The 57,671-nt window shown below is 45.3% G+C and carries 48 protein-coding genes and 1 pseudogene; 30 read left to right on the top strand and 19 right to left on the bottom strand.

The annotated features are described in order from the left end of the window. Nucleotides 1-199: 199 nt before the first annotated feature. The 3 genes from BLV62_RS20915 to BLV62_RS20905 are packed head-to-tail and all read left to right on the top strand — an operon-like array spanning nucleotide 200 to nucleotide 6,051. On the top strand, nucleotides 200-3,370 hold the full coding sequence (locus tag BLV62_RS20915) for a SusC/RagA family TonB-linked outer membrane protein (protein ID WP_089763958.1): 3,171 nt from the start codon (nucleotides 200-202) through the stop codon (nucleotides 3,368-3,370). 21 nt (nucleotides 3,371-3,391) lie between these two features. After that, nucleotides 3,392-5,116 carry a SusD/RagB family nutrient-binding outer membrane lipoprotein gene (locus tag BLV62_RS20910; RefSeq protein WP_089763956.1) on the top strand — a complete coding sequence of 575 codons (1,725 nt, stop codon included), beginning with the start codon at nucleotides 3,392-3,394 and terminating at the stop codon, nucleotides 5,114-5,116. Nucleotides 5,117-5,148: 32 nt separating this feature from the next. After that, entirely contained in the window at nucleotides 5,149-6,051 is a 903-nt protein-coding gene (locus BLV62_RS20905; RefSeq protein WP_089763954.1) for a hypothetical protein, read from the top strand. Nucleotides 6,052-6,143: 92 nt separating this feature from the next. Here BLV62_RS20905 and BLV62_RS20900 read toward each other — a convergent pair whose 3' ends face one another. Together BLV62_RS20900 and gatB are read right to left on the bottom strand one after the other, a co-directional pair. Further along, on the bottom strand, nucleotides 6,144-7,304 hold the full coding sequence (locus BLV62_RS20900; RefSeq protein ID WP_168927939.1) for a TlpA disulfide reductase family protein: 1,161 nt from the start codon (nucleotides 7,302-7,304) through the stop codon (nucleotides 6,144-6,146). Between the two features lie 38 nt (nucleotides 7,305-7,342). Next, complete coding sequence (gatB, locus tag BLV62_RS20895) at nucleotides 7,343-8,791, bottom strand: Asp-tRNA(Asn)/Glu-tRNA(Gln) amidotransferase subunit GatB (protein WP_089763950.1); 1,449 nt, start codon at nucleotides 8,789-8,791, stop codon at nucleotides 7,343-7,345. A gap of 106 nt (nucleotides 8,792-8,897) precedes the next feature. On the opposite strand from gatB, the gene BLV62_RS20890 reads away from it, so the two are divergent. Further along, the gene (locus tag BLV62_RS20890) at nucleotides 8,898-10,280 is read left to right on the top strand and encodes an aldehyde dehydrogenase (protein ID WP_225889661.1); all 1,383 of its coding nucleotides are present in this window, start codon (nucleotides 8,898-8,900) and stop codon (nucleotides 10,278-10,280) included. Nucleotides 10,281-10,304: 24 nt separating this feature from the next. Here the strand turns inward: BLV62_RS20890 and BLV62_RS20885 are convergent, their stop codons facing one another. Together BLV62_RS20885 and alaS are read right to left on the bottom strand one after the other, a co-directional pair. Further along, nucleotides 10,305-11,300: a PDZ domain-containing protein gene (locus BLV62_RS20885; RefSeq protein ID WP_089763948.1), complete on the bottom strand. Its 996-nt coding sequence runs from the start codon at nucleotides 11,298-11,300 to the stop codon at nucleotides 10,305-10,307. 176 nt (nucleotides 11,301-11,476) lie between these two features. Next, nucleotides 11,477-14,092, bottom strand: coding sequence for an alanine--tRNA ligase (gene alaS, locus BLV62_RS20880; RefSeq protein WP_089763945.1), 2,616 nt, complete (start codon nucleotides 14,090-14,092; stop codon nucleotides 11,477-11,479). A gap of 354 nt (nucleotides 14,093-14,446) precedes the next feature. Between alaS and BLV62_RS20875 the strand changes: the two genes are divergently transcribed. From BLV62_RS20875 to BLV62_RS20865, 3 genes are all read left to right on the top strand, one after another. Next, nucleotides 14,447-15,418 carry a M23 family metallopeptidase gene (locus BLV62_RS20875; RefSeq protein WP_089763944.1) on the top strand — a complete coding sequence of 324 codons (972 nt, stop codon included), beginning with the start codon at nucleotides 14,447-14,449 and terminating at the stop codon, nucleotides 15,416-15,418. Between the two features lie 113 nt (nucleotides 15,419-15,531). Next, nucleotides 15,532-16,050 carry a MerR family transcriptional regulator gene (locus tag BLV62_RS28840; protein WP_225889662.1) on the top strand — a complete coding sequence of 173 codons (519 nt, stop codon included), beginning with the start codon at nucleotides 15,532-15,534 and terminating at the stop codon, nucleotides 16,048-16,050. A 10-nt stretch (nucleotides 16,051-16,060) separates the two neighbouring features. Beyond that, complete coding sequence (locus tag BLV62_RS20865) at nucleotides 16,061-16,567, top strand: thioredoxin domain-containing protein (RefSeq protein ID WP_089763942.1); 507 nt, start codon at nucleotides 16,061-16,063, stop codon at nucleotides 16,565-16,567. A 63-nt stretch (nucleotides 16,568-16,630) separates the two neighbouring features. Here the strand turns inward: BLV62_RS20865 and BLV62_RS20860 are convergent, their stop codons facing one another. Next, complete coding sequence (locus tag BLV62_RS20860; RefSeq protein WP_089763940.1) at nucleotides 16,631-17,743, bottom strand: mechanosensitive ion channel family protein; 1,113 nt, start codon at nucleotides 17,741-17,743, stop codon at nucleotides 16,631-16,633. An 8-nt stretch (nucleotides 17,744-17,751) separates the two neighbouring features. Continuing rightward, a complete protein-coding gene (locus tag BLV62_RS20855) occupies nucleotides 17,752-18,894 on the bottom strand; it encodes an amidohydrolase family protein (RefSeq protein ID WP_089763938.1) in 1,143 nt (380 codons plus the stop codon). Between the two features lie 101 nt (nucleotides 18,895-18,995). Here BLV62_RS20855 and prfA point away from each other — a divergent pair, with 101 nt between their 5' ends. The 3 genes from prfA to BLV62_RS20840 all read left to right on the top strand — a co-directional run bounded on the left by prfA (nucleotide 18,996) and on the right by BLV62_RS20840 (nucleotide 21,670). After that, the gene (gene prfA, locus BLV62_RS20850; protein ID WP_089764049.1) at nucleotides 18,996-20,060 is read left to right on the top strand and encodes a peptide chain release factor 1; all 1,065 of its coding nucleotides are present in this window, start codon (nucleotides 18,996-18,998) and stop codon (nucleotides 20,058-20,060) included. A gap of 141 nt (nucleotides 20,061-20,201) precedes the next feature. Beyond that, complete coding sequence (locus tag BLV62_RS20845; RefSeq protein WP_139170328.1) at nucleotides 20,202-20,792, top strand: hypothetical protein; 591 nt, start codon at nucleotides 20,202-20,204, stop codon at nucleotides 20,790-20,792. A 197-nt stretch (nucleotides 20,793-20,989) separates the two neighbouring features. Further along, entirely contained in the window at nucleotides 20,990-21,670 is a 681-nt protein-coding gene (locus BLV62_RS20840) for an OmpA family protein (protein ID WP_089764047.1), read from the top strand. Between the two features lie 73 nt (nucleotides 21,671-21,743). Here the strand turns inward: BLV62_RS20840 and BLV62_RS20835 are convergent, their stop codons facing one another. From BLV62_RS20835 to BLV62_RS20820, 4 genes are all read right to left on the bottom strand, one after another. Continuing rightward, nucleotides 21,744-22,142 (bottom strand): VanZ family protein, encoded by a 399-nt coding sequence (locus tag BLV62_RS20835; RefSeq protein WP_089763935.1) that lies wholly within the window; start codon nucleotides 22,140-22,142, stop codon nucleotides 21,744-21,746. Nucleotides 22,143-22,226: 84 nt separating this feature from the next. Beyond that, nucleotides 22,227-22,607: a glycine cleavage system protein GcvH gene (gene gcvH / locus BLV62_RS20830; protein WP_089763933.1), complete on the bottom strand. Its 381-nt coding sequence runs from the start codon at nucleotides 22,605-22,607 to the stop codon at nucleotides 22,227-22,229. Between the two features lie 56 nt (nucleotides 22,608-22,663). After that, entirely contained in the window at nucleotides 22,664-23,323 is a 660-nt protein-coding gene (locus BLV62_RS20825) for a peptidylprolyl isomerase (protein ID WP_089763931.1), read from the bottom strand. 9 nt (nucleotides 23,324-23,332) lie between these two features. Next, entirely contained in the window at nucleotides 23,333-23,671 is a 339-nt protein-coding gene (locus tag BLV62_RS20820; protein WP_089763929.1) for a hypothetical protein, read from the bottom strand. Nucleotides 23,672-23,904: 233 nt separating this feature from the next. On the opposite strand from BLV62_RS20820, the gene BLV62_RS20815 reads away from it, so the two are divergent. The 5 genes from BLV62_RS20815 to rsgA all read left to right on the top strand — a co-directional run bounded on the left by BLV62_RS20815 (nucleotide 23,905) and on the right by rsgA (nucleotide 29,003). Next, a complete protein-coding gene (locus BLV62_RS20815; protein WP_089763927.1) occupies nucleotides 23,905-24,906 on the top strand; it encodes an AAA family ATPase in 1,002 nt (333 codons plus the stop codon). Between the two features lie 44 nt (nucleotides 24,907-24,950). Then, nucleotides 24,951-25,817, top strand: coding sequence for a DUF58 domain-containing protein (locus BLV62_RS20810; protein ID WP_211117904.1), 867 nt, complete (start codon nucleotides 24,951-24,953; stop codon nucleotides 25,815-25,817). Nucleotides 25,818-25,835: 18 nt separating this feature from the next. Continuing rightward, the gene (locus BLV62_RS20805) at nucleotides 25,836-26,816 is read left to right on the top strand and encodes a flagellar basal body-associated FliL family protein (protein WP_089763922.1); all 981 of its coding nucleotides are present in this window, start codon (nucleotides 25,836-25,838) and stop codon (nucleotides 26,814-26,816) included. A 10-nt stretch (nucleotides 26,817-26,826) separates the two neighbouring features. Continuing rightward, entirely contained in the window at nucleotides 26,827-27,837 is a 1,011-nt protein-coding gene (locus BLV62_RS20800) for a vWA domain-containing protein (RefSeq protein ID WP_089763920.1), read from the top strand. 230 nt (nucleotides 27,838-28,067) lie between these two features. Then, nucleotides 28,068-29,003, top strand: coding sequence for a ribosome small subunit-dependent GTPase A (rsgA, locus tag BLV62_RS20795; protein WP_089763918.1), 936 nt, complete (start codon nucleotides 28,068-28,070; stop codon nucleotides 29,001-29,003). Here rsgA and BLV62_RS28385 read toward each other — a convergent pair. Together BLV62_RS28385 and BLV62_RS20790 are read right to left on the bottom strand one after the other, a co-directional pair. After that, nucleotides 29,000-29,137: a hypothetical protein gene (locus BLV62_RS28385; protein WP_168927940.1), complete on the bottom strand. Its 138-nt coding sequence runs from the start codon at nucleotides 29,135-29,137 to the stop codon at nucleotides 29,000-29,002. The genes rsgA and BLV62_RS28385 overlap by 4 nt on opposite strands. A gap of 205 nt (nucleotides 29,138-29,342) precedes the next feature. Continuing rightward, nucleotides 29,343-29,885, bottom strand: coding sequence for a gamma carbonic anhydrase family protein (locus BLV62_RS20790; protein WP_089763915.1), 543 nt, complete (start codon nucleotides 29,883-29,885; stop codon nucleotides 29,343-29,345). A gap of 85 nt (nucleotides 29,886-29,970) precedes the next feature. Between BLV62_RS20790 and BLV62_RS20785 the strand changes: the two genes are divergently transcribed. Then, on the top strand, nucleotides 29,971-31,173 hold the full coding sequence (locus tag BLV62_RS20785) for an aspartate aminotransferase family protein (protein WP_089763912.1): 1,203 nt from the start codon (nucleotides 29,971-29,973) through the stop codon (nucleotides 31,171-31,173). 4 nt (nucleotides 31,174-31,177) lie between these two features. On the opposite strand, the gene BLV62_RS20780 is transcribed toward BLV62_RS20785, so the two are convergent. Continuing rightward, the gene (locus BLV62_RS20780; RefSeq protein ID WP_258522444.1) at nucleotides 31,178-33,565 is read right to left on the bottom strand and encodes a DUF5686 and carboxypeptidase regulatory-like domain-containing protein; all 2,388 of its coding nucleotides are present in this window, start codon (nucleotides 33,563-33,565) and stop codon (nucleotides 31,178-31,180) included. Here BLV62_RS20780 and BLV62_RS28835 point away from each other — a divergent pair. From BLV62_RS28835 to BLV62_RS20755, 6 genes are all read left to right on the top strand, one after another. Next, complete coding sequence (locus BLV62_RS28835; RefSeq protein WP_258522445.1) at nucleotides 33,536-33,658, top strand: hypothetical protein; 123 nt, start codon at nucleotides 33,536-33,538, stop codon at nucleotides 33,656-33,658. The genes BLV62_RS20780 and BLV62_RS28835 overlap by 30 nt on opposite strands. 160 nt (nucleotides 33,659-33,818) lie before the next feature. After that, entirely contained in the window at nucleotides 33,819-34,457 is a 639-nt protein-coding gene (locus BLV62_RS20775; RefSeq protein ID WP_089763908.1) for a hypothetical protein, read from the top strand. Between the two features lie 8 nt (nucleotides 34,458-34,465). Next, the gene (locus BLV62_RS20770; protein WP_089763906.1) at nucleotides 34,466-34,762 is read left to right on the top strand and encodes a winged helix-turn-helix domain-containing protein; all 297 of its coding nucleotides are present in this window, start codon (nucleotides 34,466-34,468) and stop codon (nucleotides 34,760-34,762) included. 51 nt (nucleotides 34,763-34,813) lie between these two features. Then, complete coding sequence (creD, locus tag BLV62_RS20765; RefSeq protein WP_089763904.1) at nucleotides 34,814-36,148, top strand: cell envelope integrity protein CreD; 1,335 nt, start codon at nucleotides 34,814-34,816, stop codon at nucleotides 36,146-36,148. A gap of 8 nt (nucleotides 36,149-36,156) precedes the next feature. Further along, nucleotides 36,157-36,522, top strand: a complete 366-nt coding sequence (locus BLV62_RS20760; RefSeq protein ID WP_089763902.1) for a diacylglycerol kinase family protein — start codon at nucleotides 36,157-36,159, stop codon at nucleotides 36,520-36,522. 18 nt (nucleotides 36,523-36,540) lie between these two features. After that, the gene (locus BLV62_RS20755) at nucleotides 36,541-37,233 is read left to right on the top strand and encodes a DUF1361 domain-containing protein (protein ID WP_089763900.1); all 693 of its coding nucleotides are present in this window, start codon (nucleotides 36,541-36,543) and stop codon (nucleotides 37,231-37,233) included. Nucleotides 37,234-37,393: 160 nt separating this feature from the next. On the opposite strand, the gene BLV62_RS20750 is transcribed toward BLV62_RS20755, so the two are convergent. Further along, a complete protein-coding gene (locus BLV62_RS20750) occupies nucleotides 37,394-40,840 on the bottom strand; it encodes a TolB-like translocation protein (RefSeq protein WP_225889663.1) in 3,447 nt (1,148 codons plus the stop codon). 59 nt (nucleotides 40,841-40,899) lie between these two features. Here BLV62_RS20750 and BLV62_RS20745 point away from each other — a divergent pair, with 59 nt between their 5' ends. Then, nucleotides 40,900-41,541 carry an MBL fold metallo-hydrolase gene (locus BLV62_RS20745; protein WP_089763899.1) on the top strand — a complete coding sequence of 214 codons (642 nt, stop codon included), beginning with the start codon at nucleotides 40,900-40,902 and terminating at the stop codon, nucleotides 41,539-41,541. 61 nt (nucleotides 41,542-41,602) lie between these two features. Here the strand turns inward: BLV62_RS20745 and BLV62_RS20740 are convergent, their stop codons facing one another. Next, nucleotides 41,603-43,150, bottom strand: coding sequence for a lipopolysaccharide biosynthesis protein (locus tag BLV62_RS20740; protein WP_089763897.1), 1,548 nt, complete (start codon nucleotides 43,148-43,150; stop codon nucleotides 41,603-41,605). A 44-nt stretch (nucleotides 43,151-43,194) separates the two neighbouring features. Then, a pseudogene (gene arfB / locus BLV62_RS20735) lies at nucleotides 43,195-43,593 on the bottom strand (alternative ribosome rescue aminoacyl-tRNA hydrolase ArfB); the annotation flags it as partial. Nucleotides 43,594-43,691: 98 nt separating this feature from the next. Between arfB and dtd the strand changes: the two are divergent. From dtd to BLV62_RS20710, 5 genes are all read left to right on the top strand, one after another. Beyond that, complete coding sequence (gene dtd / locus BLV62_RS20730; RefSeq protein ID WP_089763893.1) at nucleotides 43,692-44,144, top strand: D-aminoacyl-tRNA deacylase; 453 nt, start codon at nucleotides 43,692-43,694, stop codon at nucleotides 44,142-44,144. A gap of 27 nt (nucleotides 44,145-44,171) precedes the next feature. Beyond that, nucleotides 44,172-44,498 (top strand): nucleotide pyrophosphohydrolase, encoded by a 327-nt coding sequence (locus tag BLV62_RS20725; RefSeq protein ID WP_089763891.1) that lies wholly within the window; start codon nucleotides 44,172-44,174, stop codon nucleotides 44,496-44,498. A 37-nt stretch (nucleotides 44,499-44,535) separates the two neighbouring features. Further along, complete coding sequence (locus BLV62_RS20720) at nucleotides 44,536-45,477, top strand: YihY/virulence factor BrkB family protein (protein WP_089763889.1); 942 nt, start codon at nucleotides 44,536-44,538, stop codon at nucleotides 45,475-45,477. A gap of 69 nt (nucleotides 45,478-45,546) precedes the next feature. Next, entirely contained in the window at nucleotides 45,547-46,974 is a 1,428-nt protein-coding gene (locus tag BLV62_RS20715) for a glycine--tRNA ligase (RefSeq protein WP_089763887.1), read from the top strand. 62 nt (nucleotides 46,975-47,036) lie between these two features. Continuing rightward, complete coding sequence (locus BLV62_RS20710) at nucleotides 47,037-47,603, top strand: outer membrane beta-barrel protein (RefSeq protein ID WP_089763885.1); 567 nt, start codon at nucleotides 47,037-47,039, stop codon at nucleotides 47,601-47,603. Here the strand turns inward: BLV62_RS20710 and BLV62_RS20705 are convergent, their stop codons facing one another. After that, nucleotides 47,604-48,323, bottom strand: a complete 720-nt coding sequence (locus tag BLV62_RS20705; RefSeq protein ID WP_089763883.1) for a ferredoxin--NADP reductase — start codon at nucleotides 48,321-48,323, stop codon at nucleotides 47,604-47,606. 135 nt (nucleotides 48,324-48,458) lie between these two features. On the opposite strand from BLV62_RS20705, the gene mfd reads away from it, so the two are divergent. Both mfd and BLV62_RS20695 read left to right on the top strand, forming a co-directional pair. Beyond that, nucleotides 48,459-51,833: a transcription-repair coupling factor gene (mfd, locus tag BLV62_RS20700; protein ID WP_089763881.1), complete on the top strand. Its 3,375-nt coding sequence runs from the start codon at nucleotides 48,459-48,461 to the stop codon at nucleotides 51,831-51,833. Nucleotides 51,834-51,983: 150 nt separating this feature from the next. Continuing rightward, complete coding sequence (locus BLV62_RS20695; RefSeq protein ID WP_089763878.1) at nucleotides 51,984-52,685, top strand: SIMPL domain-containing protein; 702 nt, start codon at nucleotides 51,984-51,986, stop codon at nucleotides 52,683-52,685. A gap of 149 nt (nucleotides 52,686-52,834) precedes the next feature. On the opposite strand, the gene BLV62_RS20690 is transcribed toward BLV62_RS20695, so the two are convergent. Further along, the gene (locus BLV62_RS20690) at nucleotides 52,835-56,065 is read right to left on the bottom strand and encodes a TonB-dependent receptor (protein WP_089763876.1); all 3,231 of its coding nucleotides are present in this window, start codon (nucleotides 56,063-56,065) and stop codon (nucleotides 52,835-52,837) included. A 307-nt stretch (nucleotides 56,066-56,372) separates the two neighbouring features. Further along, nucleotides 56,373-56,843 carry a hypothetical protein gene (locus tag BLV62_RS20685; RefSeq protein WP_089763874.1) on the bottom strand — a complete coding sequence of 157 codons (471 nt, stop codon included), beginning with the start codon at nucleotides 56,841-56,843 and terminating at the stop codon, nucleotides 56,373-56,375. Nucleotides 56,844-57,671: the final 828 nt, after the last annotated feature.

The raw sequence follows: 57,671 nt of genomic DNA, 5'->3' as shown, positions 1-57,671 counted from the left end.
TTCTCAACAATTCCAAATCTTTAGGTGTTATTTAGCTATTATTTAACAAATATGTAGAATTTCAGATATCGTAAATATTATTAATTGAATGTCAATCATTTATCCATTATTTTAATTTTTTATTCTTTTTATTTATCGTAATTTAATTCTTGTTAACTGCTTTAGTCAAATCAACTAGTCAAATCAAAATCAGTCGCTTATGAAAAAAGAGCTACTACTATGGCTGTTTTTATGCTGCGGCGTTCTCAACGCATTTGCGCAGTCCCGAACGATTAGCGGAAAGGTTACAGACGCAAAAGACGGGTCAGCTCTGCCTGGTGTAACTGTCGTAGTTAAAGGCACAAACAAAGGAGCAATGACCTCCGGAGAGGGCACTTACAAGCTTAATAACATTGCCGATGGTGAAACGCTGGTGTTTTCTTTTATCGGGTATGTCACTAAGGAAGTTCCTATTGGCCCGGGCAACACGATCGATGTTACCCTGGAAGCTGATAAAAAACAATTAGGTGAGGTGGTGGTAACTGCCGTGGGTTTGAAACGTAACGAAAACGCACTCGGTTACTCCGTAGCCACAGTAAAACCAGACCAGATCCTTCAAAAATCAGAGCCGGATATGTTAAAAGGGCTGCAGGGTAAAGTTGCGGGTGTTGATATCCGTACTTCCCAGGGTACTCCCGGCGCCGCAACCCGCATACAGATCCGCGGTAACACTTCGTTCTTCGGAAGTAACGAACCGTTGATCGTGGTAGATGGAATTCCTTACAATAATGATCAGATATCTACTTCCAACCAGACCTCCGGTGGGGGCGCCTACGGAAGTGGTTTATCTTCTCTTGACCCGAACGATATTGCCAGCATGACGGTACTGAAAGGCGCCGCCGCCGCTGCATTATACGGTTCCAGGGCTTCTAACGGCGCGATCATTATCACTACCAAATCCGGTAGCGCATCGATAGGCCGAAGGAAAATGGAAGTTAGTTATTCCAGTTCTATCGCTTTAGAAACGATCAACAGCTATCCTGAATACCAGAACGATTATGGTACAGGTAGTGCATTTACCTATAACCCGGCATCCAACGGTTCCTGGGGCGCTGCTTTCAAATCGGTGGATTCAGTGAAGGTTTGGGCTGATTACTTCAAATACTATCCTGAATTATTTCCGGCCTCTGGTAACATGAAATACGAGGCAGTTCCGAATAACGTAAAAGACCTATTCAGAACAGGGTTCTTGTCTGAAAACTCTGTTTCAGTAAATGGAGGAAATGAAAAATCAGCTTTAAGCGCCACTGCATCTTACCTAAGCCAGAATGGCTATGTACCGCATTCTGATTTTAATAGGGCCAGCATGGCCATTGGTGGTGTCACCAGGTTGACAAACGGATTAACCGTTAACGGTAACTTCAGCTACAGTACCAGCAATCAGGCAGGCAGTACCTTCGGTGAGAACCAGGTAACCGGCGCAACTTCTTCCTTTGCCCGTAACCTCTTCCTGGGAAGAAACTGGAACCTGGCAGGCTTGCCATATCAATCGCCCGATGGCAAACCTATTTCCACTAACAGTGCGCAGTACGATAACCCGCTTTGGGCTTTCCTGCATAATACTGTAAATACGGCAACAGACAGGTATGTAGCCGGTCTGAAATTTAACTATGATAACATTACCCCATGGTTTAGCGCCAGCTACCAGATAGGTACCAATGCCCAGAATTTCCTGCGTAAAGAAGTAGTGGATATAGGATCAAGGGGTTCTGAAGGTGTTGGACAGATCATACAACAAAACTACCGCTTTACTGAAATTGAGTCCAACCTGATTGGTACCTTCACGCCGAAATTCAGGAATGAAGATTTTGGATTCAAAGGTATTATTGGTCATAACGTTAACCAACGTACGACGAAATCGCAGATCTTTACCGGTAAGAATATAGTGGCTCCAGGTGTTTACTCTCTCAGCAACACCAAAAGTGTACTTCCTACAGAGGATGTCTTCAGGCGCAGGAGACTCTGGGGCATTTTTGCAGAGATCGACCTGGATTATAAGAAATGGTTATTCCTGAATATCACAGGCCGTAACGATTGGTCTTCCACGCTGCCTAAAAGCAATCGTAGTTACTTCTATCCTAGTGTGAGCGCGAGCTTTATATTCACAGAAGCGTTGAAGATGGACAGTAAGGTGCTGACATTTGGTAAGATAAGGGCAGGTTGGGCAAAAGTGGGCCGCGATGCAGACCCTTATCAATTAGCTAATACATTTAATGTTAATGCCGCTTTCCTTGGCCAGTCTGGTGCGTCACAGTACCCTACTGCGGGTAACAAAGAACTGAAACCAGAGTTCACACAAGACTTTGAAGTGGGTACCAACCTCGAATTCTTTGATCGACGAATTACACTTGATTTTGCTTGGTATACACGTACCTCAACTAATCTGATTGCCCCACTAACACTTCCATCTTCGTCCGGTTTTACACGGGTTATTGATAACTATGGTAAACTTTCCAACAAAGGTATAGAAGTAGACCTGGGTTTTATTCCTGTTAGAAACGAAAACCTTACCTGGAGTTTCCACTGGATCTTTACAAAGAACCGCAGTATAGTTAAAGAGTTGAAAGAAGGTGTAGAAAGATTGGAACTCAATGGTGTATTAGACGAAATGAGTCCATATCTTGAAGCAGGCAAACCTTATGGCTATTTGCGTGGTACTTACAACGCGCGCGACGACCAGGGCAACCTGCTGATAGATCCTTCAACCGGTTTGCTGATCCGGGCATTGGATCAGAAAATGGTTGGTGATCCTAACCCGGACTTTAAAACTGGTTTGAGTACAACGCTGAACTATAAAGGTTTTTTCCTGAGTGCGTTATTCGACCTTACAAGAGGGGGTGATATCTACTCAGTAACCGTAAGTTCTTTACTTGGTCGTGGGGTTACCCTCGATACAAGAGATCGTGAGAAGCTCATCGTGATCCCAGGATATTACGGGGATCCTAATTCTCCGGGGACCCCATTGTTAGACAGTAAAGGCCAGAAGATACCAAACAATACCCAGATCAGTTTATTTGAAAGCTATTTTGGAGAGACGTTCGCTATTAACTCGGCAACAGAGTGGAATGTATATGATGCCACTGTTTACACATTCCGTGAGTTAAGCATAGGATATGATTTCCCTAAAAACTGGTTTAATAAGACACCGATCGGAGGGTTGACCCTTTCCTTTACTGGCCGTAATCTTTGGTTCTATGCGCCTGGGATGCCAAAGTATACCCACTTCAATCCTGAAGTCGGAAGTTTTGGCTCAACCAATACTCAAGGTATTGAATTGTCTGGCGCTCCAACCACCCGCAGATTCGGCGCTAACCTGAAAGTGACATTCTAATTCACGAAAACTATTGAACCGATGAAAAGATTAAGCTATATACTCCTAGTCACGTTTGCTGCCATGGTTGGCTGTAAAAAGGGATTCCTGGATATTAATACGGATCCGAACAATCCTACTGTTGCTTCCTTGCCGCAGTTGTTAGTAGCGGCTGAACAGGGCCTGGCTTACGACCTAGGATTTACTAACGATAACCGCGGTGCAAGAGGTTTAACAGAGGTATTATCTGTTTACATGCACCAGGTAACTGTGCGCGAATCACAGGACCAGTACGGCGCAACTGGAACCCAGTTCGATATAAATAACGCCTGGAGCGATTTTTACAGTGCCCAGGGAGTAAACTCGTCTGCCGATTATATCGGGTTCCTCGAAAATGTTGAAGTAATGATCAGACAGGCAGATGCGTCCAATAGCCACACTTATGCTGGCATAGGCCGCGTATTGAAAGCTTATGGGTTTAGTCAGTTTGTAGACGCTTTTGCAGATATTCCTTTTTCTGAGGCAAATAAATTTTCTACTGAAGTTTTACGTTATCCAAAGTTTGATAAAGGACAGGATATCTATCCTGAACTCTTCAAGCTACTAGACCAGGCAATTGGAGATCTTTCTGCTACCAGTGGCAACCAGATAGCTCCAACGACCGATGACCTGTTTTATGGCGGCAGCCGGGATTCCTGGATAAGGTTAGCTAATACCATTAAACTGAAACTCTATAATCAAATAAGGTTAACTACCAATGTTTCCGCCCAAGTTACTGCTTTAGTGAATGGAGGGAAACTGATTAGTGGCTGGGATAACAGCTTTATGATGAAGTATGGAAAAAGTCCGTCGCCTGACGACAGGAATCCGGGTTTTAGTGAATATTTTGCCACCCAGAAGTCACACTATCAAAGCCCCTGGTTCTACGAGATAATGAAAGGTTATAATCCAAGGATCTTCACCGGTATCGTCGATCCGCGTATTCCATACTATTTTTATACACAAAATAAAGTGGATGCACCTTCAGCCGGTGGGGGGACCGATTATCGCGATAGCGCTTTTATATCCATCTACTTTGGTTCAACAGGCCCAAACAGGGATAGGTCTCAGGACGGCAGTATGACCGTTTTTGGAATTTACCCTGTTGGAGGCCGTTACGACCAGGGAGATCATATTGTAGTAAATGCTTCGAGTGGTACAGGAGCAGCTCCGTTACGCTTACTTACTTACGCGGATGTGTTGTATATCGAGGCGGAGTTAATGAATGCTGGCGTATTGGCTGGGGATGCACGAGCTACATTGAGAGCCGCCATTCTGGAGTCCTTTAACCAGGTAGACCAGGTAGTGAACCTTGCCAATGGCGGTCAATCTATTCCTAAACTGGCAGGGACATCAGATGTGGCGTATGCTAATAAGATTATGGGAGTATACGACGCCGGGTCAACCGCCCGTAAACTGGAGGTAATCATGACTCAGAAGTGGATTCAAAGCTTCGGCTTTAGCTGCGATCAATACACTGATTACAGAAGAACGGGTTACCCAATCTTGTTCGATCCGGGTAATCCTCAGCAAGCGCCGGGAGGTTTTGTACAACCGCCTATCAATGGTGATCCTTCCAGACCTGGAGTGCCTCAGCCCAAAGTAAGGGTGGTTGCTTCGCGAAAATATCCTTTATCCCTCCCTTGGCCGGCCAATGAGCTAAATGTAAATCCAAATGCCCCTGCTCAGAAACAACCCGATACGTATCCCGTTTTCTGGGATAAATAGTAATAGTATTTATGCAATTTAAAAGAGATTCTATGAAGAAGATAATAATAGGTTCATTGATATTATTCACCGTAGTCACGGGTTTTTATGGTTGCCGGAAAAACGACAACCCTAAACTTCCGGAGGGAATAGAAACCGGTGTCTTTCCAAAACTGACACAGGATCCGGCCGGAGATGAGTTAATACAGGATGTAAATAGCTTTTCCACTGCATTTACATTGGATGTATTTTATCCTAAACCACTTCCTCAGAAAATGGATGTACGGGTGGTAATGAACGACGATTATACTAATGTAAAAACACTGAAAGCTGATGTAACAAGTTTTCCCACAAAGATCACTGTTACCGGTCCTCAGTTGGCGCAGCTTTTCGGATTAACTCCGGATCAGGTAGAAATTGATGATCAGTTCACTATTTCTCCTGACATAACCCTCCAAAGTGGGAAGCTTTTAACAGCATTCGCTTACGGAGTAAATGGTACTGATACCTTCAATCTTGCTCCTTATGGCGGAGATGCTTTGAATACTCCAGGGGCCAATACTATACTTACTTACAAAAAGGTATGTACCTTGAATATTGACAGTCTTTCAAATGTAAAGGGAGGCGGTGCTATGATCCTTGATGATCCTGATGTGTTGGAATCGAGCTATCCGGTTACTTTGACAAAAGAAAATGATTCTACCATTAGAATTAATAACTACGCTACAGTACCGGGAGCCATATTGAAACTAAAAATTATCCAGAAATCGCAAACCATCGTGATCGATAAACAAGCTATTGCCCCTTCATTTCCTGGTTACCCCTACCACAACTGGGTAGCCAAGGGAACAGGCACTATTAACGCCTGCGATAACTCTATGACTTTGAAAGTTAGTTTCTCCGTGGATGAAGGCGCTTTTGATCCGGTTACTCAAACAATTAAAAGACCGGAATAGATAAGGGAATCCAAAATTCTGAAATTGATAATAAAGCAAAGGAGTGAAGACTATCTTCGCTCCTTTGCTTTATTATCTTTTATTGAATAATATTACTTAATCACTTCCTTTAACTTCGCTTCCAGGGCCGGTCCGCGCAAGCCAATTGCAATGATCTTACCCTGCGGATCTAACAACATGTTAGTAGGGATAGCATTGATGCCATAAAGGCTCACTACCGCTGCATCCCATTGTTTCAGATCACTTACATGCGTCCAGGTTAAGCCGTCGTCTTTAATTGCCTGCAACCATTTGTCTTTGGATTTATCCAGGGAAACACCCAGTACAGTGAAATTCTTATTCTTAAACTGGTTGTAAACACTCACCACGTTAGGGTTTTCCTGGCGGCAAGGTCCGCACCAGCTGGCCCAGAAATCAACCAATACAAACTTGCCTTTGAAAGAACTTAAGCTAACATTTTTACCGCTTACATCCGGCAGGGTGAAATCTTTCGCTACCTCGCCTACTTTCATACCCGATGGAGTATCTGCATCTGCACTGCCAGCATCGCTGGTAGCTCCTGCTTTTTCCAGTTCCGCGATCTTGCTGGTCATACTTTTTACCAGCGTGTTTTTAGGGAAGCGGGTAGTAAGATTGGTAAGCACTTGTTTATGTGCCATAAATTCTTCGCCGTTCCTTACCTGGCTTAATGCAAATACTGCGTTAGCAGGATTTTTTGTTTTATCGGCCAGTATGAAGAAACCATTTTCGAAATCTTTTTCCTTTTGCTGGAACGCAGCTACCTGCGGCTGGAACAGGCTATCAGGCATTGTGCCATGCAGGCTGTCGAGCCTTCTCATTTCTTCAGTAAGAACGATAGACTGTGCACTGATATCTTTCATGAACTGCTGTAACTCGGTAGTAGCTTCAGAACCGCTGAATTTCATCTCGTCGGGCTTGTTCAGGTCACCTTCAATTTTCATGGTTCCTGCATCGAGCGACAGCAATATAAATTTATTGTTAGGGAATACAACGCGATATAACCCCTGTTCCGGAACACTTCCTTTTAAAGTGAATTTGCCACTGGCATCTTTAACAGTAGTTGAATCTACTACTTTAACATTATCCAGCGTTAATTCTTCTAATACTACCGGGCCAACAGGCGCGTTACTCAGGTGCCCTTCAATTTTGAACTCTCCTTTTTCTGATTGAGTATTACAACCTATTCCTGCTATCAGGAGGCCGGCAGCAAACCACAGTAAGACTTTTTTCATGGATTTATTTTTAACATTCATCAAGACCTATGCAATAATTAACTTTTCAATCTTTCGGCCAGCAACTCGTTAGTGAGTCTTGGATCTGCCTTGCCTTTAGAGAGTTTCATCACTTCTCCTACAAACAACGACATCAATCCTTTTTTTCCGCCTTTGAAAGCGGCTACTTTATCCGGGTACTTTGCCAATACTTCGTCGATGATCGGCGTAATATTATCTGCGTTGTTATCCTGGAGGAGATTTAACCTGGTGGCTATTCCCAGGGGATCGCCAGGTTCGGCTATCATTGCCGGCAATATCCGTGAAGAAGCAATGGAGAAACTCACTTTTCCTGCGTCTACCAATTCTATCAGCGCCGCTAAAAGCGCCGGTGAAACGGGGAATTGAGAGATATCTTTCCCTTGTTCGTTCAGCCATGATTTAACCGGGCCGGATACCCAGTTCGATGCAGCCTTGTAATGGGAAGTTGCTTTTATTACCTCTTCAAAATAGGCGGCTGTGGCTTTATCATCGCAGATCACTCTTGCATCATATTCGGTTAAGCCATATTGCATGGTATACCGTTCTATCAACTCTTCAGGCAATGCAGGAAGAGATGCTTTGATCTGCGCTATAAATTCATCGCTGAGGTGGAAAGGGGCCAGGTCCGGTTCCGGGAAGTAACGATAGTCATTCGCTTCTTCCTTGGAACGCATAGAGAAGGAGCTGCCTGTTGCAGCATCGAAGCTACGTGTTTCCTGGATAATGGTTCCGCCACTTTCAATGATATCTATCTGTCTTTTAACTTCTACTTCTATTGCTTTTTTAACACTACGGATAGAGTTCATGTTCTTTACTTCTACCTTGGTACCCAATGTAGTGCTGCCTTTCAACCTTACAGAGATGTTGGCGTCGCATCTCATACTGCCTTCTTCCATGTTGCCGTCGCATACTTCCAGGTAACGAACAAGGCGCCGCATTTCAGTCAGGTAAGCATAAGCTTCATCGCCGCTGTGCAGATCCGGTTCGGAAACGATTTCAACGAGCGGCACCCCCGCCCTGTTCAGGTCTACATAGCTGTATTGAGGGTCCTGGTCGTGCAGCAGTTTGCCGGCGTCTTCTTCCAGGTGGATGCGGTTCAGTTTTACTGTGCGGGTGCCTGCATCCGTACTGATGGTCAGGTAACCATTTTTACAGATAGGAGCCGTATGTTGAGATATCTGGTACCCTTTCGGAAGATCTGGATAGAAATAGTTTTTACGGGCGAAGTAATTGTCTTTCTCAATATCGCAGTGGCAGGCAAGGCCAAGTTTAATGGCGTATTCGGCCGCTTTGCGGTTCATCCGGGGCAAAGTTCCCGGGTGTCCCATAGTAATGGCACTGATATGTGTATTGGGCGCGCCGCCAAAGGCTGCGCTATCGCTGCAGAATAATTTACTTTCGGTAAGCAACTGGGCATGTACTTCCAACCCGATCACTGTTTCATATTTGCTGTATATATCGCTCATATATCCATACTGATTCCCACAAATATATTCAAATAATACCGGGATTTCAGGCTATTCGCTCCCAATAAATCCATAAATTGGGATAGATACCAATAAATTTTCACCTATGATCAATATGGCCCAGGTAACTCAGCTCTATCAGGCGCAACAGAAGTACTTCCTTTCCGGCGCCACGCTGCCTTATGCTTTCAGGAAACAGCAGCTGAAAAAGCTGAAAAAAGGGATTAAGCAGTACGAGGAGAAGATATTGGCGGCCTTGCATGCAGATCTGCGTAAACACCCGGTGGAAGCTTATGGCAGCGAAGTAGGATTTTTATATGAGGAAATTAACTATATGCTCGATAACCTTAAAGCCTGGATGCAACCTGAGGTGGTAAGTTCCCCTCTTGTAACCTATCCAAGCAGCAGCAGGGTGTATAAACAGCCATTAGGGCTTACCCTCATTATCGGGCCATGGAACTACCCTTTCATGTTGCTTATCAGTCCCTTATTAGGCGCTATCGCCGGCGGCAACTGCGCTGTGATCAAACCTTCCGAACTGGCGCCCAAAACCGCCGCTATAACGGCGGAACTGATAAAAAGTATTTTTGATCCCGCATATATCACCGTAATAGAAGGAGACGGAGCCGAGGTGATCCCCCTGCTGATGCAGCAACGTTTTGATCATGTGTTCTTTACAGGCAGCATCCCTGTTGGCAAAAAGATCATGGAAATGGCCGTACCTAACCTGACGCCTGTAACACTGGAACTGGGAGGGAAGTCGCCATGCCTGGTAGACCAGCATGTGAACATCAATGTGGCGGCGAAACGTATCGTCTGGGGAAAATTCTGGAATGCAGGCCAAACCTGTGTGGCGCCGGATTACATCCTGGTACATCAGTCGGTTAAACAGGCGTTGATAGATGCCATGAAAGCGGCTATAACACAGTTTTTTGGAGAAGACCCCGCTAAAAGCCCCGATTATGCACGGATGATCAATGCAAAAAGGTTCGACGTGGTAAAAGGCTACCTGGAAGAAGGGCATGTTGTACACGGAGGACAAACCGACAGGGAACAGCTGTACATTGAGCCTACCATCCTGGACGATGTTGACTGGTCGGAACCCCTCATGCAGGAGGAGATCTTCGGACCTGTTTTGCCGGTACTGGCCTACCACGAACTATCGCAGGCCATAGAAGCCATCCGGCAGCATCCTTACCCGCTGGCCTTGTACGTATTTACCAAAAGGAAGAAAGTGGAAAGAATGGTGATAGAGCAACTGCGGTTCGGAGGCGGATGCATAAATAACACGATGGTACACCTGACGAATCCGGATCTGCCCTTTGGCGGACAAGGATATAGCGGGATGGGCAGGTATCATGGGAAATACAGTTTCGATACTTTTACACATCTCAAAGGCATGCTTAAAACCGCTACCTGGCTGGATGTTCCTATCAAATACCCTCCTTTCGGAAAAAAACTGAAGATGATCAAACAGATAATGAAATAAAAAAAGCCGGCGAACCGGCTTTTTCTATAGGTCTGCTTTATGAAGTTTCTTCGGCACCTGGACGGTTAATGATTCAGTTTTCCCGTTTCGTTTAACCTTTGCCGTTATCTCGTCCTTTTCCTGGTTATCTTTATAGATCCTGGACAGATCGCCGGCCGATTTAACACTCTTTCCTTCCAGTTCAACAACAATATCCTCTTTCTGGAAACCAGCTTTTTCAGCAGGAGAATCTGCAGTTATACCAATTACTTCTGCGCCTTCTGCATTTCTTGTATCCTGTACCTGCAGGCCTAATTTCGGATCATCATCTGTCCAATTAAACCAGTTGTTGAAACCATCGCCTCCTCTCCTGAAACCACCGCCCGGAGGGAAAGCAAAAGCCCTAGGGTTGCCTGGGAAAATACCCAGGTCCTCAGCATTTAATGCCTTGCGTTCGCCAAGCGTAACAGCCACCTTATCGGATTTACCATTACGCTGGTAAGAAACGGTTACCTTGTCGTCCGGCTGGTATTCACTGATCTTTTCAAATAATTCCTGTGGCTCATCTATCTGGTCGTCGTCCACAGCAGTAATGATATCGCCTGGTTTCAGGCCGGCTTTTTCGGCAGGCGTGCCTTTTCCTACAGTTTTGATGGTAACACCGTTAGCCGCTTTCTTTTCGGTGATCACCCCCAGCACAGCTTTCGGAACGATCTCATCTGCTTCATCAGCGTCCGGTCCTCCGAAGTTCCTGAAGTTATTATTGAAATTGAAAGTGTTGCCATTTCTTGGAACGATCTTTCTTCTGAACACGGAAATACCGGGATCGGAGTACTGATCCAGTTTTTTACCATCTACCAGCACTTCGCCATCCTTGATCTCAACTGTTACTTTAGCGTCTTTGGCATTTTTGTGCTTGATCACAATTTCATCAAACTCGCCAAGCTGCGTTTTTTGTTTACTCTTGGTTTGTGCATATGTCGGATCAGGTAAAAGAAATATAAAACCTGCCAACGATAGAAGTTGCAATAACCTGGTCATATCACAAAAAAATTTTGTTTAAGTAAAAATCAACTATGGCAAAATTAATGGGAGGGTTAGGAAAGAAAAAGTTAAAAAACGCAAGCCAGGCATGCTTGTTATTGTTGGGGATGGTAAACGGGGATAGATCTTTGCAGAAAAAAGCCGGACCCTCGAAGATCCGGCTTAATAAAGAATTATAACAATTGTTTTACTGCTGAAATCACCTGGTCCAGTTTATCTACTTCCTGGCCCCCGGCGGTAGCGAAGGTTTTCTGTCCGCCGCCGCCGCCTTTGATCAATGGAGCAATACGTTCCTTGATGATCTTTGGCGCTTCCCAACCTTTGGATGCTACCAGTTTTTCGTCGATGGTCAGCGCTATACTGGCCTTACCGCCGATGTTGGCTGCAAATATGAGTACATGGTCAGGAATATCGTTTTTCAGCTGCAACGAAAGCTGTTTCAGACCTTCTGCATTGTTTACATGCACCACTTTTCCGAGGAAGTTGACGCCGTCTATCTGTTCCGACTGGTTACGCAGGCTGCTGGCAAGTGCGCGGACTTTTTCCTGTTCCAGGGCATCTACTTGTTTTTCGAGCGACGACTTGTCCTGCAACAGGGTTTCTACGGCTTTAACCGGGTCTTTAGGATTCTTTAAAGCTGCCTTCATGTCTTTCAGTTGAGCTAACTGTTCGCTGATGTAAGCTTCCGCTTTGCTGCCGGTAACTGCTTCTACCCTGCGAACGCCGGCTGCAACTGCCGATTCGGAAACGAATTTGAACAATCCCAGTTCTCCGGTAGCGCCAACATGAGTACCGCCGCAGAGTTCAACACTATAAGCAGGATCAATGATCACTACCCTTACAGTATCGCCGTATTTCTCGCCGAACAACGCCATAGCGCCCAGCTTCAGGGCTTCATCCTTAGGCATTTCTTTGATCACTACAGGAACATTTTCCCTGATCTTGGCGTTTACGATCGCTTCTATCTGCGCCAGTTCTTCATCAGTTACTTTGGCAAAATGAGAAAAGTCGAACCGCAGCGCATCAGCATTCACCAAAGATCCTTTTTGTGCTACGTGCGTACCCAGTACCTGGCGCAGGGCTGCATGCAACAAGTGGGTAGCGCTGTGATGGCGTTCTGTATCCAGCCGCTTAACCTTATCTACCTTTGCTTTAACAACAGCAGCCGGGTTGGCCGGCAGTTTGTCGGTGAACAGGATGGTGAGGTTATTTTCTTTCTTGGTATCAACTACGTGTATGGTTTCGTCATCGAACTGCAGGGTACCTGTATCGCCTACCTGCCCGCCGCTTTCAGCATAAAAAGGAGTCTGGCTGATAACCAGCTGGAACTGCTCTTTTCCTTTTGCTTTAATGGTGCGGTATTTCAATAACTTGGTAGTGCTTTCCAGTTGTTCGTAACCTACGAATATGCTGTTAGGGGTTTCGTCTAATACCACCCAGTCGCCGGTATCCAGCTCTGTTGCAGCACGGGAGCGGTCTTTCTGCTGTTGCATCGCTGCCTCAAAACCTTTCTCGTCTACCGTAAAGCCTTTTTCAGCGGCAATCAGGTTGGTCAGGTCTAACGGGAACCCATAAGTGTCGTTCAGTTCAAATGCGGTAGCGCCGTCAATTACCTTGGTAGCGGCTTGCTGCATAAAGTCTTCTATCCGGCGTATACCGCTTTCGAGGGTGCGCAGGAAGTTATTTTCTTCTTCAAATATTACCTTCTTCACAAAATCTACCTGTGCTTCCAGTTCAGGGAACACGTTGGAGAACTGCGCTGCCAGCACTGGCACTATCTCATGCAGCAAAGGTTTCCGTACGTCGAGGAACGAGAAGTAGTAACGAACAGCCCGGCGCAGGATACGGCGTATCACGTAGCCGGCCCCGGTATTTGACGGTAATTGGCCGTCGGCAATGGTAAAGGAAATAGCTCTTACGTGATCGGCGATGACACGGAAAGCCACATCTTTTTTATCATCTCCGAAGGTATATTTCTTATTAACCAGCTTTTCGGTGAAATGAATGGTATTGGTGAAAAGGTCTGTATCGTAGTTGCTGGTCTTGTTTTGCAGTACCCTTACCAGTCTTTCCAGCCCCATGCCGGTATCCACATGTTTGGCAGGCAATGGTACCAGGGAGCCATCTTTCTGCCGGTTGAACTGCATGAATACGTTGTTCCAGATCTCTATGACCTGCGGATGGTCGGCGTTTACGAGGGTTTTGCCGTCTACCAGTTTGCGTTCTTCATCGGGGCGGCAGTCCACGTGGATCTCGGAGCACGGACCGCAAGGGCCCATATCTCCCATCTCCCAGAAGTTATCTTTTTTATTGCCCATCAGTATCCTGTCTTCAGCAATATGCTCTTTCCAGAACTGGTAGGCTTCATCGTCTTTAGGGATGTTTTCTTTGGCATCGCCTTCAAAAACGGTAACGTATAATTTATCTTTTGGTATTTTATATACTTCTGTGAGCAGTTCCCAGCTCATGGCGATTGCCTCTTTTTTGAAATAATCGCCAAAGCTCCAGTTGCCCAGCATTTCGAACATGGTATGATGGTAGGTATCGATACCTACTTCCTCCAGGTCGTTCTGTTTTCCGCTAACGCGTAAGCATTTCTGGGTATCGGCCACTCTTTTGTGGGGAGGTACCCTGTTGCCCAGGAAATAGTCTTTAAACTGATTCATACCGGCGTTGGTAAACATCAGGGTGGGATCATTCTTAATAACGATAGGGGCAGACGGAACTATCTGATGCCCTTTAGACGCAAAAAAATCTAAAAATTGCTGTCGTATTTCTGACGCTGTCATATATAGGTATGAATTAATATGTATTTTTCTGTTTTTGTAAGAGCATTGACCTAATAAGAGCTTGTTGCTTGTTTTTCAAGCTTTTATAAAGTAGTTAGAAATTAGACATACAAAAGGTTGATGTTTTAATCTAATTACATTAGGTTTGTGCGCCTGATTTTCCCGCCGTATTCAGGGGAGTGCAAAAATATTGAAACCTGTATGATTATGCAAAAACAGGTTGTATAACCCGAAAATTACAATCGTGGGAGAAGATATGCCAACTAAATTCGGCATCCATAAGTTTGTGCCTCGTGAAATAAATCTGCGGTCATTGCGTTTTGCGCAAGAAAGCGCTCAAAGTACACCCGGTGCATGAAGAAGGTTAAATATTTTTATAACACCCAAACATTAAAATACGAGAAGCTGGTAGTATCGTTGCGGGTAAAAATCCTCCGGATACTGGGATTTTTATCTGCCGCTATTGTTACCGGTGCTATTTTTCTTTCCGTCGCTTACAGGTTGGTCGATTCTCCAAAGGAGAAGTCTTTACGTGCCGAACTGGAAGCAATGAAAGAAAAATACGATGCTTTGCAGGGGCGGATGAAAGAGATGAAGGGTACGTTGGCTGACCTGCAGGACCGTGATAATGAGATTTACAGGGTGATCTTCGAAGCATCCCCTATCCCGGACAGTACAAGAATGGGAAAGGTGAAACGGGATGAAGAAGCTGCACAGCTGCAGTCATTTGCCAGTGCCGAGATCGTTGCATCCACGAGCGTATTATTAAAGGAGTTAACCAACCGCATAAAAGCACAGGAAAAATCATACGACGAGATCGACAAGATGATCAAGAACAAGCAGCAGATGCTGGCCTCGATCCCTGCTATTCAGCCTGTTGCGAATAAAGACCTTAAACATATTGCATCCGGTTTCGGATACCGTATAGACCCGATCTATAAAACAATGAAATACCATGCAGGGTTGGATTTTGCGGCTCCAAGCGGTACGCCTATCTATTCGACCGGCGACGGTGTAGTGGAAGAAGCCAGCCTGAGTGATGTTGGCTATGGCAACCACGTGGTAGTGCGGCATGGATACGGTTACAAAACGCTCTACGGGCATATGCTCCGTATGAAGGTAAAAGCCGGCCAGGCGGTTAAACGAGGGGATGTGCTCGGTTGGGTGGGCAGCACGGGTAAGTCTACCGGCCCCCACTGCCATTACGAGGTTATCAAGAACGGCGAAAAAGTGGACCCTGTGTATTATTTCGTTACAGACCTTACGCCGGAGCAATTTGACAAGATGCTGAAACTGGCCAGATCTGGAAATCAGTCATTTGACTGATCCTTCATTTTCCTGCTGCCGCCAAAAAATCTCGGCTTCGAAAGCGAAAACCAGGTACGAAAAGCTTAACTTCATCATGAAAAAGTTTTTTGTCACCCTTGTTTTTTACTTCGATGCACCAGCTAGACCTTTTCTCGACACCTGGAATACCGCATCTAACGGAAGCTGCGGTAGCAATTCCAAATGTTAAAGTAAAAGCAGGCAGCCCTAAAGCTGCTATCGAAACATCTTCCGTCCCAGGTAAAAAACGTGGGCGAAAATCGCTGAAAGAATTTGCTGATGACCCGGATCTGATTATGGAGTTGGATAAAATAATACTAGATAAACAATATTACTCTATTAGTGAAGTAGCCGCTATGTTTAAAGTGAATACTTCCCTGATAAGGTATTGGGAAAACGAATTTGATATTCTTCAGCCTAAAAAGAACAGGAAAGGCGACAGGCTTTTCAGGCAGGAAGATATTCATTACCTCAAAGTCATCTATCACTTACTTCGTGAAAGAAAATATACCATTGAAGGCGCTAAGCAAAAGTTGAAAGAAGATCATAAATTAGCTGCCCGAAACTTCGAAATGGTACAAGCTTTGCTTAAAGTGCGGGGATTTCTTTCCGAATTGAAAGATCAATTATAAAAATATCATTATGCGTTTAAAAACTTTACTCCTGGGTGGTAGCCTCTTATGCTCAACCCTGGTATGGGCACAGAATGAAAAGACAATCAAAGGCAAGATAGACATGAAGACCCTCATGAACGATCCATCTACTACCTGGTTCTATAAAGGGGTAAATGATTACCAGCCTAATGAAAATATGCTCAACTACATCAAAAGCAACCGTAGCAACTTTAACATGGTTGTGGTGATGGGGACCTGGGACGATGCCAGCAAAAACGTTGTTCCTGCATTATATAAAGTGATGATCACCGGCGGCAGCCCTGATGAACAGATCGTAATGTTTGCCGCTGACCAGAAATTACAGACAGATGCGCCTGTAGATTATAAAGTGAAAAAACTGCCTACGATCATTGTGTTCAAAGACGGTAAAGAAGAAGGCCGTATCGTTGGTACACCTAAAGAATCTGTAGAAGCTGATCTTTGCCGCATCCTGCTTAACAGCAGCAAGAAAGACAAAGACACCAAAGAGAATTAATTCTTATATTGACCCAATGTTTCTATAAATGCCTGCCGGCTGGCAGGCATTTTCTTTTATTTCTTATCCCTCGTTATTCTCGTTATTGTTAACAGTGACATTTGTGACTGTGGAAGGCAGCTTCAGCTCTTTCTCTTCCAGTAATCGTATCACCGCCAGGTTCACCGTTTCTCTCAGCGCTGCATACTGGAGCCCGTCTACCAGGTAAGTATTGAACACGATCTGGATCACATAAGTATCCTTGGTGAAATCATTCAGGTTAACCACGTAGTTGTCTAATATATCCGGGTTGTTTTTCAGCAACTGCCTTATATCCTGCAACAGGGAGTATACCTTTTCCGAAGGAGCGTCAGTACCCAGCTCCAGCCGCAATGCCACTCGTTGCTGCGTACGGAGCGATAGATTATCAAGGATGCTGTCTACCATCTTCTTGTTAGGTACAGTTACAAATGTTTTCTCCAGGGTGCGGAGCCGGGTGCTGCGAAGTCCTATCTTTTCCACTGTTCCCTGGAAACTGTCGACCTTCACAGTGTCGCCTACACGAAACGGTTTGTCGAAGAAAATAATGAAGGAGCCGATCAGGTTCTCTATGCTTTCCTTGGCTGCCAATGCAAGGGCTGCAGCGCCGATACCTAAGCCGGCTACGATCTTTTCTACCAGGCCGTTCCCGAACAGGATACGGATAAATGCGATGGCGCCCAGTATCAGTATAATAGCTTTGAAGAAATCCCGGAAGAAGACCACGAATTGATTATCGGTTTTGTCTTCTGTCAGGTCGGCTTTATGCTGAAGTACCAAAGCAATAAAATCGATCAGCCGCAGCATGATCCAGATAATGCTCATGCTCAGGGCCAGGCTGAGCAAGGTGTTGGTAACATCCTGCAGTTTGATCCGGTTATAAACGTATACATTGAGCGCCTGGGGGAAAGTGAACTTGTCTATTGTCACCATGAAAGTGACGAGCAACAGGAAGTACTCGAGCGGGCGAAGCAAAAGGTTGACAAAGTCCTTTTCGTCCAGTTGGGGCGACCAATGTCTCACCAGCCTGAAAAGTATGGCTGCAAAGCTTTTGGAAACATATCGTTTGATGAATGATACAAATAACAGTACGCCAATCAGCATCAGATAATCCCTTACGGGGTTATCCAATATCACGGTGTTAAGAAATTCTTTCATTGTTGTGGTTAAATAATCCTTTTGCTATGTTGATTGATTAAAACGATCCCCGGGCGGGTACCGACTTTGAAAGTGCCATAGTTATCTTGTATTCCAAGTGCTTTAGCGCCGTTAGAGGTAGCCCATTGCAGAACTTCCTCCAGTGGTATTTCCGGGAAATGGCGACGAACAGTACTGATTTCTTCCCAGATGGATAACTGGTGATTAGAAGCCAGGCTATCAGTTCCGAGCGTAATATTACAGTTTAATTTCCGCAACATCGGGATATCCGGCAACCTGTTTTCTATATAGAGGTTGGCATTGGGGCAAAGGCACCAATAGAGGAGCTCCGGTTGCTGTTGGGCAAACTTTACGTCTGCCTCCGAAGTAAAGGTATTATGTACAAGGATGATCTTTTGTTGTTGGAAGAATGGAAGATAGGCTTCCAGGCTGTTTGTTTGCGAAGGCTGGAAGGCGCTGGCATCCATTTTAAAATGGTGGTAAAAATCGATGAATGCTCCTGTTTTTTCCTGGTACAATTCATTCTCGGCGGCCGTTTCCTGGTTATGAATGGTAACCGGCGTATTGTTGGGAGTTGCCGCCAGCAGATGGAACAGGGAGCGGCTTACAGAATAAGGGGCATGAGGTACGATGCTGCATTGGTTGAAAGGACCGGAAATTTCCCGGAAGGAGTTTAAAACCCCTATACTGTATTCGTAGCGTTGACTGGCAGCTGCATCCGCAACCCCCATGCATTCGATAAAGGAATGATAATACATTCTGTCCTGCTGCTTTTTTACCAGGGTATCAGTAGTATTGCAGATATCCCCCACTGCCGAAATCCCTTCTTCCCACATGCTTTGTTCTGCTTTATCTATCACCAGCGGGTTATTGGCTGCCAGGTTCCGGGATTGCATAACCTGGGTAAGGAAGGCGGGAAGGCCGGTATGTTCGGGAATAACCCCTTTCATATGGGATAATTCGAGGTGACAATGGGTATTTATGAATCCCGGGCAAAGAATTCCGTCTACTTCCTGTACATCATCTCCGGCTTTGGCAGTTGGAACTATATCCAGTATCAGGCCCGTCTGGTCTGCAATTAAGACGTTTTCTGACCCCAGGAATTGAGTGCCGTTAAATATATCTTTTCCTTTTAATTTGATCTGTTTCAATCTCCTGCTGTTTAATTTACGTGAATGATGTTAATTTTGCAACCCAATTGACTGTGTCACTTTCCCGGTTATTGGAAGTAACTCAAAAGTCAAATATAATTATGATAGACAAACTGGAAGCTATAAAAGGTCGTTTCGAGCAGGTATCACTGGCTTTAACTAACCCGGAAGTGGTTAGTGATAACAAGAAATTTGGCCAGCTGAGTAAGGAATACCGGCAGCTGGAAAAGATAGTGAAGGCCTATAACGCCTATCGCAATACCCTGGACAATATTGCCTTTAACAGGGAAGTATTGGACAGTGGAGATGAGGAGATGCGCGAACTGGCAAAAGCTGAAACTGAAACATTACAGGAACAGAAGGCGGCTCAGGAAGAAGAGATCCGTAACCTGCTGATCCCTAAAGATCCGCAGGATGAGAAGAACGCGATCCTGGAGATCAGGGCTGGAACAGGGGGCGACGAGGCAAGTTTGTTTGCCGGCGACCTTTTCCGTATGTATCTCCGGTTCTGCGAGTTGCAGGGTTGGTCTACCTCCCTGCTGAGCGAGAATCCCGGTTCTGTGGGCGGATATAAAGAGATTGTACTGGAAATAAGCGGAGATGATGTATACGGAACGCTGAAATTTGAATCCGGCGTACACCGCGTACAGCGTGTTCCGGCTACCGAAGCATCCGGAAGGGTGCATACATCTGCGGCAACAGTAGCGGTACTACCGGAAGCAGAGGAAGTGGATGTAGATATCCGCGAAGCTGATATCAAAATGGATACTTTCCGTTCTTCCGGCGCGGGTGGACAGCACGTTAACAAAACTGAATCGGCTGTTCGTTTAACGCATATTCCAACGGGCGTGGTGGTTGAGTGCCAGGAAGGCCGAAGCCAGCACTCGAACAGGGAGATTGCTATGAAGATGCTGCGTACCCGTATTTATGAAGCGGCGGTTCGCAAACACGAAGATGCGATCGCAAGTCAGCGTAAAAGCCTCGTATCAACCGGCGACAGGTCGGCCAAGATCCGCACCTACAACTATCCCCAGGGTAGGGTAACCGATCACCGTATCGGTATGACCATCTACAATATGGACGCCTTTATGAATGGCGATATTAAAGAAATGATATCTGCCCTGCAGTTTGCGGAAAATGCCGAAAAACTGAAGCAGGGAAGCTAAGATAATAGTTCGCGGCAAGCGTAGAAAAGCGAAGATGCATAGGTTTTTCTGATTGAAGAATTAACAATTAGTTCAATTAGAAAAAAATCGTATGCTTCTTCGCTTTCTTTGTTTCTTTGTATGAAACAAAACAAATCTGTTATGTTAGATCAATTACTCGATCTCGTTCGGGAACACGCACAAACAACCGTCGTTAACAACGAGGCTGTCCCTAATTCACAAAATGAAGCAATTGTTGGCGCGGCTGCTACCTCTATCACAGGCGGTTTGCAGCAAGCCCTTGCCAACGGCCAGGCATCAGAGGTGCTGGCGTTGTTTAATGGTAATGACACTGCCGCCTCCAATGGTGTTGTCAGCAACATTTCCAATAACTTCTTAGGTACTTTATTGGAGAAGTTCCATTTGGATAAAGGAGTTGCCCAACAAATCACTGCTTCCCTTATCCCTACTGTTTTAGGCTCATTGGTGCATAAAACAAACGATCCTTCCAATAACCAGTTTAGCCTCGATGGTATTTTAAATTCCCTGACCGGCGGCGCTGCAAGCGGTATTAACCTGCAGGGGATCCTGGGAGGTTTATCAGGAGGTTTGGACAAGAACGGCGATGGTAAAGTGAACCTTGATGACCTGACCAGTTTATTATCCAATGGCGCTAAACAGCAACAGGAAGGTAATGCGAAAGGCGGTTTGGAAGAAGGGTTGGGAGGCGTGTTAAAGAACCTGTTCGGTTGATTGGAATTACAAATTACGTAGATATAAATCCTTAATATATAAGGATACATTACGTATTTATGCACTCTCCTGTTGTCTTTAAATCAATTGTTTAGGAAATGTTAAACAAATTGGCAGAATATTTGTTTTGCAATTTTCAGGTTAATTTTGACGACAGAATTAATTCTTAAAAAACCTTCATGTTTAAAATTATTACGATGAAAAAACTCAATGTTCTGGTAGCAATGGTCTTGTCAGTAACCATGTTATTTAGCTGTAAAACCTGGCAGAGCATGGACAATACGAAGAAAGGAGCTGCAATTGGTGTAGGAGGCGGTGCTGCTGCCGGAGCTGTTATCGGTAAAGTTGCTGGTAATACAGCTTTAGGCGCAATCATTGGTGCTGCGATTGGCGGTGCTGGTGGTGCTTTGATCGGTAAAAAAATGGATAAACAAGCCCAGGAGATCAAAACCGAGATACCTAATGCATCCGTAGAACGTGTGGGTGAAGGTATCAACGTAACTTTTGATGCTGGCGTATTATTCGGATTCGACAAGTCAGATCTTTCTCCTGTTGCGCAGGAAAACATCAGGCAGCTGGCACAGATCCTGAACAAATACCCTGATACTTATGTAAGGGTAGAAGGTCACACAGATGACAGAGGTACAGACGCTTACAACATGGGTCTTTCTGAAAGAAGAACCAAGAGCGTAATTGCTTACCTGCAGGCGCAAGGTATTGCTGCTAACCGTATCCAGGGCTTCTGGTATGGTAAATCACAACCTAAAGTGCCTAACGATTCAGATGCAAACCGTGCACTTAACCGTCGTTGCGAGTTCTCAATCTTTGCTAATGAAAAGATGAAAGAAGAAGCGAAGAAAGAAGCTGGTCAACAGTAAAAGATATTCATAATAGAATACACTTATTTCTCATAAGCAGATATACCGTCCCCCCTGATTACAGGGGGGATTTTTATTTCCCGGCGGAACGGGGTTTGAACCACCAGTTTATAAATAACCTGAGGAAGCCTGCGCCGAAGACAGCGCCCAGCGAATCTGCCAGTAGGTCGAAAAGATCGAAGCTCCTGCCTATTGCCCAGTATTTCTGGATGAATTCAATTGCAAGTCCGAAGCTGGCGGCAAACACCACTAAAGCTATCAGTGTAGTACCCGATATATGTTTCCTATGTTTAAAAATTCCCCATCCGGTCAGGAATACAACGCCCGCAAACATTCCGAAATGAACGATCTTATCGAAATGGATCTTCTCCAGGAACGAACTGGAAGGTACATCATCTCCCGGCATCAGGCATAGAGTTGTTACTACTGATATCCATATAACGGTAGGCAAATAATACAATGCTTTTTTCATATGCGCGCCAAGTTAAACAAAACAGCAATAAAAAGGACAACAGGTGTGCCTGTTGTCCTTTATTTGAAAGATGTGAATATCAGTTTATTCGCCTACCAGCGCCTGGTATGCAGCTGCGTCCAGCAAAGCATCTACGTCGGCAGGGTTATTTACAGTTACTTTAACCATCCATCCGTCGCCATAAGGTTCCTGGTTTACCAGCTCCGGAGAGCCTTCCAGTTCAGGATTTATTTCTATAACTGTACCGGTAACAGGCATAAACAGGTCAGACACAGTTTTAACTGCTTCTACAGTGCCAAATACCTCTTCAGCATTTACTTGTTTGTTCAGGGAAGGAATATCAACAAAAACGATATCGCCCAATTCGCGTTGAGCAAATTCAGTAATGCCGATAGTGGCAGTGTTACCTTCTAATAAAACCCATTCGTGATCCTTTGTGTAACGCAGATTGGATGGAAAATTCATATCAAGTTTGATTTTGAGCCGTAAAAATACGGAGATTGGTTCAATTTATAAAAATACTAAAAGAACAGCCATTTCCTTATAAGCCTGATCTTCATTGGTACATCGGTGACCGGCCTGTTGTTCTTATCTGTTTGCACAGCCGCTATCTTATCGATCACCTCCATCCCTTTGATAACCTGTCCAAATACCGTATAGCTCTGATCCAGGTGCGGGGCGCCTCCGATGGTTTTATAGATCTCCCGCTGGTCTACCGGTATTTTCCTGCCTCCCAGCCTTGTTCGCTCCAATGTATCCAGTTGAGCATCTGTAAACATTTTACCCTGTACGATATAGAACTGGCAACCGGAAGAGGCCTTATCCGGGCGATTATCCCTGGCTGCGGCAAGGGCTCCCTTGCGATGGAAAAGATCCAGCTGGAACTCGGCCGGTATCGTATAGCCTACATCTCCTTCTCCCAGCAACGCGCCTTTTGCAGCGTGTTTGGAATCAGGGTCCCCTCCCTGTATCATAAAGTTCCGGATCACCCGGTGAAAAAGGGTACTGTCATAAAAATGACGCCTGGTCAGTTTGATGAAGTTATCGCGGTGCTTGGGCGTCTGGTCGTATAATTTGATGATCATTACGCCATAGGGGGTAGAGATCCTGATCTTCCTGTTCTTGGCGTCTGTAAATAGAACCGTTAACAGCAGGGTAAAAAGGAGTAGCAGTCTTTTCATATATAGGCTTTAAGCGTCATGATCCGTAAAATAATCAATTATATGCTCTTTCAGGAAACGTTCCTGTTCTTCCATTCCCAACTTCGGAACAGGCTGCAGTTCCCGGAAATGAGGCCAGCCGTCTTTATCGTAACCTTCCAGCTCATAATACCCGCTGCGGCTCAATAACGTACATACGGCAACGTGCATAAGGTCCTGCTTTTGTTCTTTCGTATATTTCTTTTTTGTCAGATTGTTTAACTCATTAACGCCAATGAGGAACAGGATGGCTTCCATATTCGGAGTTTTTCCAAACCTTTCAGCCAGCATTTGTTCAATTGGTTTCCACCGCTGCTCAAAGTCTTCCATGCTAAATGTTTATTAGGTGATCAAATTGCTGCTTCAGCGCAAAGGTACATTATAGGAAATTTATTATATAAATATCCCCGGCTTTATTAATTTAGACAGCGTCATGAAAGGCTAAATTTACAGAAATGAGCCACAGGCGCAAGTTTAACAGCATTTTAACGGCACATTCACATAGTAATAAGTTTTAATTGACAAGAGAATGTTTATTTTAGCAATCCTGAAAAATTAATAGCATGGAAAATACATCTACCGATATTCGTCAGTTAAATGAGAAGATCCATCAGGCGAGTGCGTTTGTGGACCTGCTCAATATGGAATTAGGTAAAGTGATCGTTGGTCAACGTTATATGGTCGAAAGGCTCCTGATCGGTTTGCTGGCGCAAGGCCACGTATTGCTGGAAGGGGTTCCCGGGCTTGCAAAAACATTATCTATCAAATCCCTTTCTTCTGCCATCAACGCTAAATTCAGCCGTATCCAGTTCACTCCCGACCTGTTGCCGGCCGACGTAATAGGTACCATGATCTACAACCAGCAGAAAAATGAGTTTGTAGTTCGTCGTGGTCCTATCTTCGCCAACTTTATCCTGGCAGATGAAATTAACCGTGCCCCTGCCAAAGTGCAAAGCGCCCTGCTGGAAGCCATGCAGGAACGCCAGATCACCATTGGCGATACTACCTTCAAACTAGACGAACCTTTCCTGGTACTGGCTACCCAGAACCCGATAGAACAGGAAGGTACCTATATGCTTCCTGAAGCGCAGGTAGACCGTTTTATGCTCAAGATCGTGATCGGCTACCCTACCAAGGAAGAAGAAAAACTGATCATCCGTCAGAACCTGAACCCGGATATGAACACCGCTATCCGCCCGGTTATCCAGCCAGGAGATATCCTGGAGGCAAGGAAACTGGTACGGGAAGTATACATGGATGAAAAGATCGAAAAATATATCCTCGATATCGTTTTTGCTACCCGGCACCCGGAAGAGTATAAACTTAACAAGTTAAAACCATTGATCGCCTACGGCGGTTCGCCAAGAGCCAGTATCAACCTGGCCTGGGCTGCCAAAGCCTACGCTTTCATGAAACGCAGAGGATATGTGATCCCAGAAGACGTTCGCAACATCTGTTTCGACGTAATGCGTCACCGTGTTGGCCTGACCTATGAAGCAGAAGCAGAGAACGTAACCAGCGAAAACATCCTGAGCGAAATCCTGAACACCGTAGAAGTGCCTTAAGCATTGCCGTAACAAACGATTGATCACTCTTAATTTTTTTCCTGGTGGATACAGCTGATATATTAAAAAAGGTAAGACAGATCGAAATAAAGACCAAAGGTCTTACCAATCACATTTTTGCAGGCGAATACCATAGCGCCTTCAAAGGTCGTGGTATGTCGTTCAGCGAAGTAAGAGACTACCACTTCGGCGACGATGTGCGGTCGATCGATTGGAATGTTACTGCACGTTTTAACCATCCCTTCGTTAAAGTGTTTGAAGAAGAAAGAGAATTGACAGTGATGCTGCTGGTTGATGTCAGCGAAAGCTCTTCCTTCGGAACAAAGAAACAGGATAAACGCGCCCTGATCACCGAACTCTGCGCTGTACTGGCTTTTTCTGCCATTAACAACAATGATAAAGTAGGCGTGATCTTTTTTAGCGATGGAATGGAGAAATATATTCCTCCTAAAAAGGGTAAATCCCATATCCTTTTCATCATCCGGGAATTACTCTCATTTACGCCTAAACGAAAAGGAACCAATATCAAAGAAACACTCCGCTTCTTTAACAATGCTACCAAAAAAAGAAGCATTGTTTTTATGTTAAGCGATTTTCTTTCAGGAAACTACCAGGAAGCTCTGAACATAGCTGCCCGCAGGCACGACGTGGTAGGAATACAGGTATACGACCAGCGGGATAAAGAACTGCCTGCAGTAGGTCTGATACAGGTAGCCGATGCAGAAACAGGCGCTGCCCAATGGATCGATACAACCGATAAAAAGGTACGCCAGCACTACGAACAACAGTTCCTTCAGCATTCCCAATACTGCAGAAATGCTTTTATGAAAAGCGGTGCAGAGCTGATGAGCATTCGTACAGATGAAGACTATGTGAAGGCATTACAGACATTTTTCCTGAACAGAGCATAAAAGGAGAGCAGATTTAACATGGATAACCGACAAGCTATCAAACGTATATTTTTATCCTGCTTACTGGTAATGATGTTGCCATTCGGACTGCTGGCCCAGCAGATCTCCGTTATTGCGCAAACAGATACCAACAGTATCCGGATTGGTGAGCAGATAAAACTGCAACTGACCGCTACGTTAACTCCAGCTCAGATCAGCAATGCAAATTTTAAAGTTGCCTTTCCTGTAATACCTGATTCACTCGACCATTTCGAAGTGGTTAACCGTTCAGCTATTGATACGGTACAGGATGGAACCCGGCACCTGCTGCACCAGACCTATACGCTTACCAGCTTCGATTCCGGCCACTGGACCTTCCCCCCTGTACGTTTTGAAGTGGTAGACGCCTCCGGAACGCCGGATTCGGCTTTCACCCAGCCTATCGGGATCGATGTGAATACGGTAGCAGTAGATACTACCAAAGCATTCAAACCTATTAAAACAGTGCAATCGGTACCCTGGAATATCTGGGACTACTGGATCTACCTGGCTATAGGCGCCGGTCTTGTGCTGCTGATAGGAGGATTGATCTGGTTCTTCCGCCGCAAGCCTAAGAAAGCGCCGGTAGTGAACGTACCAACCATCTCCCCGTATGAACTGGCTGTTCATAACCTGAAAGCGCTGAAAGAAGAGAAGCTGTGGCAACAGGGAGATGTCAAACAATATTATACACGCCTGACAGACATTCTTCGTACCTACTTCGAGAACCAGTTTGGTATCGCCGCACTGGAACTGACAAGTGAGGAACTGCTGAATAACATAAAACCGATCACCAAACTGAATCAGCAACGGGATAAGCTGCGCAGCTTACTGGCAATAGCCGACCTGGCCAAATTCGCCAAACTGCAGCCAACACCCGACGAACACGAAGATTGCATGAAGAAAGCGGAAGAGATCCTGGAATGGACCCGCCCTCCAAAAGTGGAACCGGCCCAGGAGACTAAAAGCGAAAATCATTAATTAAGAAAGAATGGAGCTGCTTACCTGGAAAAATATCGAATTTGCTTATCCGGCTTTCTTATGGCTTCTGTTGCTGGTACCAGTGCTTATTTACTGGTATTTTGCCGGGAGAAAGAAGAAGCAGGCCATTATGATGGTATCTTCTGTAGAAGGTCTCAAAGGCTTGCCTGTTTCCTGGAAAGTGAGGTTCAGACCTATACTGCTGGTACTGCGTTTATTGGCGATCAGTGCGCTGATCGTAGCCCTGGCTCGCCCCCAGACTTCCAATACCTCTGAAAGTATCGACAGTGAAGGAATTGACATTGTGCTGGCAGTAGATATTTCGGGAAGTATGCTGGCAGAAGACCTGCAGCCTAACAGGCTGGAAGCGGCCAAACGTGTGGCAGCCGATTTCGTTGATAAAAGGATCAGCGACCGTATCGGCCTGGTGGTGTTCTCCGGAGAAAGTTTTACCCAATGCCCTATTACCACTGACCATGCCGTGCTGAAAAACCAGATCATGCAGGTGAAAAGCGGTATGTTGCAGGATGGAACAGCCATCGGTATGGGACTTGCCACCTCTGTAGACCGCCTGAGGAACAGCCACGCAAAAAGTAAAGTGATCATCCTCTTAACAGACGGGGTTAACAATACCGGCCTGGTAGACCCTTTAACCGCTCTTGAAATCGCAAAAGCCTTTAAGATAAGGGTATATACCATTGGGGTAGGAACCATCGGAAAAGCGCCGTTCCCCATGCCAATGGCCGACGGAAGCGTGCAAACCGTAATGCAGGATGTGCAGATAGACGAGCCGCTGATGAAAAAGATCTCCAAGGAAACCGGCGGTAAATATTTCCGGGCTACCAATACCAACGACCTGAAAAGCATCTACAATGAAATTGACCAGCTGGAGAAAACCAAAGTGGAGATCACTTCTTACAAACGCTTCGCCGAACATTTCTTTATCCTGGCAATGATCGCCCTGGCTTGTATCCTGCTGGAGGTAGTACTGCGATACACCCTCTTCAAAAGCTTACCATAGGGTTCACGCAAAGACGCCAAGGAAGCAAAGAACGCAAAGAAATTTTTTAAGTGAAATAAGAAAGCAAAGGGAAAGAAGATTATGTTGTATAGCATGATCCTCTTTCCCTTTACTTTCTTAATATATCCTTAATAATCTTAATTTTTCTTAAAAAAATCCTTTGCGTTCTTTGCTTCCTTGGCGTCTTTGCGTGAAACCCTCCTTATATTTGGGGTCTAAATTCAGCGCATTTGCAAGCAACAGTATATAAATCAACGGGCAGCTGGTACACAGTTAAAACAGCTGATGGAGAAACCTTCCAGGCCAGGATGAAAGGTATCTTCAAGAAGAATGATGATATTACCTCCACTAACCCGATAGCGGTTGGTGATCAGATCGCTATTGAGGCAGATGATAGCGATGCAAATGCAAAGAATGCCATGATCACCGATATCCTGCCACGTACAAACTATATTGTGCGGGCCTCCCCTCATGGCAAGAACAAAAAACACATTGTAGCGGCTAATCTCGACCAGGCGGTACTGGTGTGTACCGTTAAGGAACCAAGGACCTCGCAAGGGTTTATAGACAGGTTCCTGGTTACTGCCGCAGCCTACCATATTCCCGTTATCCTGGTGTTCAACAAGAAAGATATTTACAGGGATAAGGAATTGGAGAAATTCGAGGCAATTGAAGCCCTGTATACAGGGATCGGTTATAAAGTATTATTGGTTTCCGCTAAGAACGGCGACGGGATAGACGAAGTGACCGAATTGCTGAAAGATAAGACTACCCTTATGTCTGGCCACTCCGGAGTGGGGAAATCTTCCCTGATAAACGCCCTCATGCCGGGGCTGGAGCTGAAAACAAAAGCTGTAAGCGGCTGGAGCGGGAAAGGATTGCATACCACTACCTTCGCCGAAATGCACGACCTGCCATTTGGCGGCCGCCTGATAGATACGCCCGGGGTCAGGGAATTCGGGATAGTAGATATCCCTAAAACTGAACTTTCCCATTATTTCCTGGAAATGCAGCCTTTCATTACCCAATGCCAGTTCAATAACTGCCTGCATCTCAATGAACCGGGATGCGCGGTCAAAGACGCAGTGGAAGAAGGGATCATTGATCCCGACAGGTATGTCAGTTATGCTACGATCCTCGATTCTATAGAAGAAGAAACATACTAACGTTTAGGTTTACTTAATTCATCCAGCACTTTTTCGGCGCCCCAGTTGCGCCGGGGCTGAGGACACCCTTTTTTCTGGGTACGGCACGACGAAATTACCAGCAGCAGGAGGAGTACGGCAACGATTCTACGCATAAAACGGGGGTTTAGAACAGACGCATTTGTTTGCCCGCTTTACGGTTTTGTTGCTTAATGTCCTTCGTGTAATAATTGGAGGCAGGACAGCCCGTTTTTTGAGAAGAACAGGAGGTACACAGGATACTGCCAGCTAAAAGCAGATAAATCACTCTTTTCATAGGAGGGTATTTATCTGCAATATAGCTATTTTTTCAAATATGTATTATTTGGATTCTTCTGTTTCAGTGGCGTGTTCTTCGTACCAGGAAGCGTACATAAGGTAGTTTTTGGAAATACGGTTGATCTCTCCTTTGATCAGCTCCATGTCGATGTCTTTTACCTTCTTGGCTGGCACGCCTGCATATACGGTACCTGCTTCAACATGGGTGCCGCTTAATACCACCGCGCCCGCAGCAATGATGCTGTTGCTGTCGATCTTCGCGTTATCCATCACGATGGCGCCCATACCGATCAATACGTTATCTTCCACTGTACAGCCATGCAAAATAGCGTTATGGCCTATGGAAACATTATTACCCACAATAGTTTTCGTTTTCTGGTAGGTACAGTGGATCACGGCTCCGTCCTGTACATTTACATTATCTCCTAACTTGATGCTGTTCACATCGCCGCGTACTACAGCATTGAACCAGAACGTGCATCCCTTGCCCGCTACCACATCGCCTACTATTGTTGCATTGGGTGCAATGTAGCAGCCTTCAGGAATTTCAGGAGTTTTACCATTGAGAGTGATAATATGCGCCATAATAAATTGTTTAAGTGATTATCACAAATATAACAATTACTAATTAGCAGTTGTTTTCTAACTTCGCAGCTTATATTAAAGTGATATGAATAACAGGCAACTCTTTTTACAGCATGTGGCACAAACTTCCGATGCACCGCTGGCATTGGAAATTGTGAGAGCGGAAGGAATGTATATGTGGGATGTGAACGACAAAAGATACCTGGATCTTATCGCCGGCATCAGCGTCTGCAATCTTGGGCATTGTCATCCCGCGGTGGTGAAGGCTATACAGGAACAATCGCAGAAATACATGCACCTGCTGGTGTATGGCGAATTTGTGCAATCGCCCCAGGTGGCTTATGCAACAAGGCTTACCCAACATCTTCCCGAAAATCTTAACTGTGTATATTTTACCAATTCAGGTGCGGAAGCAGTGGAAGGAGCGATGAAGCTGGCCAAACGATTTACCGGCAGAACTGAAATAGCCTGCTTTAACCGCAGCTATCATGGTTCTACACAGGGTGCGCTGAGCATACTGGGAGATGAATACTGGAGAAATGCGTATCGCCCGTTACTACCGGGAATAAGGAGATTAACCTATAATGACTTTGAATCGCTCGATACTATTACCTCTGCTACCGCCGCAGTAATAGCGGAAAGCGTACAGGCAGAAGGCGGTGTAAATGTGCCACAACGCGAATGGCTACACGCTTTGAGAGAGCGTTGTACCGCTACCGGCGCATTGTTGATACTGGACGAGATCCAGTGCGGATTTGGCAGGAATGGCTCCCTCTGGGCTTTTCAGCAGTTCGATATCGTACCCGACATACTTTTGCTTGGTAAAGCGCTGGGCGGCGGTATGCCAATGGGCGCTTTCATATCCAGCCGCGAGATCATGTGGTCTATCACTCACCAGCCTGTACTGGGGCATATCACTACATTTGGCGGGCATCCGGTTAACTGCGCCGCTGGCCTTGCTGCCTTTGAGGCATTGCTGGAATCTGACCTGATCAGCACTGTAAAGGAAAAAGAACAGTTATTCCTGCAGCAGCTCAAACATCCGCTTATCAAAGCGGTTCGTTCACTGGGATTGATGATCGCCGTAGAATTTGAGAGCTTCGAAGTGAATAAAAAAGTGATCGACTATTGTATCAGCAAAGGCGTAATTACAGATTGGTTCCTGTTTGCGGCGGAATGTATGCGGATCGTACCTCCATTGATCATTACACCTGAAGAGATACAACAGGCATGCGAAGTTATACTCGAGGGTTGCTCGCAAAGCGGCAAAAGAAGCAAAGAAGCATAAGTAATTAGAACTGCAGTTTGAAGCTGCCGAACACGCCAAACTTCTTATTGGCTGGTTCGTTCGGATATTGGTCAGGCGTTACACGCCAGATGAAGTCTACACGCAGGAATTTGAAGATATTCTCTACCCCTGTACCCAGCTCCAGGTAAGGGTTTCCTTCCAGTGTTTTGAATGGGTAACCATTATTGAGGTTCAGCGCTTTGTTTTCTTTAGACAAAGAGCCAATTACTCCTTTTGCAGTCCAGAACTGCCGCCATTTCAGTTTTTTAATCAGGGGAATGTAGCCAAATAAGCCATTGCCGATCGTATGTTCTACGTTGAAACCGGCGTATTGATCGCTGATGAACTCAAAGCGGTTCATCATGTTGAATGCGTATTTATTGTAGTAGTAGATTTCGTTACCGGGATGCACTTCCAGGGAAGTGTAGGGAACGGTACCAAAGATCTTTCCTCCAAACACGTTGTAATAAAAAGAGCCGAATGGCGGCAGTTTAAAGTAATCGGAAATACTCAGGTTAACACGCTGGTATTTTTGCCCGCTTTGCAGGATGCTGGGAATACCTGCAGCCAGTTTGAGTTCCGCGATCGGGTACTTGCTCCCAAGGCTGATGCGGTAATAGTTTCCTTCCAGGAATTTTTCCTGGAATGCATAACGGATACGGAGTTCCACTTCCGTGGTAGTGAGCGGGTCCCGGCCGTTGTCGGCTTTTGGATAGAAAACAGCCGTAGGCAATGGTTCAAATGGCCTGATCCGCTTATGGATCAGCGATACCTGGTGAGAAAAGCCGCTATAGTATTCTTTAAAGAACTCAAAGCGTTTTTCATCTACCATCAGGAACTTCTGTGGTACGCCGCCTTTGCGGATCGCTAAAGTAAAGATGTTATCTGTTCCTACTTCATCATAGTAATGTGTACCGTTATCCAGGTCTCTTGTATAGGCTGCATACAGGTAGGTGCGCGGATGCCGTTTCAGCAGCCAGAGCGCCGACATTTTACCTTTATAGACCTGGTCTTTGAATCCATAGGCCAGGTAGCCATAGAGGTAAAGATTTTTATTGAATTGCGGCGTGGTACCAAGGTCTAACCGCAGGCGGAAACCTTCCAGGCGGTTTTGGGAGAAGAGGTAGTAATACGGCCCCCACTCTATTGGGCCCAGAGGTTTATAGCCGGTAGCAAGGAAGCGGATGGTATTGCTGTAAGTCTTGAACAACGGCATTTTTTGTAGTGTATCTACCATTTTGTAAATGCCTATCTCGTTTTTGCTGAGGTCTTCCGGCCGGTTATCTGCCCAGAAAGATTCTTTCCTGATACGCGCGCTGTCCAGCACTACGATGTTTTCGGGATATCGCCGGTCGCTGAAGATATTGGTAGCGGCGGTGTCATTTGTGATCACATTATCGTAGGTGGTTGTTTTGCGGCCAATGAAGTCGAAGGTTTTACCGGGCCTGGGGCTTGGCGCCCAGAAATCGGCAACGAATTTATCTTTAAAGAGGAACCAGGTACTGTCGGGCAGTTGCCTGAATTCCTGCACCAGGCTGATACGATGCACGAAGTTGATATTCGCGTCTTTAGGTACAGAAAGGGTGGTTTTATAAACCGCGTAGGTTGTATCGTGTACCCAGATGTCTCCGATGAAGGTATTTTCTCCTTTTCGTTTAGGCGTAAAGTTTAGTTTGATGAACCTTTGTCCGCTGATGTACTGCGTATCGGCGATCGAGTAATCATAATACAAACCTCCGTTATGATGAATAGGACTTACAAACTGTTTGTCGAATACCGGGATGAAGTTGTCGTAGATGTTGATATTCTGGTACATTCCTCCCAGGAACTTTGTAACGCTTTCGTTATCAATACCGGACGTTCGGGCGGCTTTAATAATTTCCTTGGTTTTGCGGGGGCTTGACTGGAAATAATAGTCGGAAAGTGTTTCAGTAAGGAAGATGGGAAGAAAGGGTTTGTCTTCTGATGTACTGTCGATATTGTCGAGAATAAAGGCAAAAGGTTTGGTAAAGCGGTTCTTACCTAACTTCTCCTTATTCAGGTTCTTCATGTCCAGTTCCAGCTTATTGTAAATTTCGTACTTATAGTTATCTAGCCTGTTGTAATTATTTTCGGGTTTGTGTTTGACGATCTGCCTGAGCAAGATAAGGCCCCAGTTTACATTGGCTTTGATTTCGTGGACTTTAAGGGAAACGTCGCTCCTTGACACATCAAAATTGATGGTTTGCTCTTTCAGCGTTTTATTGACCGGCAATACAAGGATGTTATATCCCATTACCCGCACCAGTATGGAATCGGACGGGATAACATTCAGTTCGAATAAATACTTGCCTTCGGCATTGCTTACCATACCTGTTTGGGTATGAACAAATTGAAGGGTAGCGAAGGGGATGATTTCCTGGGAATGAGCATCTCTAACAATCCCACTGATCTTATATTGCTGTGCTTTGACGCACTGACTCCAAACGCTAATACCGATAAGTAATGCTAATATTCTTTTCCAGGCAGCCATAATCTTCAACAATATTATAGTATTTATCCGATTCTTTGTGTTCGTTCCGGGTATCAAACGCTGTTATAAAGAAAAATTATATTTTGAAATTTGACTTTTTATTTTAGCTTTGTAGTGCAAAGTGCTTTTTATTATGACTGACCAACAACATTTGCAGACGATTACAGACATTAAACGTATGATGGAACGCAGCAGCCGTTTCATCTCCTTAAGCGGTTTAAGTGGTGTTGCTGCAGGTATTTGCGGCCTGGCCGGGGCTTTTATAGCCAAGTTGATCTTCGACGCCTACTATGTCAGGTACAACCTGCGGGGAGGCTATGACGAAGCTGATTTCAGGAATCTGAAGCTGAACCTGGTGATATTGGGTCTTTGCGTGTTGCTGGCAGCGTTGGGATCAGGCGCCTTTTTCACCCTGAGAAGGGTGAGAAAAATGCAGGTATCCGTATGGGATATGAGCGCCCGGAAACTGCTGATAAATATTTTGATACCATTGGTAACAGGAGGTTTCTTTATTGCAGGCCTGATCTATAATCATGCAGACGTACTGGTAGCTCCTACTTCCCTGATATTCTATGGCCTGGCATTGATTAACGCCAGTAAATATACGTTGTCTGATGTGCGGTATTTAGGGCTGTGTGAAATTGTTGTTGGACTGATCAACCTTTTCTTTTTGCGTAAAGGCCTGTATTTTTGGGCCATTGGTTTCGGGGTGTTACACATTGTCTACGGAATTTTAATGTGGTGGAAGTATGAACGAAAACTGACGCTTTAATTTATATCATGAACCCGATAGGAAATTTAAACAAGATATTTGAGAGCCGGATCCGACTAGGTGTGATGAGTATCCTGATGGTGAATGAAGAGGTGAACTTTAATGATCTAAAACAGATGCTGGAGGTTACCGATGGCAATCTGGCCTCGCATCTCAACACCCTGGAAGAAAATGGTTATCTCAAGGTACATAAGGGGTTTATTGGCAGAAAGACCAATACCACTTATGCCATCACGCCTGCCGGAGAAAAAGCCTTTAAAGGGCACCTGGCGGCCCTGGAACATATGATCAAATTCACCCGTTAATTTTTTTTGTTTTTACACTTTGAAATACAAAGCACTTTTAAATTCATAATTATGGAACCTTCAACACAAGCCCCCGTTTCTTTTTTTGAACGTTATGGATATGCTATCAAGGCATTTATCATTTTCTTCCTGGTACTTATCCTGCTGATACCAACTGTTATGGTAAATGGCCTGATCAACGAACGGCATAACAGGCAATCTGAGGTCACTGACCAGATATCAAATAGCTGGGGGAAAGCCCAGGTGGTAACCGGACCTGTAATTGCCATTCCCTACCTGGGAGAAAGCAGGAAAACTACATATGCCTATATACTGCCCGATAAGCTTAAAATAAACGGGGAACTGCTGTCTGAAAAGCTGCGCCGGGGCATCTTCTCCGTGCCGGTCTACAATGCAAAGCTCCAGCTAAGCGGCAGTTTCAGCGCCGACGCCATTCAAAGTCTTTCTGTCCCTCCTTCCGCCCTGGATTGGCAAAATGCACTATTATTAATTGAATTAACAGATCTGAATGGCATTGGCAACCAGGTGGTATTGAACTGGAAAGGAAAACAATTGCAGTTCAATCCAAACAGCCTGCCTGAAGGAGCTTTCAGCAGCAGCATCCAGACAGCGTTCCCTATTAACCCTAAGGACACTGCCTCCATGAACGGCGAATTCGTATTCGATCTTAAACTGAGGGGTTCTGAAAGCCTTAGTTTTTCTCCCCTGGGCAAAAGCACCAGCGTGGCTTTGAATGCCAACTGGACAAACCCCTCTTTCGACGAGGCGTTTCCTCCTGCCACACGAAGAATAGATGAAAAAGGATTTGCAGCAACCTGGGAGGTGCAGCACCTGAACAGGAGTTTCCCCCAGGCGTGGATAGGCGATAAATTCAATGCCCATGCATCGGATTTCGGGGTGAAGCTCTTTATGCCTACGGAAGTTTACCAGATGTCGAGCCGCTCAGTAAAATATGCCATTCTTATCATTGGGTTAACTTTCCTTATCTTCTATTTTATCGAATTAAGTCAGCGCCGGCCTCTTCATCCACTGCAATACGCCCTGATAGGGTTAGCCTTATGTGTTTTCTATACTTTACTTATTTCTATCTCAGAACAAATTAACTTTATGTTAGCGTATATTATCGCCAGCGCCCTGACAATCGGACTGATTGTTGTATATACGGCTGCTGCATTTAAAAGCAGGCGGATCGCCCTGCTGATCGGAGGAGCGTTGGCCTTGCTGTACAGTTTCATTTACGTGGTGATCAGCGCCGATGACCAGGCGTTGCTGATGGGTAGCCTGGGTCTTTTCATCATACTTGCCATTGTAATGTATGTGAGTACAAAGATCAACTGGCAACAGTTAGGCGCCAGAACCAACGATAAAAACATTATTCATCAATAAACAATCACATGGTGCGTTCTTATCTCAGCAAGCGAAGAGCAAGCTTTGGTTATGCCATCTCAGGTATTATATCTTTTGTTAAAAGCGAACCGCATGCGTTAATTCATTTATTGGCAACTATAGTGGTGATCCTCTTCGGTTGCTGGTATAAGATCACCAGGTCGGAATGGTTGTTTATTGTATTGGCAATCGGGGGTGTTTGGGCAACAGAAATGTTAAATACTGCCGTAGAAAAAACAATGGATCATCTTAGCCCTGATTATCATCCTTCCGTAAAGGTGATCAAGGACCTGGCCGCAGGAGCGGTATTAATGGCGGCATTGGCTGCTGCGATTATTGGGGCTGTCATATTTATTCCTTACATCTTCAGTTAATATCAAATAAATAACCATATGCTGTGGAAAAGAACCGTTGAGAAAGTAAAACAGGAAATAAGTAAATCGCCATACCATTTTATGTTGTTGGCTTCTGTGCTATTCGGAATAGGACTGCTCGTTTTCCGGATCATCCATACAGGCACCTGGTTGCGTGCCACATTGACCTGGAACCTGTTCCTTGCTTATATTCCGTTTGCAATCACCAGCTGGATGGAAAAGCGTCCGCAACTGATGGAGAACAGGTATGGCTGGTACGCTTGTTTTATTGTATGGTTATTATTTATTCCCAACGCCCCCTATATTGTCACCGACCTCTTCCACTTATTTGACGGCGGCGTACCCGTCTGGTACGATCTCTTCCTGATCTTTTCGTTCGCCTGGAACGGGATGGTATTAGGATACCTCTCTATCCGCAGCATGGAGCATATGTGGCGCAACCGGCATTCCAGCTGGCCTGCCTGGTTATTTACTCTCCCGGTAATGTTCCTCTGTTCCCTCGGCGTCTATATCGGCAGATACCTGCGTTATAACAGCTGGGATGTGATCAGGGACCCATTCTCGTTATTGGGGGAAGTGAAAAACATATTCCTCTACCCGGTAGAACACCGCAGCGCCTGGGCATTTATATGCTGTATGAGCGTATTTCTCTGCCTGATGTACCCCATGGTAGTTGTTTCACGCAGCGAGGGTTCACGCAGAGGGGCATAAGAAGCAAAGAAGCATAAGGATTTTGACCAAAGCGAAAAAAAAGAAAGCAAAGAAGAAGATTGTTATGATCCTACTTCTTTGCTTTCTTTTTTTCTTAAAAAATATATCTTATGCTTCTTTGCTTCTTATGCCCCTCTGCGTGAAACCTCGCTGCGTGCAACTAGAAATCGACGCCCATCGCAAAGTACCAGATAGGGCTTCCCCTGAAGAACGCAACTGCCGGCCAGCCTGCATCTACTCTCAGGAAGTAGCCTGCAATGGTTGTACGGGCGCCGAAGCCGTAACCGCCTACAAATGGTCCGAGGAATCCTTCTTTGATGCGCGTAACTACGGTAGCGTTGTCCGGGTTATTCGAGTTGGAATAAACGGCGTAGTTAGCATCCTTAAACGATAACTTCCTGGTCCAGGCGGTTCCTATATCCATAAACGAGGTAACCTGGAAGTTGCGGAGGAAGGCTGAGTTAATAGGCTTGTCGATGAATGTTGCGAATACCGGCAAACGTAATTCGGTGTTCAATAACATCACGTTATTACCATTTCTCGCATTCTGTTTATATCCTCTCAGGTTTTCGCTGAGCGTCTGGAATGCATAGTTCTGGCTCATATCTACCTGGTTGTTGGTATTGATCTGAGGATTCAGCCAGTTGTCGACACCCCCTAAATAGTAGAGCAGCTTGCGGGTACCCCACGACATATCCAGCGCAAAGCGTGTTGCCCAGATAAAGTTGCGGTAGATCTTTTCATAGTGGCGGATATCCACTCCCATGCTATAAGTGAATCTACCCTGGCCTGCGGCGGTATTAGGACCATTGAACAGCTCATTTAACCCGTTGTTGGTCAGCTGGGCATTCATATCTCCATATATCTTATACCTTGTTCCGTTCCATATGTTGATGGCAGGATTGATGGTATTATCGTATACATATTCCAGGCGCAGCAACGCATATTTTTCTGTCAGGTTAGGGAAGCTGAGCGGGATCTTGTCGGTGCTTTGTACAACAAGCCTGTCTGTTCTCAACCCTCCGGATAAGCGGATGCTTCTGACCTGGTCGAACGGATAGCGCGCTTCCAGCTGGTAAATATTAGTAATGAATTTGGCCGGCGCATAGATGGTTGAAGCAGAACCGCCTGTTGTATCAATGAAATTGAACCCGCCATTCTTATCTACTTTCCTGTAGTAAGTGAACTTATAATCGAAACGTTTTTTCAGGTAGTTAGCTGTGAAGAAGTATTCTGAACCCTGCAGGGAAGAAGGTATACGGAAACCTCCGTTGAACTTCAGATCTTCGAACAGATCGCTAACGCCTATACGAATCAGTCCATTTACCGGGTCGGCTAACCTGATAGGCGCTGTAGGCTGGCCAGTGAACGGCTGGTACCTGTTGATCAGGATCGAGTTATCCAGCTGCAGTATCAGGTAATCGGATGCAAACTTGAATTTGTAAGGCAGGAGCTTCGATTTTTTCAGCACCTGGTTGTCGTCCTTCTTTTGCTCGAAGAGCGGCGCTTCGTTTGCCAGCATTGGCTGACCGGTTGTATTCTTAGCGGAAGTATCTGCCGGTTCATTTGCAAATTCGTTCTGGAAGAAATTCGTATGCGGCGTGGTATCTTTCACTGCTGGCGCCATATAGGTAGGTAATCCCATCCTGATACTGTCTGCATGCATCTGCTGCTTCCTGAAATTGGTAGGCCGCGCAGTGATATTCCTCTTCTTCAGCGTAACAGTATCTACTTTCAGCTTCATCAGGCGTTTGATATCAGCATACTGTACCACTTCCGATACTTCTCCTTTTTCGCCTGTAACCCTTGATTCCTGGATACCATAAGGGTAGTTGGAGATAGGGAAGCTGTAGGTAGAATCTTTTGTGATGGTAACCGCTTCCACTGAATCGGGAGCAGTAGTGCCATAAGCCGCCAGCGTAGAGTCCAGCTCTTCTTTATCCGGGTTATGCAATATTTCGGAACCTATATAGAATAAGGAATCTACCCCTTCCGCCTGCGATTTAAAGAAGCCGGCATAACGGTTACGGATACCGTTGGCATCGGATACAAAGGTGAAGTGGGTATTGTTGTATTGCATCGGCAGCCTGGCGTTACCATAGGCCAGGTCTGTTAATTGCGTGATCTGTTTGTCTGCGCTTTTGTTCCAGTTATCAACCATGAAGATATTGAAACGGTTGTTCAGGAGCGAAGTGTCGCTACCCCTGCCTTTAGGGCCTGGCCGGTTGGAAGAGTAGATGATGCCGCTCTTGCCGGGGAAGGCTGCAAAGGAAGGATCCAGGTCGTCGTACACATCGTTGGTGATCTGGTCTGTTTTGGAATTGCTGATATTATAGGTGAAAATATCGGTATGCCCGTTCCGCACTGCAGAGAGCAGCAAGGTATTTTCCATCACAGGCATGTATTTGAAATCGATCACCCTGTCGAACTGTGGCAGGTCCTGTCTTAACGTGGTACGTGTCACCAGGTCGTAAACCATTAACTTGGTTTTGCCTTCATGTTCATAAACCACTGCCAGGCGGTTGCCTTTATTGTTCCAGGCCATTTGAGGGTAGTTAGGGTCTACCTGGTTGGCCAGCTGCATAACGCCGCTGCGCAGCAATACTTTTGGTTTGTTCCAGCCCAGTTGTATCTGTACCCTGTATACGCCTTTCCTAAACTGTACTACAGCATATGAATTATTCTTCGGGTTAGGGTTGAAACGGTAGTAATCGGCCTTCGGAGTGATCTCCTGGGCTACGATAGTACGGCCTTTGGCCGAAGTTTTCCTTCTCCTGTTATCTTCCTGGAACCTTTTCTGGTAGAATACAAAGAAATCTTTTGTTGCCTGTTTAGGCGTCAGGTTAAGTACCTGTTCGAAGCCTTTTTTAAGACCCCTGTTGATGCGGGTGATATACATCAGGTAAGGAACTGCGTCTTTACCGTATTTACTTTCTACGTAATACCAGAAGGCATTACCGGCCAATAGGCTATGGTCGTAAGCCAGCTGGTTGAAGTTACTGTACTTGCCCTGCATGATGATCAGTTTCAGCTCTTCATCCTGTTTGGCTGTCCAGTTTTCTGCTGCATAGGCAATAAAGCCGTCTGTAAACCACTTAGGGAAATCGATCAGGGCCGCGTTTCCTGCAAATTCGCCGATATCTTCACCGAAGAGCAGCGTTTCCAGCATGATCCTGGCGATACCCTGGCGTACCTGCCGGCGCAGGTTTTCGTGGTTCCCGTCAAAATATACGATCATCTTGTTACCAACCAGCTTGGTCACGCCGCCGGTATTCTGCCATTCAACACCTATACCGATATTGGATTGCTTCATCTCCCCATAACTATTGTATACCACAATATTAATACGCTGTCTGGGGTTGGTTTCCATGAACTGTTCCAACTGGGGTAATTCCTTTTCCGCTACCTGGGCTACATACTTGCCTAGCTCCAGGCCGTTCTGGCTGAAATAGGTATTGAAATGCCGACTTTGGTAGAACCTCCACTTAAAATTCTTAAACTGCACCCGATTCTGGCCGAATTCCACTGTATTTGTCTGAGCCACCGACACCATCGTTCCAAGTAATAGGGCATTAAGGAATATTAACCGGGTAATAAATCTGTTCATACAGAAAGTATTGATAATATTGTGATCTTTTAAAATTAGACTAAAAAAATCGGGTAACAATGATTGAAATAAAACAATTCACTTTTGGTCCCCTTCAAGAAAACACCTTCCTGCTTATTAACGGAAAAAAGGAATGTATAATTATAGATCCAGGATGTTATTTTCAGGACGAAAGAAAAGAATTATTACAATATATACAAACGCAGGGGTTAAATGTTATAAGATTATTGAATACACACTGCCATTTTGATCACATTTTTGGAAACAAACTGGTCTCCGAAACGTATAACGTACGGCCAGAGATACACGAAAAAGAACAATGGGTACTGGATAAGAGCCAGGAATCGGGCGTGATGTTCAATTTGCCTTTCGACCCCAGTCCCATGCCTAAATCTTATCTGAAGGAGGGCGACGAGATCAGGTTTGGCGACCAGGTACTAACGGTATTGTTTACCCCGGGCCACTCGCCGGGCAGTATCTCTTTCTATTGCAAAGACCAGCAGTTTGTCATAGGCGGGGACGTGTTGTTCTACCAGAGCATTGGCAGAACAGACCTGCCGGGAGGAAATCACCAACAATTGCTGAACAGCATCAGGGAACAACTGTTCGTTTTACCCGATGAAACAAGGGTATTCCCGGGGCATGGGCCTAATACTTCTATAGGTTTTGAGAAAAGAACCAATCCTTTTTTGGTTGATTGATATTAAAATCAAAGGGATGAATATTGAATTAATAGATAATGTAATATTCATCCCTTTATTTTTACTTCGTAGCGCGGGGAGCAAAATATTTGCCTATAACCGGCAAACGGGCAAACTCCTTACGCTCCATCCAGAATATAAACAGGCAGTAAACCCCGAAGAACAGCGTCGCCACCGCCAGGGATAAAGGAGTAGCTGCGTACCTGTCGGCCGGCGAAAGCACCCCGACATTGAGCCAGTTATATACATAATAGGTAATAACGGCCAGGCCTATATAAGTTACCAGTTTGGGAATATGATAAGGAATTGGGTAATACTTCTGCCCAAGGAAGTAGCAGATCAGCATTTGTATCAGGTAGCAGATCATTGTAGTAAGGGCTGCTCCATAATATCCAAGTACCGGAATTAGCAGGTAATTCAGCAAAAATGCCAGGAATGCGGTAATAACTGTAATAACCGCCCCTGTCCTGGTCCTGTCTGTCAGTTTAAACCAGATAGTAAGATTATAATAAATACCCAGGAACATGTTTGCCAGCAGCAATATTGGTACAATGCGCAAACCTTCGTAGTAAAAAGGTTTCCTTAGGAAGATCTTCCAGATATTCAGGTACAACGCCACAAACAGGAACATTACGCAGAGCAGCATAACGAACAGCTTCATGACACGGGCGTAGAGCTTACGGGGATCGCCGCTTTCGGCCTGTTTGAAGAAAAAGGGTTCTGCTCCTAACCGGAAACCCTGGATGAACATCGTGATCAGGATAGCCAGCTTGTAATTGGCGCTATAGATCCCTATCACTTCCTTTTTTGCCGTTACATCTGAAATGGGGAGGAATTCAGGAAGGAACCACGCCCTGTCGAATGTTTCATTCACCATGCCTGCCATCCCCACTATAATAAGCGGCAAGGCATAGTGCAGCATCTCTTTCCACAATTTTGGGTCAAATTCCCATTTGATCCTGCGTATCTGCGGCAGGAACAGGAGCAGCGTTACACCGGCGCTTATCACGTTGCTGAGGTAAATATAACCGGTCAGCGATTTGCTTCCCAGTACATCCGGCAGCCAATGCCATCCATTGCTGTAAAGTTTGGGGCAAATGACCAGGAAAAAGACGTTGGAAAAAACGTTAGTAACAATATTGACTATACGAATAATCGCGTACCTGATAGGCCTGTTCTCCAGCCTTAGCTGTGCAAACGGGATGGCGGTAAGCGCGTCGAATGCCATGATCATTACAATATACATGAACCAGGTAGGATGCCCGGCCAGGCCAGCCATCTGCCCCTCGCCCGAATTGATGATCGGGTTGGTTAGCAGGAGCAGCACTGATGAAATGAGGATCGTAGATACAAAGAGAGAAATGGTAGATGTACTTAATACAATACTCTCCCTGCCTTTCTTCGCAAAGCGGAAGAAAGCGGTTTCCATCCCATAAGTTAAAACTATGTTGGCAAAGGGAATGAAAGCATAAACATTGGAATACTCTCCGTAGGTCGCTCCTGATAATACCCCCAGGTAAAGAGGTGTGAGGAAATAATTGAGCAACTTACTCATTATATTACTCAAACCATAATATACCGTTTGTCCAGCCAGTTTCTTGATGCTCAATTCCTGAAATTTTGACGCAAATTACAAATTAAGGCGGTTGCATGCTATTCGAATCCGCCCCGGCGGAGTTGTTTCTTTTCGGACAGCTTTTTTTTAGAACTCAGCCTCTTTTCCTTAGCAGCCTTAGATGGCCTTGTTGGCACTCTTTTCTTTTTAGGTATCAGCGCTTTATTTACCAGGTCGTTCATTTTGGCGATCACCAGGTGTTTATTGCCTAACTGTGTTCTCGCCTCCTGCGATCTTACCTGTAAAAGTCCTTCTGCTGTAATCCTGTTGGCCAGCTTCTCCTGGAGCTGCATTTTTTGTTCCTGGGTTAACAAGGCAGAAGCCTGGAAATTCCAGTAACCCTCTACCATGGTTTCCACCTTATTCACATTTTGTCCGCCGCTGCCGCCGCTGCGTGCGGTACGGAATGTGATTTCAGGGGTTAAATCGATATTCATTTTTCTATTTTTGTGAATCACAAATTTACTTTAAATATGTGGAAATGGGGAAATAAGGCTGTTTGCCAGGCTTCCCGGGATGTTTTAAACCAGAAATTATGAGAGCAGTTATTCAGCGCGTCAGCGAAGCCTCCGTAACAGTGGATGGAGTGGTTACAGGTCAGATCCAGCAGGGATTATTGGTATTGCTGGGAATAGAAGATTCGGATACCATGGAAGATATTGCCTGGCTAAGCGCCAAGATCGTGAACCTGCGCATATTTAATGATGATGCCGGCGTCATGAATGTTTCCCTGAAAGACGCCAATGGCGATCTGTTGCTGGTTAGCCAGTTCACCCTGTTTGCCTCTACCAAAAAAGGGAACCGCCCTTCCTACCTCCGGGCAAGCAAACCAGAGATAGCCGTACCCATGTACGAAAAAATGATCCTGCAACTGGAACAGGATTTGGGTACAACTATCCAGCGCGGCATCTTCGGCGCCGATATGAAAGTAGCGTTGGTCAACGATGGCCCTGTAACCATCCTGATTGATTCGCATAACCGGGAATAAAGATTAACTTTAAAAAAACACTACATCATGACCATTCAGGAAGCACAGGAAAAGATCGATGCCTGGATCAATACTACCGGGGTTCGCTATTTCAGCGAGTTAACAAACATGGCCATTCTTACAGAAGAAGTAGGTGAAGTGGCCCGCATCATGGCCCGCAAGTACGGCGACCAGTCGTCTAAAGAAAGCGATAACAAGAAGCTCCTTGCCGATGAACTGGCAGACGTCATGTGGGTGCTGCTCTGCATCGCCAACCAGACGGGGATAGATATGACGGTTGCCCTGGAAAAGAATTTTGAGAAGAAGAATATCCGGGATGCTTCCCGTCACCATAACAATCCCAAACTGAAATAGATAACCCTTTTATCTTTCCATATAAAACCCTGTGCAAATGCAAATAACCAGAAAGCTCAAAACCCTGTGGGCTGTTTTGAAACAGTCGGGCAGCGAATTTATTGATGACAAGGTGTTGAAGTTGAGCGCTGCACTGGCTTACTATACTATCTTTTCTGTAGCGCCGATGCTGATCATTATTATCTTCCTCTGCGACCTGTTCCTGGGAAAAGATGCGGTAGAAGGCAATATTTACGGGCAGATACAAGGCCTGGTGGGCAGCGAAGCTGCATTGCAGATTCAGGCCATGATCAGGAACGCCTCCCTCTCCGGCGATATGAGCTGGGCTACCATCGTGGGCTTTGTTACCCTGATAATCGGCGCCACTGGGGTGTTCGCAGAGATCCAGGATTCTATCAACTACATCTGGCGACTGAAATCTAAACCCAAAAAGAACGGGTTGGTGAGAATGTTGCTGAACAGGCTACTCTCCTTTTCACTGGTCATCAGTCTTGGTTTTATATTGCTGGTTTCACTGGCCATCAACGGGCTGGTAGAGTTATTTTCTTCCCTGATCATACAGCTGCTGCCGGGAAAGCTCACTTCAAGCATCTTATTTTCGCTGGCAGATTTCGTGGTGCCGTTCATTGTTATTGCATCGCTTTTTGCAATTATTTTCAAAGTACTGCCCGACGCACGTATCCGTTGGAAAGACGTGCGGGTAGGCGCTATTGCTACGGCTGTTCTCTTTATGTTCGGTAAATTTGCTATCGGCTATTACCTGGGCGCAAGCAAAGTTACCTCTACCTATGGAGCGGCAGGCTCTATTGTGATCATTCTGTTATGGGTATATTATTCCGCCGCAATTCTTTATTTTGGGGCTGTATTTACCCGGGTATATGTTCAGTATTCAGGAGCCCAGATCTATCCGACCGAGTATGCGGTGTGGATAAAACAAATAGAAGTACCACATGACCCCGAAAAGGTAGAAGAAGGATAAACAATTAAATATACATAATATTATAATGGCATACGTATTTTAAAAAATGCCATTTATATTTGCGCCACTATGTCTACAGATCAGAATAAATTCCAGGCGATCATATCGCATTGTAAAGAATATGGTTTCGTTTTTCCATCAAGTGAAATATATGATGGACTTAGCGCAGTTTACGACTATGGTCAGTACGGCGCTGAACTGAAGAAAAATATCAAGGATTATTGGTGGAAGAGCATGACCCAGCTCCACGAAAACATCGTTGGGATCGATGCTGCCATTTTCATGCACCCAACTACCTGGAAAGCTTCCGGACACGTAGATAGCTTCAGCGATCCGATGATCGACAACAAAGACAGTAACAAACGTTACAGGGTTGATCACCTCATCGAAGGATATGCAGAAACCCTGGATCCTGAAAAATCCAAAGCCCTGCTCGACCAGATGGAACAGTTGCTGAAAGAAAACGACCTGGCCGGATTAAAGACGCTGATTGAAACCAATAATATCAAATGTGCTGTAAGCGGTACTGCTAACTGGACAGATATACGCAACTTCAACCTGATGTTCTCTACCCAGTTGGGTAGCGTAACCGAAGAGGCGAACGAAATTTACCTGCGTCCTGAAACTGCACAGGGTATCTTCGTAAACTTCCTGAATGTGCAAAAGACCGGTCGGATGAAAATACCTTTCGGTATTGCGCAGATAGGTAAAGCATTCAGGAATGAGATCGTTGCCCGTCAGTTCATCTTCAGGATGCGTGAATTCGAGCAGATGGAGATGCAGTTCTTTATCCGCCCCGGCTCACAGAAAGAGTGGTATGAGAAATGGAAAGAAGAGCGCATGCAATGGCACCTGAGCCTGGGTACTGATCCTGCCAAATACCAGTTTAAGGATCACGTAAAACTGGCGCACTATGCGGATGCAGCGGTAGATATTGAATACGAATTCCCCTTTGGCTTTAAAGAGGTGGAAGGTATCCACTCCCGCACCGATTTCGATCTTAAACAACACGAGAAATACAGCCGTAAGAAGCTACAGTACTTCGATACAGAGATCAACCAGAACTATGTACCGTATGTGATAGAAACCTCTATAGGACTGGATCGTATGTTCCTGCTCACTGTTTGCAATGCATACGAAGAACAGGATCTCAGTACGCCTGAAAAACAAGACAGCCGCGTAGTGATGCGCTTCCCGGCCAAGCTGGCGCCTATCAAACTGGCTATCTTCCCGCTTACTAAAAGAGATGGTTTGCCCGAATTGGCCAGGGAGCTGATGGATGAATGCAAACAAGCTTTCCACTGTTTCTATGAAGAAAAGGATGCTATAGGTAGAAGATATCGCCGCCAGGATGCCATTGGTACTCCTTTCTGCGTAACTATCGATCACCAGACCAAGGAAGATGGTACTGTAACCATCCGCCACCGCGACTCTATGGAGCAGGAGCGTATTCCAATGTCCGCCGTGAAAGCATTGGTATTAAGCAAAATTATCTAGTATTATTCTCTAAGTAACATAAGAGGGCTATGGCCGTTTAACTGTTGAACAATCTATATTATATGAAATCAACCATTACAACTGTCATAGCTCTTTTGGTTTATGCCTGTTCTGTTTCGGCGCAAGTGAACACTGACAATTCCACGGATCAACCTACCCCCAGTTATTTTCAACAGGTTTACTTCAGCATCTGGGGGCCAACAGCCTTTGCAGGTGTGAATTATGATATCCGTTTTACAGGCAAGGAAAATGGGATTGGCGCCAGGGCGGGCCTCGGAGTGATTCCGCAATATGTCGAATATCGTACTATCAATGGCAGCAAGCAGAGAACGGAATATCGCCCTACTATCCTTTCTATTCCTTTCGGCTTAAATTATGTAATTGGAAAGAAAAAACATTTTGTGGAAGTAGGAGGTGGAATGACTTACCTGACGGGCGATTCGCTCTGGTACGATGATGTAACCACTACCTACACCTGGCTTGGCTGGTGGGGAGTGAACTACCGCCTCAATATGCGCAACCGCATTAGCATGCGTGCCGGCCTGTCTGGCTTTATTTCTTCTGAATTCGGCTCCAAATTATCGTCCCGCATCCCGGTGCCTGAATGGAGTATCGGCTACCGTTTTTAATTATCCGTATAATTCCTGGTGAATTGCATGACGATCATAGCCCAGTGCCATGATCCGCTGCTTGGCTTCATCTATCATAGCTTTCCAGCCGCATAGGTAAAAGTTGGCGGGTGGCCTGTGTTCCAGCATCTGCTCATATACCTGGTGTACGTAACCTTTATGCCCGGTCCAGTCATGGTCTCTCGATAGCGTAGGGATGTAATGAAAGCCGGGCATTTCGGCTGCCAGTTGACCCAGCTCATCTGCGTAGAGCAGATCCTGCTGGTAACGGCAGCCGAAGATCAGGTGTATGGGCGCATGCTTTACCTGGTGTTGATGAATATAGTGAACCATCGATCTGAACGGCGCAATGCCGGTGCCCGTACAGATCAGGAAAAGCTCCTGTTCTAACGAATCCGGCAATACGAAAACTCCCTGCGGTCCTCTTACCTGCAACTCGCTTCCTACTTTTATCTCGTTAAACAGGTAAGTACTCCCCGCCCCTCCTTCCAGCAAAACGATCACCAGCTCAAAAGTATTGGTACCATCAGGCCACGACGCAATGGAATAGCTGCGCCATCGCTTGTTCTTTTTCTCGTGAATGGGAAGGTCCAGCGTTACAAACTGGCCGGGTTTGAAATGAAATGCTTCGAGGTCAGGTATTTGGATCCAGAAACGGCGGGTGTTGTGGGTAGCATCCACCAATTTTGTTACAATACCAGTGAGCCATCCTTCAACCATGAGCGGTAAATTTTCGTTATGATGAATATAACAAAAATATATGGAAATGGAGCGATTGGGTCCCGGGTTAAAGAAACCCAAAAAACACCCAACCGGCATCTTTAATATTTAATTCTTCGTACCTTTGCATTCTTCATGAATTTAGAGGCTGTATTACAATTATTTCAGCGGGATAACCGCCTGCAAGCACTGGTGAAAGGAGTTCAATCTCCCACTCCTCAATACTTCCAGCTTTCATCATTAAACGGAAGCGCTATCAGTTTCGTGGCAGTGAGCACCTGGGCAAATGCTGATGCAAACCATCTCTTTATTTTAAACGATAAAGAGGAGGCAGCCTATTTTCATAACGACCTGGAGCAACTCAGCCAGGCCCTGGATATTTTCTACTTCCCGGATTCTTTCAAAAAAGTCGGACAGTTCCATGAGATCAACAGTAGCCATAGCATGCTGCGTACCGAAGCGCTTATGAAACTCTCGGGCGATGGCATCCGGAAAAAAGTATTGGTGACCTATCCCGAAGCCTTATGGGAGAAAGTGTCCGGGAGCAAAGCCTTTAATGCCAACATGGTGCAGCTAAAGGTGGGAGATGTACTGGAAGTAGATCCCCTGCTGGAAAAGCTGGTGGAATGGGGCTTCCATGCTACCGATTTCGTATACGAACCGGGCCAGTATGCTGTAAGAGGCGGAATAGTGGATATCTATTCTTTTGGGAACGATAAACCCTACAGGATAGAACTCTTCGGAGAAGATATCGATTCTATCAGGCTATTTGACCCTGAAACCCAGCTAAGCGAGCGCAAGCTCACACAGGTAACCCTGATTGCCAACATGGATACCCATGGCAGCGGTTCCCATTCTAAAACATCATTGCTTGAATTCCTTCCTGCCAATACAGTTGTATGGATGAAAGACCCTGCATACATACAGGGAGTGATCGAACAGCTGGAGCAAAGGCTGGACGACTTTTTACAATCAGGGCAGAAAGTAAGGATCGATGAGGATGAAGAAATGATCCTTAAAGAGGAGGATTTCGTGAAAGCATCCACCCTGATGGAGCAGGTGCTGGAACGTACCACCATTGTTTTCAACAGCAAAGACTGGCTGGCTGAACACGGCCACCAGCCTACGGAGCTGGCCTTTGATACGCAGGAACAGCCGGTATTTAACAGGCAGTTCGATATGCTGATCAAAGATCTCGACAGGCATAACAAGAACAAATACTCGCTATTCATATTTTCCGATAACCCACGTCAGCTGGAAAGGCTCAGAAGTATTTTTGAAGACCTGAAAGCCGACTTCGTGTTCTATCCCATACCTGTTGCCATCAGCGGCGGGTTTATAGGAAATTCTCTTAAAATCGTTTGTTACACAGACCACCAGATCTTCCAGCGTTTCCATAAATACAAGGTGAAACAAGCCTATAACAAGAATAAGGCGATCACCATGAAAACGCTGAGAGAACTGCAACCCGGCGATTATGTAACCCATATCGACCATGGAGTAGGTATGTACAGCGGTTTGCAGAAGATCGAAGTAGGAGGTAAAATGCAGGAAGCCATCAGGATCATTTACAAGAATAACGACCTGTTGTATGTAAATATCAACTCCCTGCACAAGATCAGCAAATACACAGGCAAGGAAGGCGTAGAGCCACGGGTAAATAAACTGGGCAGCGATGCCTGGGATAAGCTGAAAGAGAAGGCCAAAACCCAGGTAAAGGATATTGCAAAAGACCTGATCAGGTTGTATGCTGTCCGCAAAGCGCAACAGGGCTTTGCCCACTCGCCCGATACTTACCTGCAAACAGAGCTGGAAGCATCTTTCCTGTATGAAGATACTCCTGATCAGAGCAAGGCAACCGCCGATGTGAAAAGGGATATGGAATCAGGCGCGCCTATGGACCGCCTGGTATGCGGCGACGTTGGTTTCGGTAAAACTGAAGTAGCCATCCGGGCTGCATTTAAATCGGTAGTCGATGGCAAACAGGCCGCCGTACTGGTGCCTACCACCATCCTGGCTTTCCAGCATTTCAAAACGTTTGCAGACAGGTTGAAGGATTTCCCTTGTACAGTAGATTACCTGAACAGGTTTAAATCTTCAAAAGAGAAGAAAGAAACGCTGAAAAAATTAGAAGAAGGAAAGATAGATATCATTATCGGTACTCATGCCCTGCTGGGAAAAGATGTGAAGTTTAAAGACCTTGGCGTACTGATAGTGGATGAAGAGCAGAAATTCGGCGTATCGGCAAAAGAAAAGCTCAAGCAACTTAAACATAACGTGGATACGCTGACGCTAACGGCTACGCCTATCCCAAGAACGCTGCAGTTCTCGCTGATGGGCGCCCGCGATCTTTCAGTTATCAATACCCCTCCTCCTAACCGGCAGGCTATTGAAACGGAAGTGCAGGTATTCAACCAGGACCTGATCCGGGATGCCATTTATTATGAAACAGAGCGGGGCGGACAGGTTTACTTCGTCCACAACCGGGTAAAAGGACTGGCAGAAATGGCCGGACTGATCCAGGGTTTATGTCCTGACCTGGCTATTGCTACCGCGCATGGGCAAATGGAAGGGCATCAGCTGGAAGAGGTGATCCTCGACTTTATTGACAGGAAATATGATGTCCTCGTTTGTACAAATATTGTTGAAAGCGGGGTAGATATTCCAAATGCTAACACAATTATCATCAATAATGCACATCATTTTGGGCTGAGCGATCTGCATCAGCTCAGGGGACGTGTAGGCCGCAGCAATAAAAAAGCGTTCTGTTATTTACTGGCTCCTCCTATGAGTACATTGCCGCAGGATAGCCGTAAACGTTTGCAAACCCTGGAGCAGCACAGCGAGTTGGGTAGCGGTTTCCAGATCGCCATGCGCGACCTCGATATCCGCGGCGCCGGTAACCTGCTGGGTGGCGAGCAAAGCGGTTTCATGGCCGAAATAGGCTTCGATATGTACCAGAAGATCCTGGATGAAGCGATCAGGGAACTGAAACAAAACGAGTTCCGCGACCTGTTCAAAGATCAGCTGGAAGAGAAAAAAGATTTTGTCAGCGACTGTACTATTGATACCGATCTCGAGATCCTGATACCGGATACTTATATAGAAAGCATACAGGAAAGACTGAACCTCTACCAGGAATTGGATAATATCACTGAAGAAGGCAAACTGCAAACTTTCATCAGGGATATGATAGACCGTTTTGGCCCGCTTCCTGAGCCGGTTAAAGACCTGTTCACCGCTATTCGCTGCCGTTGGATGGCTATCCAGCTGGGCTTCGAAAAAATGATGTTAAAAGAAGAAAACCTGCGTTGTTATTTCATCAACAACCCTGATTCTCCATATTTTGAATCTCCCACCTTCAATCATATTCTTACTTATATCCAGACCCGCACCAATAATGCGAAACTGAAGCAGGTCGGAAAGAATTTCATGCTGGTTGTAAACCGCATCCGCAGCATGAACGACCTGTATGATTTCCTGAAACAGATGTCTGACAGCCGTAAATAAAAACATACCTGTAACATATTCGACAGCTATCCGTTACGTATGGATACTCGCTGATGCATTAACATAACTTTAAGAAATTATGCTGTGGAAACACATCCTTCCACTGCATCATGTGGGAAAATTATCGAATCATTATAAAAACTCAGAATCATGAAAAAGTTATTGTTACTTGCTGCAGGGTTGATTTTAACATTAGGTGCATTTGCACAACAACAGGATACTAAAACCCAGAAGAAAATTGAAGTTACAGGATCGGCGGAACTGGAGATCACACCAGACGAGATCTATTTCAATATCTCTTTACGCGAATACTTAAAAGGTAAAAATAAAGTAGAGATCAGCGTACTGGAAAAACAACTGCAGGATGCTGTTGCTGCGGCAGGCGTACCTAAAGAGAATTTCACCATCGAAAATGTTTACGGCAGTAACTACGATTGGACCCGTAAGAAAAAAGATCCGTTGGAATTTATGGCCCGCAAACAATATCGCCTGAAACTTAACAGGCTGGATAAGATCAATGCTATCTTAGGCGCTGTGGATGCCGAAGGCGTTGAAAGCGCGCGAATTGCTTCTTACTCTTCCAGCAAGATGGAAGCTTACAGGAAAGAAGTAAAGGTAAAAGCGTTGCAGGCTGCGAAAGAAAAGGCTGAATATATGCTGAATGCAATCGGTAATAAACTGGATGGTATTATAGAAATACAGGAAATAGGTACCGACAATTATTCTGATGTTCGCCCGCTGATGGCAAACGCTATGTTCAAATCTGCAGATGGTGCAGTTGCGGATAGCGATATCGATTTTAAAACCATCAAGGTTAGAGCGGAAGTTCGTACTGTTTGGGCAATCAAATAATTTTGGTGAATTAGTAGTAAGATAAGGGCGGCGCAAGCTGCCCTTTTTGTTTTTTCTAAGTTATTAAAGAACGCCTCATTCTGAGTTTAGAGAAAAAAAGTTGGGCTGGTTCAAACGAACCAGCCCAACTTTTTTATAGATAGTTCGGATTAGAAACTATATCTCAGACCCAGTTGCATTTGATGACGTGATGCAAAGAAGTCTTTAGAGTAAGGAGTTCCAGGTTGAGTAAAGGTGTAGGTTGGGTAGTTGTTCACTACTTTGCCTGTTGGAGTCAGACCAACGCTGGAAGTTGAGTTGAACGTATTAGGAGTGAAGTATTGAATACCCCATTCTTTATTCAACAGGTTAGTCAGGTTAATGATATCGTAGGTAAGAGTGATAGTATGTGTTTGCTTACCTGCCTTAAAATTAAAGTCCTGGCTGAAACGGAAGTCAGCTTGTGTATTCCATGGAGTACGGCCGCCGTTACGTTCAGTGAACTGGCCTTTGCGGCTGCTCAGGTATTTGTCGCTGTTTACATAGTTCATGAAGGTAGTTGCCTGTTGAGCGGCTGTTTGGCCTCCAGCGGCGTCGGTGAAGAAATTGGTAGCTTCAGCAACATCTTTAGGAATATAAACAAGGCTCACCTGTTGAGGAGTTCCCTGGATGGTAGTGTTTACGAAACCGTAAGTGAACGGAGAACCTGATGAAGTGTTGAAGAACAGGCTGAAGTTAGATACCCATTTGTTTTTGGTACCCCAGTCTTGCTTGTAAGCAACTGAAGCAACGATACGGTGACGGATATCGAAGTTAGAGTAAGCCAGGCCCGGGTTGTTAGGGTTCAGCGCCTGGTTCAGCTGCCAGTTAGATTCCATTGAGTTACGGATACCATTGGTGATATCTTTAGCCTGACCATAAGTATAGGCAGTCATGAAGTTAAGACCAAATGGGAAGGATTTAGAGATTTGACCGGTGATGCTGTAACGGAAACCTTTGTTGGTGTTAGACAACAGGTAAGCGTTGGTATATTTGGAGTTGATCTTTGAACCACTGAAGATAGGCTGTTGTTTGTTCACATCATAAGCATAGTAGGTTGGATTATCTACCAGGTTAATCTGTTGGAACATCAGGTCGTGGATCACTTTAGTATAGATACCTTCGATAGAGAATTTCCACTGATCGCGGGTATTATATTCGAATGCGAGGCTGCTTCTCCAAACCTGCGGCATTTTGAAGTTGTTATCGATTAGGTCTACCTGCGTTGCGCTGGTTGCGTCCCCAACGTTTGCACCGTTTTGAGCGGCATAATCAGCAATACCGTTAGGAGATGGTTTAGCAGCAGGCAGCGGAGTATTTATCAGCGGCTTTGAAGCGTTGTCTCTCTGGTCGTACGCGCCATAAGTAACACCGTTGTTGTAATAAGCATAACCTAACCAGGCGAAAGGAATACGGCCGGTGAATAAGCCGGTACCGCCACGCAGGATCATGCTGTTATCACCTTTGATATCGTAGTTAAAGCCTAAACGGGGAGAGATCTGCACGTTATTCAGGAAGTTGTTTTTGATATCCTGAGGTTTAGTATAAGTGTAAGTAGTTCCATAGTTAGGATCTACCGGCGCTTTGCTTGTTTTATCGCTCAACGGTTGTTTGTTAGGCATGCCGGCATAGTCTAAACGGATGCCCGGAGTGATTTTGAAACGATCTGTCAGTTGGATATCATCCTGTCCGTATAAGCTCAGCAGGTTAACTTTGAACTGGGCAGGAGGATTAGACATGATATAATCGCGTGAGTTGTTGGTATAGTTATAGTTACCACGTACGCGGCTAGGTTTGTTATCGAGGAAATCCTGGATGTTTTTGTAATCAACGCGTCCGTTCCATGAGTTTACGAAACCGTAAGTGATGTTATAGAACTCGTTGTGCGTACCGATAGTGAAGGTATGTTTGCCTTTGAAGATGGTAACGTTATCAGTTACTTCAAAAGTTTTCTGCTTCATGTTGAAGATACTTGCTTCACGGTCGGTACCCAGGAAGATGAAAGAACCCGGAGTACGGCCACCGATCTGGATCTGGGGGATCGCAGGGTTAGACAGCGGATCCCTGTAATCGTGAATGTTGGAGTATCCGAGGATCAAGCTGTTAGACAGTGTGCTGTTGAAATTGCTTTTCAGTTCAGCAACAGTAGAGGTCTGGTTGTTCACTTGTTTGAAGTCGATACCTTTAAAACGGAAGTTCTGTTGGTCGCGCTCTAAGTTGGTAGCTTCAGAAGTGATTGTGTTGTTACGTAAAGACAACTGGTGCTTATCGTTGATATGCCAGTCTAACCTGTTGAAGAATTTGTTGGAGTTGGAATAGATAGAGGTGTTGCCTGCTGTTCCTATATCCACGCCATAACCTTTCATAACATTGGTGATGGCATCAACATCTGCGGTGGTTAAAATATTGTTGTCGGCAGATCCTGCAGCGAGGATAACCGGGTCTACACGGCGGGTAATCTCTTCGTTGGTGAAGAAGAACAATTTGTTTTTGATGATAGGAAAACCGAGCCTGATACCAGTCTGGTATTCGTGGAAATCGCTTGGCAATTTAGAACCGTCGCCGGCGTTGTTTTTACCTATCAAAGCAGCGTTACGGCCAAAACCGTAGATAGAGCCATGTAATTCGTTGGTACCGCTGCGGGTAACAGCGTTCACGCTACCTCCGAGGAAGTTACCGATCTTAACATCGAATGGAGCTAACAGCACCTGAACGTCCTGGATCGCGTCGATAGATACAGGGTTGGTACGGGTACTGCTACCAGGTTGACCGCTGGTATTGCTCTGGCCACCTAATGAAGGGCTGAAGCCAATAGCGTCGTTGTTGATAGCGCCATCTACTGTTACGTTGTTGTAACGATAGTTAGTACCTAAGAATGAGTTGTTGTTGCTTTGAGGAGTCAGCTTGGTCAGATCCTGCAGGCTACGGCTGGTAGAAGGCATATTTTTGATCTGCTCCTGACCGATCCTGGTACCTGATTTACCGGCGCCTGCGTTGGCAGTAACAACTACTTCATTTAAAGCAGTTGATTCTTCCTGCAGTTTGAAGTTAAAAGTGCTGGTTCCCAAAGCCAGGTTTACGCCGGCTTTTTCTTCTTTTTTATATCCGATGAATGAAACTGTAATAGTATACGGACCTCCGGGGTTGAGGTTAGGAAGGATGTAACGACCATCCGTGTTGGTTTGTACACCCGTTTTGGCGCCGGTACTGTTGTTAACAACAACTACGGTTACACCGGGGATTGCCTGTCCTCCTGGGTCGGAAACTTTACCTGATATAACAGCGGTGGTTACCTGTGCGTCAGCGTTGTTATAAAATGCGATTACAAAAATGCTAACGAGTAGCGTAAAGAATGATTTCATAAACTGTGTTGTAAGAATTTTACGCTGCAAAGGAAGAAAGCCAAAACAACCAGAATGTTAACTGATTATTACGTAATTGTTAAGAAGGGCCTAAACCTATCAGAAAAATCAATCAAATTGAGTAAATGAGGTTAAAATAATATCATTTTTGGCCGTTGTTTTAAACTTCGTGTTAACAAAATGAAAATTCTGTGTTAGCAAACACTTGTTACCTGAACATGAACAATATATTTCATAACATAACGATAATGTATAAACGAAAAAACCCTGCTTATAGAAGCAGGGTCTTGTTACAACAAACTCATCCTTAAAGAGGATCAATAATTTCGACTTTAAAAGAGCCGTCCGTTAAAGGTTTTTCTATTTCACCATTTATTACTACGCCGGAAAATGTACCCTCGGCGTATTTACTATTAATGCTTGTAATGTTTACGGTAACCTGTTTTTCCACATACCCTGTTGTTTTCTGTTCAATATCCATGATCGCCATTTCAATCATGTTGTTGAATGTACCGGTGCGTACCGAATCCGGGAAGGTGATCATCAATTCCATATGATTTTTGAAATTATTGGTCACCCCATCCACTATCAGCGTCTTCCTGCCGGCAAATAAGGTATCTGTTAAATAGGCGGAGGTAGCGCTCGACTGGTATAATACATTGTCGATCTTCATGGAGAAAGAGCTGTTAACGGTCACTTTATCTTTGGCATTGTTGCATGCACCGGCAACAATCGTGAAAAGCGCAAGCATAGCAGCTGCTATTTTTTTTAATGGCATAAGCTTCTTTTAGTTAGCGGGATATACCTCAGAAGCAACCAGTGCCGGCCGCTCGTTACAAACGGCCAGCAGTTTGATCATAGGATACTGGTTTTCTCTTGGCATAGGGATAATTACCGGTGCAATATATATAAAAAATATAATTTATTAAAATATTGTATGGGTTGATGAAAGAAAAAGCCTGTCTCCAAACAGAGACAGGCTTCCTATATGTGTGCCAGGCATGTGTTATATCTCTAGGGTGCAAGTCCCGAATGCGCTTTGTAGTAGGAAGCATTAGCCAATAGCAAGGGTGTCCACTGTAAAGTGGAATCTGAAGGAAGCTGGCGGCAAACATCCGGGCCGACGAACAGAAACTGTATACAAGGCGGGGTTACAAGGGTGATGTTGCATAAGAAACAAAAACCCGATACTACACAGATTGTAACAACGTAAATGCAGCGGCTACATGGATGGAAAGCGATAACACTTACCCTGGGAGGCCCTGTTTTTTTTTACAGGGAGTCAGCCGAGGTCATAGTAGGCAGGGAAACGAGCCATCTCCCGAAGTACAAGGGTAAAGATGGACGACTCACAGACAAGCTGAAGGACCGAATGTTAGAATGGCAAAGGAATTTGACCAGGTGCATAACAAAGCGTTAACAACCGAAACACTTAAGAGAACTGCTGTAACAGGACCAGAAGCCGGAAGCCGAAGGAAGTTATAGCAGGAGTTGAGCCGAGCTATGAACCGGAAAAGGACAATGCCCTGGATTTTTTTTTTTCAGAATTAAGTTGCTATGCTGGAAGAAATACTTGACTTCAGAAACATACAGAAAGCCCTGCAAC

It is taken from the genome of Chitinophaga terrae (ex Kim and Jung 2007) (genome assembly GCF_900107795.1).
Lineage (GTDB): Bacteria > Bacteroidota > Bacteroidia > Chitinophagales > Chitinophagaceae > Chitinophaga > Chitinophaga terrae.
This window is presented reverse-complemented; position numbering and strand designations above follow the sequence as displayed.

What these genes read in the sequence shown, in the direction of transcription:
- BLV62_RS20725 (WP_089763891.1), top strand. Translation starts at nt 44,172, where the DNA reads ATGACCATTCAGGAAGCACAGGAAAAGATCGATGCCTGGATCAATACT.
- BLV62_RS20910 (WP_089763956.1), top strand. Translation starts at nt 3,392, where the DNA reads ATGAAAAGATTAAGCTATATACTCCTAGTCACGTTTGCTGCCATGGTT.
- BLV62_RS20820 (WP_089763929.1), bottom strand. Translation starts at nt 23,671, where the DNA reads ATGGAAGACTTTGAGCAGCGGTGGAAACCAATTGAACAAATGCTGGCT.
- BLV62_RS20770 (WP_089763906.1), top strand. Translation starts at nt 34,466, where the DNA reads ATGAACCCGATAGGAAATTTAAACAAGATATTTGAGAGCCGGATCCGA.
- gcvH (WP_089763933.1), bottom strand. Translation starts at nt 22,607, where the DNA reads ATGAATTTTCCATCCAATCTGCGTTACACAAAGGATCACGAATGGGTT.
- prfA (WP_089764049.1), top strand. Translation starts at nt 18,996, where the DNA reads ATGATAGACAAACTGGAAGCTATAAAAGGTCGTTTCGAGCAGGTATCA.
- BLV62_RS20775 (WP_089763908.1), top strand. Translation starts at nt 33,819, where the DNA reads ATGACTGACCAACAACATTTGCAGACGATTACAGACATTAAACGTATG.
- BLV62_RS20715 (WP_089763887.1), top strand. Translation starts at nt 45,547, where the DNA reads ATGTCTACAGATCAGAATAAATTCCAGGCGATCATATCGCATTGTAAA.
- BLV62_RS20755 (WP_089763900.1), top strand. Translation starts at nt 36,541, where the DNA reads ATGCTGTGGAAAAGAACCGTTGAGAAAGTAAAACAGGAAATAAGTAAA.
- BLV62_RS20790 (WP_089763915.1), bottom strand. Translation starts at nt 29,885, where the DNA reads ATGGCGCATATTATCACTCTCAATGGTAAAACTCCTGAAATTCCTGAA.
- mfd (WP_089763881.1), top strand. Translation starts at nt 48,459, where the DNA reads ATGAATTTAGAGGCTGTATTACAATTATTTCAGCGGGATAACCGCCTG.
- BLV62_RS20710 (WP_089763885.1), top strand. Translation starts at nt 47,037, where the DNA reads ATGAAATCAACCATTACAACTGTCATAGCTCTTTTGGTTTATGCCTGT.
- gatB (WP_089763950.1), bottom strand. Translation starts at nt 8,791, where the DNA reads ATGAGCGATATATACAGCAAATATGAAACAGTGATCGGGTTGGAAGTA.
- BLV62_RS20860 (WP_089763940.1), bottom strand. Translation starts at nt 17,743, where the DNA reads ATGAAAGAATTTCTTAACACCGTGATATTGGATAACCCCGTAAGGGAT.
- BLV62_RS20690 (WP_089763876.1), bottom strand. Translation starts at nt 56,065, where the DNA reads ATGAAATCATTCTTTACGCTACTCGTTAGCATTTTTGTAATCGCATTT.
- BLV62_RS20885 (WP_089763948.1), bottom strand. Translation starts at nt 11,300, where the DNA reads ATGACCAGGTTATTGCAACTTCTATCGTTGGCAGGTTTTATATTTCTT.
- BLV62_RS28840 (WP_225889662.1), top strand. Translation starts at nt 15,532, where the DNA reads ATGCACCAGCTAGACCTTTTCTCGACACCTGGAATACCGCATCTAACG.
- BLV62_RS20815 (WP_089763927.1), top strand. Translation starts at nt 23,905, where the DNA reads ATGGAAAATACATCTACCGATATTCGTCAGTTAAATGAGAAGATCCAT.
- BLV62_RS20835 (WP_089763935.1), bottom strand. Translation starts at nt 22,142, where the DNA reads ATGAAAAAAGCATTGTATTATTTGCCTACCGTTATATGGATATCAGTA.
- BLV62_RS20750 (WP_225889663.1), bottom strand. Translation starts at nt 40,840, where the DNA reads ATGAACAGATTTATTACCCGGTTAATATTCCTTAATGCCCTATTACTT.
- BLV62_RS20760 (WP_089763902.1), top strand. Translation starts at nt 36,157, where the DNA reads ATGGTGCGTTCTTATCTCAGCAAGCGAAGAGCAAGCTTTGGTTATGCC.
- BLV62_RS20915 (WP_089763958.1), top strand. Translation starts at nt 200, where the DNA reads ATGAAAAAAGAGCTACTACTATGGCTGTTTTTATGCTGCGGCGTTCTC.
- BLV62_RS20685 (WP_089763874.1), bottom strand. Translation starts at nt 56,843, where the DNA reads ATGCCATTAAAAAAAATAGCAGCTGCTATGCTTGCGCTTTTCACGATT.
- BLV62_RS20825 (WP_089763931.1), bottom strand. Translation starts at nt 23,323, where the DNA reads ATGAAAAGACTGCTACTCCTTTTTACCCTGCTGTTAACGGTTCTATTT.
- BLV62_RS20785 (WP_089763912.1), top strand. Translation starts at nt 29,971, where the DNA reads ATGAATAACAGGCAACTCTTTTTACAGCATGTGGCACAAACTTCCGAT.
- BLV62_RS20805 (WP_089763922.1), top strand. Translation starts at nt 25,836, where the DNA reads ATGGATAACCGACAAGCTATCAAACGTATATTTTTATCCTGCTTACTG.
- creD (WP_089763904.1), top strand. Translation starts at nt 34,814, where the DNA reads ATGGAACCTTCAACACAAGCCCCCGTTTCTTTTTTTGAACGTTATGGA.
- BLV62_RS20745 (WP_089763899.1), top strand. Translation starts at nt 40,900, where the DNA reads ATGATTGAAATAAAACAATTCACTTTTGGTCCCCTTCAAGAAAACACC.
- BLV62_RS28835 (WP_258522445.1), top strand. Translation starts at nt 33,536, where the DNA reads ATGAACAAATTGAAGGGTAGCGAAGGGGATGATTTCCTGGGAATGAGC.
- BLV62_RS20865 (WP_089763942.1), top strand. Translation starts at nt 16,061, where the DNA reads ATGCGTTTAAAAACTTTACTCCTGGGTGGTAGCCTCTTATGCTCAACC.
- BLV62_RS20720 (WP_089763889.1), top strand. Translation starts at nt 44,536, where the DNA reads ATGCAAATAACCAGAAAGCTCAAAACCCTGTGGGCTGTTTTGAAACAG.
- BLV62_RS28385 (WP_168927940.1), bottom strand. Translation starts at nt 29,137, where the DNA reads ATGCGTAGAATCGTTGCCGTACTCCTCCTGCTGCTGGTAATTTCGTCG.
- BLV62_RS20840 (WP_089764047.1), top strand. Translation starts at nt 20,990, where the DNA reads ATGAAAAAACTCAATGTTCTGGTAGCAATGGTCTTGTCAGTAACCATG.
- BLV62_RS20890 (WP_225889661.1), top strand. Translation starts at nt 8,898, where the DNA reads ATGATCAATATGGCCCAGGTAACTCAGCTCTATCAGGCGCAACAGAAG.
- BLV62_RS20900 (WP_168927939.1), bottom strand. Translation starts at nt 7,304, where the DNA reads ATGAAAAAAGTCTTACTGTGGTTTGCTGCCGGCCTCCTGATAGCAGGA.
- BLV62_RS20875 (WP_089763944.1), top strand. Translation starts at nt 14,447, where the DNA reads ATGAAGAAGGTTAAATATTTTTATAACACCCAAACATTAAAATACGAG.
- dtd (WP_089763893.1), top strand. Translation starts at nt 43,692, where the DNA reads ATGAGAGCAGTTATTCAGCGCGTCAGCGAAGCCTCCGTAACAGTGGAT.
- BLV62_RS20845 (WP_139170328.1), top strand. Translation starts at nt 20,202, where the DNA reads ATGTTAGATCAATTACTCGATCTCGTTCGGGAACACGCACAAACAACC.
- BLV62_RS20800 (WP_089763920.1), top strand. Translation starts at nt 26,827, where the DNA reads ATGGAGCTGCTTACCTGGAAAAATATCGAATTTGCTTATCCGGCTTTC.
- BLV62_RS20905 (WP_089763954.1), top strand. Translation starts at nt 5,149, where the DNA reads ATGAAGAAGATAATAATAGGTTCATTGATATTATTCACCGTAGTCACG.
- BLV62_RS20705 (WP_089763883.1), bottom strand. Translation starts at nt 48,323, where the DNA reads ATGGTTGAAGGATGGCTCACTGGTATTGTAACAAAATTGGTGGATGCT.
- alaS (WP_089763945.1), bottom strand. Translation starts at nt 14,092, where the DNA reads ATGACAGCGTCAGAAATACGACAGCAATTTTTAGATTTTTTTGCGTCT.
- BLV62_RS20695 (WP_089763878.1), top strand. Translation starts at nt 51,984, where the DNA reads ATGAAAAAGTTATTGTTACTTGCTGCAGGGTTGATTTTAACATTAGGT.